Below are 55,822 nucleotides of genomic sequence, written 5' to 3'. Positions count from 1 at the left end.
CGATGCGGCCGCGGCTTTCCGTGCCTGATGACATCCGCGCGGGTTTCGTTGCACCGGCGGTGACCGGCTTTGGCGCAATGGCGCTGGTCGGCTTTTATGCAGCACTCGCGCCGAGCATTCTGGCGCAGCAGCTGCACGTAATCAACCATGCCGTAGCCGGCGCTCTGTTTTTTGAATTGGCGATCGTGACGGCCGCCACCATTGTAGCGACGGCACGACTTTCGAGCCGAGCCGCGATGTTCGCGGCGCTTGCGCTGATGATCCCAACCGTCGCGCTGATTGTTGCGGCGCAGGTCTTCGCATCGACGGCCATAATGATTGCCGGGACCGCCTTGTGCGGCGTGGCGGCAGCGCTTGGCTATCGCGGCGGCTTGCAAGTGGTGAACGAGATCGCGCCGGCGGACCGGCGCGCGGAAGTCGTCTCGGCCTTCTTCATCTGCTGTTTTTGCGGCAACGCGCTGCCGGTGATCGGCATCGGCGTCCTGTCGACCATGACAAGCGCGACCGTGGCAAGCCTGGCCTTTGCCGGCATGATTGTCGTCTTTTCCCTGGTGGCGCTCGGCTTTGGCGCGAAATACGCGCGCTGAGCCGGCCTTTCAGCCGTTCGACGTCTCGGGCGAAAGATGGGCGCGCTGGCGCGGTACGCCGAGGCCGGTATCCGGTGGTTCGCCGGCAGCCGGCCGGCTCTCGATCATGTGCAGGCTGCGCCAGCGGCCGAAGCGATAATAGGCCGCGGCCAGCACGAGCGAGGTTATCGAGCCGGCCGGAAAGCTCCACCACAGAGCTTCCTCGCCTATCACGCTTCGGAAGAAATAGGCGAAGCTGGTGCGCACCAGCAGCACCGAGATCACCAGGATGATCAGCGGCGGCATCACCGCGCCGGTGGCACGCACGGTGGCGAAGAGCACGATGGTGATGCCGAACAGGATGAAGGACCACGACGCGATCTTGTTGATGTGAGTGGCGATGTCGATTGCTGCACTGTCGCTGCCGAGGAAGAGGCTGAGCACCCCGCGATCGAATACGAACAGCAGCGCGACGAGCACGCCGGTGAGCACAAGGTTGAAGCCGACGCCGGAGGCGGCGATGCGGCCGATCCGGTCCCAGCGCCCGGCGCCGACATTTTGCGCCGCCATGGACGACACCGCGGCGCCGATGGCGAGCGCCGGCATCTGGATGTAGGTCCAGAGCTGTGCGGCTATGCCGTAGGCAGCCGCAACCTGCGAGCCGTACGAGTTGACCATGCCCATCACCGTCAGAGCCGCGGACGAGACGACGATCATCTGCAGGCCCATCGGCACGCCCTTGAAGACGACAAGTCGCAGCAGCGCCGGGTCCGGCCGCAGCAGAGCAAGATTGGCGCCGGCCAGCCGCAGCGGGTGCTTGCGCGCATAAAGCACGATCAGGATGGCAACCACGCTTACCGTCTGGCCGATCAGCGTCGAGGCGGCCGAGCCGGCGATGCCGAGTTCGGGGAACGGGCCGATGCCGAGGATGAGCAACGGGTTCAAAATGACGTCGAGCACGACGGCCAGCGCCATGAAGAGGAAAGGCGTGCGCGAGTCGCCGGCGCCGCGCAGCACTGTCATGACGAAGGAGAACAGGTTCATCATCGGCACGGCCAGGAAGATGATGCGCAGATAGGAGCGCGCCAGCGGCAAAGCATCGGCCGGCGTGCCGAGTGCATCGAGGATCGCATCGACCCAGATCCAGCCGCAGACCGCGAACACCACCGAGACGAGGAAGAAGAAGGTGGCGCTGGTGCCGACGATGCGCCGGGCTTCGGGCAGGTCACGAGCGCCGACGGATTGCGCGACCAGGATGGTCGCCGCCATGCCGATGCCGAACACCGTGCCGAGGATGAGAAACAGCACGAGGTTTGCATTGGACGTGGCGGTCAGCGCCGCTTCACCGAGGAAACGGCCGACCCACACGGCATTGATCGAGCCGTTGAGCGACTGCAGCACATTGGAGCCGAGCACCGGCAGGGCAAACAGCAAAAGGGTGCGCGGGATAGGCCCACTGGTCAGGTCGCCGGTCCGCCGGCGCGCGGGCATGTTGTCGTCCATGGCAGGCAACTCGGCGAAGGCTTGTCTTGAGTCCGCAATGATTGCCGATTTAACGGAACAGGTCGATGCGGCGCTGCAAATTCAGCCTGGTGTGCCTTGATCAATCATGTTCTCAAAGCTTCCGGAATCGTATATTGATCCTGCACGCGTGGGGCCGCATTTCCTGGATCTCATGGGCAAGCCGGGGGGCTCATGTCCGATATTCCGTTGTTTTTTGAGCGCCTGAACCGGCGCGCCTTTCTCGGTGCATCGGCTCTGGGCGCGGCCTCCGTGGCTCTTTCGGCGTGCACCACGACCGACGTGGCGGCGCCGCCGGTGACAGCGGCGCCAAGCGAGCCGGCTTTCGGCGATGCCGCAAGCATGTATGCGGCGCGCGTCGACGAGGGCTATCAACTGCCGGCAATACCGGTAGCCAAGATCGATCCGAAATTCGTCCGCCAAGTCGTGTCCGATCCGACCGGAGAGAAACCCGGCACGATCGTCGTCGATACCTCCGAGCACTTTCTCTACCTGGTGCGCGACGGCGGCAAGGCAATTCGCTACGGCGTCAGCCTCGGCAAGGCCGGTTTCGGATGGACCGGCAGTGCCGTGGTTCAGGCGAGAAAGAAGTGGCCGGTGTGGACGCCGCCGCCGGAAATGATCCAGCGCCGGCCGGAACTGGCGAAATACAAGGACGGCATGCCGCCCGGCCCGCACAGCCCGCTGGGCGCACGCGCGCTGTATCTCTTCCGCGACGGCAAGGACACGATGTATCGGCTGCACGGCACGCCGGAGTGGGATTCCATTGGGAAGAACGCTTCGTCCGGCTGTGTGCGCTTCATGAATCAGGACATTATCGACCTCTACAGCCGCGTCGACGGCGTCGCGCCGGTCTTCGTGCGCCCGAACCTGTCGGCCGCCGGGAAGATCGCGGCCGTGTCGAACAGGACAGCCGAGCCGATCGATGCTGGCGTCCCAAAGGACGCGGAGATGTTGAGGTAAGTGCCTTCGACTGGATCGTCAGTCGCAGGTTTTGCAACGCGCTTGTCCCTAGAACACCATCCTTGCGCGGGCGCGCCGCAACTGAAGAAACGCGACCGTTCAATCGCGCCAGCTCAGGCGGACGCGTTCGGCGCGTCCGCCTGTATGGGTGCCACTACTTCTTGGCGAGCCCTGGGAGCGTGACTTGATAGACCAGGAACATGGTGTCGACATCGGCGCCGTCCTCGGCCTTGTAGGGCGCGCCGACCTGGAAGCCGTCCTGCGTGAGGAAGTCATTATCATTGGCTACGAACAGGAAATAGTCGTTGGGCAGTTTTGGATCGAGGACGCTCACCACCGACATCGCCTCCCACTTCTCTGAGAGGTTGTTGCGGTCGTTGGGCGCGCCATTGTGCAGCCCGAAGCGGCCGAGCTCGCTCTTGTCGTTGATGTCGATGAACGGCGTCAGCTTGGCCGGCGTCACCGATGCATCGAGCTCACCCTTGGGCGCAACCGGCTTGTCCTTGTCGAACTCTGTGCCGGCGATATCGGTTGCCGCCGACACATCGACGACGCTGATCTCGCGATGGAGCGAAGTGTCGCCCTTCAGCCCTTGGCCGTTGCCGCTGTCGCGCGCCAGCATCAGGAAGGTCTTGTCCGACAGCGCCACGATTTCGCTCTGCGCGGCGATCTTGGTTTTGCCCTTGGCATCGGTGAACACGGGCAGCGGCACGACATATTCATGCGCGAGCTTGAGCTGGCCGGGATCCGAGGCATCGTAGACCAGCGCGCGCGTGTTCCGCAGCGTCGAGGGCGAATCGCCGCCATCTTGTCTGGGTGCCGACTGCAGCACGGCGATCAGGAACTTGCCGTCGGGCGTCAGTGCCATGCCTTCGAGGCCCTGGTTGTTCTGGCGGCCGGTTTCGGGATCCTTCGGATCTGGGTCTGCCGCGCCAGGTCCCGGATTGTTGGAAGCAAAGTTTGGCGTCCCGTGACGCGTCGGGACAAGCGCCGCCGGCGGCTGCGTTGCCGACATCAGACGCCCATCGGCGGAGAAGCGGTAGATGTTCGGACCGTATTCGTCCGAGATGAACATCGTGCCGTCGGGCAGCCGCGCGATCGCTTCGTTGTCGAGCGCGAGCTTGCCGTTGGCTTCGGGCAGGATCGGCATGTCGTCGGTCGCGGCGCGCACGCCGTTGAGCGGATCGAGGCCGGTTGCGTCGGCGCCCTTGTCGTCCGTCAAAAGCATGGTGTCGGCTAGCGTTGCCTTAAGGCCCGACTGTTCCTGGCCGGTGGCCGGTGCCGCCCCCGCGATCGGGGTGAACTCGAGGGCGATCGTGTTCAGGCGCGGCCGGTAATCGGTGGTGCCGACGACATTGTAGCCGCGATCGGGCAGCAGCCACAGCGAGCCCTTGTAGCCATCGGCGCCATGCGTCCAGCCGGCAGCGTCGATCGCCATGCCCGAGCCGGAGCCAAACGTCTCGCCGAACTTGTCCTTCTGGCTGGCCGGGATGCGGCCGACACCGACCAGGCCCTTGTTGACGAAGCTGACGCCGTCGACGGTCGCGGCGTTTTCAGCCAAGGCCGGCGTCAAGGCGGTGAACATCGCCAGCGCGACGGCGAGGGACGCGGTTCGGTGCAGGTTTTTCATGGATATCCTCTTTGAGACAAAGCTGCCGGGATCTGAAAAAGCGTCGCGTCGCATCAAGGATGCCGCGAAAGCCTTCGGAGAAGCGATCTAGGACGCGAACATGATACTTGCGTGACAGTGCCGCGCTTGCTTGTCCCCCCGTGGTCGCAACTGGCCTGGGTATGGCGAATTCGTCGTCGCCGAGCGAGCAATTAACAACTTTACAAATAATCATTCTTGTGTAAAGTTATGACAATGAAAGGACCCCGATGACCGCCTATCGTTTCGCCACCCGCCTCAATTCCTTTGCCTCGCGGCCACAGTCCGAGTGGCCCGATCTTGTCGGCAAACCGTCCATGCTGCAAATGGCGGCACGTGCGGCGAAGGTTGCGGAGTTGACCGATCTCGACCTCAACTTTCCCGACCATGTCGATGAAAAACCTGCGGAAATGGCGCGCAAACTCGGCGATTTCGGGCTTTCGATCAATGGCTTCGCCATGCGCTACTACTCTAACCCGGCTTTCAAGCTCGGCGCCTTCACCAACCCGGATCCTTCCGTTCGCCGCGAGGCCATCGACCTGACCAAGGCCGGCATCGACGCCGCGCGCGAGGCCGGCGCCAGCCTGATGACATTGTGGTTGGGGCAGGATGGCTTCGACTACGCCTTCCAGGCTAACTACGCAACACTCTGGCAACACGAAATCGATGGAATTCGTGAAGTAGCGGCGCATGACCCGGGCTGTCAGATCAGCCTTGAATACAAACCCAACGAGCCGCGCTCCTACAGCCTGATGCCCGATGCGGCGACGACATTGCTGGCGATCCGCGAGATCGGCCTGCCCAATCTCGGCGTGACGCTCGATTTCGCGCATGTGCTCTATGCCGACGAGCAGCCGGCCTTTGCCGCAGCACTCGTAGCGCGCCATAGCAAGCTGCTCGGCGTGCATCTCAACGACGGCTACGCCAAGCGCGACGACGGCCTGATGGTTGGCGCAGTGCACACGCTGCAGACGATCGAGCTGCTCAGGCAGATCCGCCGCGACGGCTATACCGGGGCAATCTACTTCGACACGTTCCCCGACATGACCGGGCTCGACCCGGTCCACGAATGCGAAGTCAACATCGCGACTGTCAAGCGCATGCTGCGCGTCGTCGACCGGCTGGAAAAGAACAATCGCCTGTCCACTGCCATCGACCGTCAGGACGCGGTCGCCTCGCAGGCCATCATCCAGGAAGCCATGCTCGGGCCGGACAGCTGAGGCCGGGGCCATCACTGTTTTTCAACAAGGGAGGAAAGACCATGAAATTTCTGCTTGCCACCGCCACCGCTGCCCTGATGGCGCTGTCCATAGGGTCGTCGTTTTCCGCGGACCTCGCGCCGCTCAATTCCGACACCGAGAAGGATCGCATCGACTGGTCGCAGCTCGAGGCCAAGTTCGGGGCTTTCCCCAAGCTGCCCGTGGGCACCAAGGCGGGTGCGGTCTCCAAGACGCTGACCAACGAATACTGGCGCTCGCTGGGAGAGGGCTACAAGTCGTTCGGCGACCGCACCGGCGTGCCCGTCGTCTACCAGGCGGCGCAGAGCGAGGGCGACCAGCTCGGGCAGCTCACCATCGCCGAAGGCCTGGTCACGCAAGGCTACAACGTGCTTCTCGTCTCGCCGCAGACCGACTCCAACCTGCAGCCGATCATGGAGCAGGCCAAGGCAGCCAATGTGCCGGTGGTCAACGTCAATGACGCGGTCATCCCGCAGGCCGAGCACTATGTCGGTAATGTCCAGCGCGACAATGGCGTGCGCGTCGCCAAATGGTTCATCAAGAACCGGCCGGATGGCGGCAAGGTCGCCATCGTCGAAGGCCAGGCCGGCGTCTACGCCGCCGTCCAGCGCACCGACGGCTTCAAGACCACCATCACCGAAGCCGGCAAGTTCGAGGTCGTCGCCAGCGTCCCCGGCAACTGGGATCGTCAGACCTCCTACGACGCGGCCACCAACATCCTGCAGCAGCACCCAGACCTGATCGGCTTCTATGCCAACAATGACGGTATGGCGCTGGGCATCGTCGAAGCGGTCAAGGCCGCCGGCCTGCAGGACAAGGTCGCCGTCTTCGGCACTGACGGGATTTCCGACGCTTATGCCTCGATCCGCGCCGGCGAGCTGACCGGTACCGTCGATTCGTTCCCGGTGCTGACCGGCGAGGTGGCGCTGGAATCGGCGCTGCGGCTGGTGGCCGGGCAGAAGCTGCCGCGCGTCGTCGCCACGCCGCAGGCGCTGATCACCAAGGACAATGCCGACCGTTACTCCGGCGGCGGCGATGCCGCGCGCAAGGCGCTGCTCGAGGACGCGGCAGCGGGCCAATAGAGCAGGGGCGGCGGGTGCCGGCCTTGGGTCGGCACCCTGCCTGGAGAACTGAAGCAATGTCAGCGCGGCTGCAATTCGAGGGCATTTCCAAAGTGTTTCCGGCCGTGCGGGCGCTGAGCGATGTGTCCTTTTCGGTCGGCGCCGGCGAAATCCATGGCCTGCTTGGCGAAAACGGTGCTGGCAAGTCGACGCTGCTGCGCATTCTGTCAGGCGTCTACCGGCCGACAGCGGGACGCGTGCTCATCGACGGAAAGCCGGCCATGCTGAACACCCCGGTCGCGGCGCGCGCCGCCGGCGTGGCGATGATCCATCAGGAATTACAGCAGGTGCCACGTCTCAGCGTCGCCCAGAACATGTTTCTCGGCCATCCGATGACGCGCGGCGGCGTCTTCGTCGCACGGCGCGAGCAGGAACGCCGTGCTGCGGAAGCCCTCGCCGCCATCGACCCGACCATCGATCCGGCAGTCCCGCTTGGCAGCCTGAAGGTGGCGCAGCGGCAGATCGTCGAGATCGCGCGAGCGCTGCTCGACCGCGCCAGGATCGTGGCGATGGACGAGCCGACGTCGAGCCTGACGCCGAGCGAGTTCGAACGACTGGCCGAGGTGATTGCCGGTCTGGCGCGCGACGGTGTCGCCGTCGTTTATGTCTCGCACAAGCTGGACGAGGTGTTCGGCATCAGCCAGCGCGCCACCATCATGCGCGACGGCGCCGTGGTCGGGTCCGTCGATATCGCACAGGTCTCGGAAAAATCCGTCGTTTCGATGATGGTCGGCCGCGAGCTTGCCCAGGAACAGCACCGCTCGCATGCTTCCGCCGAGATCAGGCTAAGTGTGCGTGGCCTTGCCTCGGCGACCAAGGTCCTTGACGTTTCGTTCGAGCTGCATCGCGGCGAGGTGTTGGGCATTGCCGGCCTGGTCGGGTCGGGTCGCACCGAACTGCTACGGCTGCTGGCCGGTGCCGACCGGGCCTCATCAGGCGCAATAGAGATCGACGGCAAGGCGGTAAAGCTTTCCAGTCCGCGCGACGCGATTGCGGCCGGCATCGGCCTGGTGCCGGAGGAGCGCAAGCGCGAAGGCATCGTGCCGTTGCGGTCGATCTCCAGCAACATGGCGCTGGCCTCGATGGGCGTGTTCGCGCCGCGCGGCGTCATCGATCATCGCCGGCTGAAGCGCGTGGCTGCCGAGAAAATGAAACGCGTCAATCTCAGGCCGTTCCTGCTCGATCGGCCGATCCGGCTGTTCAGCGGCGGCAACCAGCAGAAAGCGATCATCGGCCGCTGGCTGGCGGCCGGAACGCGGATCCTTCTGTTCGACGAGCCGACGCGCGGCATCGATGTCGGCGCCAAGGCGGAGATCTACCACCTGATCGAGGAACTCGCCGCCGAAGGCCATTCGGTAATCGTCGTGTCGTCCGAACTCCCCGAGGTGATCCGGCTCGCCGACCGCGTGCTGGTCATGCGCGACGGCACGGTCGCCGCCGAACTGGGCCGCGCAAGTCTCAGCGAACACGCGATCGCCGCGCACGCCATACCCCAAACGGAGATTGAGGCCGGCAAGGCGCAAGGCCATCGGGCCGGTGCGTAACGGACAGGACTAGCGGATGACCGATATAACCCAACACACAGCAGCGCGCCCAAGGGCAGATTTCCTGCACCGGTTTTCCGTGCGCGACGCCGGCACGCTGATCGGCCTGGTGGTGATCCTTGCCGTCTTCGGGGCGCTGGTCCCCGGCTTTTTTGCCGAGCGTAACCTGATCAACATCCTGCAGCAGTCGAGCATCAATGCCTGCTTGGCGTTGGGCATGACGCTGGTCATCATCTCGGGCGGCATCGACCTGTCCGTCGGGCCGACGGCAGCCCTTTCGGCCGTCATCTCGGCCTCGATGCTGGTTGCCGGCGTGCCGTTTCCGCTGGCCATCGCCGCTGGCTTTGCCATCGGCCTTGCCTGCGGACTGCTCAACGGCGTGCTGGTCGCCTATGTCGGGCTGCAGCCTTTCATCGTCACGCTCGGCACGCTGAGCACCTACCGGGCGCTGGCGCTGATCTATACCGGCGGCAATCCGGTGCTTGGCCTGCCTGCCGGCTTTCGCGCCATCTTCAACGGCTCGCTGTTCGGATTGCCGTTGGCGGTCATCATCGTGGCCGTGGTCGCGCTGATTGCCTGGATCATCCTCAAGAAGACGCCGTTCGGCGAATATCTGCTCGCCGTCGGCGGCAATGAGGAGGCAGCCTACATAGCCGGCGTGCCGATCGCCCGCACCAAGATCGCCGCCTATATGATCTCGGGCCTGCTGGCGGCACTTGCCGCACAGATCCTGATCGGCCGGTTGGGTGCGGCCGAACCCATTCTCGGCAATCTCTGGGAGCTCGACGCCATAGCAGCGGCGGCGATCGGCGGTGCTTCGCTGATGGGCGGCAAGGGCAGCGTCGTCGGCACGATCCTGGGTGCCGTCATCCTCGGCAGCATGCGCAATGGCCTGACGCTGATGAACGTGCAGTCCTTCTATCAGCTCTTGGCAACTGGCCTTATAATCCTCGCCGCGATGCTTATCGATCGCGTGACGAGGGGACGTGGATGACCTTGACCGGCCTGGACCTGAAAGCAGTAGGACCGCGCATCCGCATGATGATGCCGCATCTGACGCCGCTCGAGGCGAAGGTGGTTGAAACCGTCTTCGGACGGCGCGGCTTCGACGAGACCATCCCGCTCAAGCAGATCGCCGAGGAGGCCGGTGTGTCGGAGGCGATGGTGGTGAAGATCGCCAAGAAGCTGGGTTTTTCCGGCTATCGCGATTTCCGCACCGCCGTCTATGAGTACAGCCGCCTGCCGACCGCCGAGATGCATCAGGAGCTGTCGGTGGACGACAGTTCGGCCGAGATCGTGCAGAAGGTGTTCCGCACCTCCATCCAGGCGCTGGAGGAGACGCTCGCCATCCTCGACATGGACGATTTCGACCGTGCCGCCGATCTGCTTTACCGCGCCAGGAATCGCGATTTCTACGGCGTCGGCGGCTCGGCGCAGATCGCTCGCGACGTTTCGCACAAATTCCTGCGCATCGGCATCCGCACCTCTGTCTACGACGATTCGCATATGATGCTAATGTCGGCCTCGCTGCTCGGCGCCGACGACATTGCTGTCGGCTTCTCGCATTCCGGCAACACGAGCGCCGTCATCGACGCCATCCAACTTGCGCGCAAAAGCGGCGCGCGCACGCTGGCCATCACCAACTACGACAACTCGCCATTGGCAGCTGTTGCCGACATCGTGCTCTGCTCGACCGCGCAAGGCTCGCCGCTGATGGGTGAGAACGCAGCGGCGCGCATTGCCCAGCTCAACATTCTCGACGCGCTGTTCGTCGCGGTCGCGCAACGCGACTACCAGGCGGCGGAGCGCAATCTCGGCCGCACCATGTCTGCGGTGGCGTCGAAACGGAAAGATAGGGGCACATGACGGCTTCCCCGCCGCTGGTCACCGTGTTCGGCAGCCTGCATTACGATATCATGGTCGAAGCCCCTGATCGCCCACGCAAGGGCGAAACGGTGACCGGCCATGCCTGGCATCCAAAATGCGGCGGCAAGGGCGGCAACCAGGCGGTGTCGGCAGCGCGGGCCGGGGTGCGTGCGGCAATGATCGGTGCTGTCGGCGATGACGATTTCGGCCGCGCGCTTCTCGACAATCTCGATCGCAACGACGTTGACCGGCGCTTCGTGCGGGTCGCTTCCGCTGCCGGCTCGGGCATGAGCGTGGCGATCTTCGACGACAGCGGCGACTATGGCGCGGTGATCGTCTCGGGCAGCAACCTCACTCTCGGCGAAACGGACATTGCGGAGGCGGGCGAGCTGATCGCGCAAACGACGGTGCTGCTGCTGCAGAACGAGGTGCCGGACGCCGCCAACATTGCCGCGGCGCGGGCGGTGAAGGCGCATGGCAGCCGCGTCGTCCTCAACGCGGCGCCGGCGCGAAAGCTGTCAGCCGAACTGATCGCGCTCACCGACATCGTCATCGTCAACGCCATCGAGGCGGAGTTCCTGGCCGGAGTTCCTGTCGTCGACACGCTCGAGGGTGCTGCGAAGGCGGCCGGTATGCTCGTCGGTTCCTATCCGGCTGCGATTGTCACGGCAGGTGGGGAGGGGGTCGCCTATTGCGACCGCGACGGCCAGGCATTCGCCTTGCCGGCGATGCCGGTGGAGGTGGTCAGCACCCACGGTGCCGGTGATGAATTCGTCGGCGCCTTCGCGGCGGCGCTTGCGCGTGGAGAGCCTGTCGAGGCGGCACTTGCCGCCGCCAATGCCGCAGCGGCCTTGCTGGTTGCAACGCCGGAGCGCGAGCGCGGCCGGCTTGACCGACCTCAGCCTGCCCAGTGACCGCCGCGATTCAGTCGCTATCGCGCGCGATAAGCTCCAGCGGCCAGACTTCGCGGGTGATGCGGGCGCCTTCGGCGCCGGCGTAAGCCGGGATCGATGCCAGCAGCATTTCGGCCAGCCGCTCGCCCATCGGCTCAAGCGCCGGGCGGAAGCCGGTCAGAGCCGGCGAAAAATAGCGGCAGAGCGGCGTGTCGACGATGACGATCACCGCGATGTCGTGGCCGGGCCTGATGCCCGCCTCGGCCAGAGCCTTGCAGCCGCCAAGCGCCATCGCGTCGTTGTTGAAGATGATGGCGGTCGGCGGGTCCTTGGAGCGCATGACCTTCGGCGTCACCGCGTAGCCGCCGGCCTCGTTGATGAAGCCGTCAGCGATCAGTTCGGGGTCGAATTCGATGCCATGCCGCCGCAGCGCCTTGCGATAGCCGGCGAGGAACAGATAGCCGAAATTGAGGTCGAGCGACGGGCGGATGGCGGCGATGCGACGGTGGCCGCGCGCGACGAGACGATCGACCGCGTCAGCCCCGGCTTTTTCGAAATCGAGGTCGAGCGAGGGGTAGGCATCGCCGCCGGAGCGGCTGCGGCCGAGCGTCGCAAACGGGAAGCCGGCCTGGGTCAAGTAGTCGATGCGCTCGTCCTCGCGCCGCGTCCAGGCCAGCACCACCGCATCGGCCCGCCGCGTCTCGACGACACGGCGCAGGCGCTCTTGCTGATAGTCGCCTGGCGCGCCCATCACCACGATCAGGTCGAGCCCGCTTTCGGCGAGCTTGGCCTGCAGCCCGGTCAGGAACGGAATGAAGAACGGCTCGCCATATTCCTGGTCGCCCGGATGCGGCTGCAGCATGAAGGCGATTGAATGGGTGGCGCCGCGCCGCAGGCTGCGGCCGGACTGGTTCGGCGAATAATTCAGCTTCTTGGCCGCATCGAGCACGCGCTGGCGCGTGTCGGCATTGACATCGGCGCGGCCGTTGAGCGCGCGCGACACTGTGCCGATCGAAATGTTCAGGTGACGCGCAAGGTCGTGAATACTGGACGCCAAAGGACAGTTCTCCCCCTTGCTTGGCTAGCACCGGCGGCTCTTCGGGCCAAGGCGGCAGGACGATTTTTCGCACCGGCTAATTGACATTGTACGTCATCGGGTGTGTTCTCGTAAACGTTTACGGAAAAAGGTTTACGGCCCTGCCGTGAATGCCGTGACGATCGGTCTGGAGGGGCCGAGAGGGAGGAGTGCTGGATGATCAATGTCGTCCTGGTCGGCTGCGGAGCGATGAGCAAGGCCTGGCTCGATGCGGCCAGGCAGATCGACGGGCTCGCCATTGTCGGCCTGGTCGATCTCGACGCCGAAAGGGCACGGGCGAGGGCGCGCGAATACGAGCTTTCCGGCGCCGTCATCGGAACCGATCTCGACGCCGTGCTCGACCAGACCAGGCCAGACGCGGTATTCGACGTGGTGGTTCCCGCCGCCCGCCGCGAGCTTGCGCTTTCCGCCTTTGCCCACCATTGCCATCTCTTGACCGAAAAGCCGCTGGCCGACAGCCCGGATAATGCGCGTGCCATTGTCGAGGCCGCCCGCAGCGCCGGGCGTATCCATGCCGTCGTGCAGAACCGCCGCTATGTCGCCAACGTTAGGCGCATCCGGCGCTTTCTCGATTCCGGCGTCATTGGTGCTGCGACCAGCATCCACGCCGAGTTCTTCGTAGCGCCGCATTTCGGCGGTTTTCGCGAAGAGATGCGCCATGTGCTGCTGCTCGATATGGCGATCCACACATTCGATGCCGCCCGCTACATGGTGGCCGGCGAACCGGCCGGCGTCTATTGCCAGGAGTGGGAGCCGGCCAATTCCTGGTATAGGCAAGGGTCGTCGGCAGCCGCAAGCTTCGACCTCGGCGGCGGCAAGCTGTTCACCTATGCCGGCAGCTGGTGCGCGGCCGGCTTCCGTACCAGCTGGGACAGTACATGGCGCATCGTCGCCGAGCGCGGCAGCATTGTCTGGGACGGCGAGGACGGGCTGAAGGCGGAAGTCGTGCGGCCGGTCCGTGAAGGCCTGTTCGACCGCACCGAACCGATAGCCGTGCCGCCGCTCGACCCGGCCGATCGCGTCGGCGGCCATCTCGGCATCATCCAGGATTTCGTCCGCGCCGTCGAAACCGGCACCGAGCCGGAGACGCGCGGCGCCGACAACATCAAGAGCCTGGCCATGGTTTTCGCTGCGATCGAGAGCGCCGAAACCGGGCGCCGGGTCGCCATCGCTGCACAGGAAGGATCATGATGCCAAACCCGCTGCTCGACATCAGGATCGGCACAATGGTGAAGGCCAATCTCGATGACCCGGCCGCCTATGTCAGGCAGATACTGCCGCTCGGCTTCGAGAGCATCCAGCCGTTTTTCTGGCAGACGCTGGGCGGCAAGGATATTCCGCGACTGGCGGGCGAGATCCGCGAGGCGATCGGCGATGCCGATGTTGTCATCTCGTCGATCGGCGTGTTCGGCAACCCGCTGGAGAGCGGTGAAGTCGATCGCGGCGTGCTCCAGGCGTGGGAAACGATCATCGACAACGCGCATCTGTTCGGCACCAACATGGTCAGCGGCTTTACCGGCCGCATTCGCGGCAAACCGCTGCCTGACAGCCTGCCGCGCTTCCGCGAGGTCTGGGGGAAGCTGGCAAAGCGTGCCGCAGACAAGGGCGTGCGCATAGCCTTCGAGAACTGCGCGATGGACGGCAACTGGGCCAGCGGCGACTGGAACATCGCGCATAATCCAGACGCCTGGGAGCTGATGTTCAACGAAGTGCCGGACGACAATCTCGGCCTGGAATGGGAGCCCTGCCACCAGCTGGTCTACCTGATCGACCCGATCCCGCAGATCCGCAAATGGGCGCCGCGCATCTTCCACGTCCATGGCAAGGACGCGACGGTGCGCTGGGACGTGATCCGCGAACATGGCGTGTTCGGCCGCCTGCCGTTCGTTCAGATGCGCACGCCTGGCTTCGGCGACAGCGACTGGACGCGGGTGATCAGCGAGCTGCGGCTGGTCGGCTACAAAGGTGCCATCGACATCGAGGGCTGGCACGACCCGGTCTACCGCGGCCATCTCGAGATCACCGGCCAGGCGCGGGCACTGGATTATCTCCAGCAATGCCGGGGAGGCGCGAGCTATCTGCCGAACCCGGTGTGAGAAGTCGGCCGGCGGGAGGTGCCGGCCAGCGAAAGATTGCGGCGCAATGCCGAGCGATCGTCAAACCCCTCGGCTAGCGAGGGAACAAAGGGAGGATAAGTGCATGAGCATTACGATGAGAAGGACAGTTCTGCGCTCGACCGTCGCGGCGGCCGCGATGGCGCTCGCCGCCGCACTCTCGACCTTGCCGGCGCAGGCGCTCGATGCCCAGTGGTGCAAGGACGTCCATATCCGTTTCTTCGTCGGCGGCGCGGAAGGCGATGCCTTCGGCACGATCGTCTATAATGGCGCCAAGCAGGCGGCGGCCGATCTCGGGCCGAAAGTCGACTACATCTTTTCCCAGTGGGACGTCGAGAAGATGGTGCAGCAATTGCGCGAGGCGGTCGCGGTCAAGCCCCAAGGTATCGCCATGATGGGCCACCCGGGCGACGCCGCGATCATGCCGTTGGCCGAACAGGCGCATAAGGACGGCATCAAGATGATGTACCAGAACGTGCCGGTGCCGACGGTCACGGCGGCGTTCGGCGGAGGCTATGTCGGCGCCCAACAGGAGCAGCAGGGCCGCGCGCTCGGCGCCGAGGCGCTCAAGCTGGCCGGGCTCAAGGCAGGCGACAAGGCGATCATGATCGGCCCGTTCGAGAACGAAAGCCGCGGCGCGCGCGAGCGCGGCACGGTCGCCGCGCTCAAGGAGGCCGGGGTCGAGGTCATCCAGCTCTCCTCGCCGCCCAGCGGCGAATGGGCTTCCGATCCCAACCTGGCCATTCCGGTGATCACCGCGGCACTGCTCAACAATCCCGACGTCAAGGCGGTCGGCTATCCCGGCGGTCAGATGCTGGGCAATGTGCCAACCTACATGCAGGCGGCGGGCAGGAAACCTGGCGAGATCTTCAATTTCGGCTTCGACACCAGCCCGCAGATCGTCGAGGGCTTCAAGGGCGGCTGGGTGCAGCTGACCGCCGACCAGCAGCCGTTCCTGCAGGGCTATCTGCCGATCCTCAGCCTTTGCCAGCAGGTGGTGCTGGGGCTGGCGCCGATGAATGTCGACACCGGCGCCGGCTTCGTCACGCCGCAGAATTACGAGATCGTCGCCGAGCTGGCCAAGCAGGCGCTGCGCTGACCTCCCAAGCCGCCGGCCCGGATTAGCCCGGCCGGCGGGGCCGCTGGCGAGAACGCCGGCACGAAATCAAGCGAGGATCGCCATGGCCGAACGCATCATCGAATTGCGTGACATCAGCAAGTCCTACGGTCAGGTTTATGCTCTGGGCGGCGTCAATCTCAGCGTCGATCGGGGCGAGGTGGTCGGGCTGATCGGCGACAATGGCGCCGGCAAGTCGACGCTGATCAAGATCCTTTCCGGCGTGGTCAAGCCGACCAGCGGCGAAATCCTCATTCGCGGCAAACCGGTGACCGGGTGGAGCGCCGCGCGCTCGCGCGGCGCCGGCATCGAAACGGTGTTCCAGGACCGGGCGCTCGCCGTGCAGCAGACGATCGTGCGCAACATCTTCATGGGCCGCGAGCTCACGGGCTGGCTTGGCTTCCTGAAGGTCAACAAGGAGATCGCGGAGGCGAGCCGGCTGATGCGCGAAATCGGCTTCACCTCGAAAGTGTTTACGCCGCAGTCGATCGTCGGCCAGCTGTCGGGCGGCGAACGCCAGGGCGTCGCAATCGCCCGCGCCATCTACAAGCAAGCCGACCTGATCATTCTCGACGAGCCGACGACGGCGCTGTCACTGACCGAAACGGCGAAGGTTTTTCATTTCGTGCGCCAGGTGCGGGCGAGCGGCCGGTCGATCCTGTTCATCGGCCACAATATCCACCACGTCTTCGATATCGCCGACCGCTTCGTCGTGCTCGACCGCGGCAAGGTCGCGCTCAGCGCCGACCGGAGCGAGGTCAAGTCGGCCGAAGACCTCATCAATTTCATGGAAGACGTGGCACACCCCGGCGGACTGGCGGGATTGCACGATGCCGGGGAGCAGGCAACGCGATGAGCAAGACAATGGAGCCCGATCTGCAAACCCCTCTCGGCAGCAGCGAAGCCGCCCGGAAAGCATGGAAACACCCGTCCGATCGCTGGATGCGCGGCTTTGTCCTCGACAACCGCGCCGCACTCGGCACGCTTGCGGTGTTCATCGTCATGATGGCGGTGTTCATGATCGCCAATCCGACGGTCTTCACCAGCTGGTATCTCTATAGTTCCGTGCTGACCACGTTGCCCGTGGCGCTGTTCGTGGTGGTGCCGCTGGTTTTCGTCGTCACCTGCGGCGAGATCGACCTGTCGTTTCCGGCGACGATGGGCTTCGCCTCTTGGGTGTTCGCGCTTGTCGTGCAGGCGGGCTACGACCCGTTCGTCGGCATCGCCGCCGCAATGGTCACCGGCATGCTTCTCGGCTTCCTGGTAGGCTCGCTGGTCGTCTATGGCGGGCTGTCGTCGCTGATCGCCACGCTCGGCATGAATTTCCTGCTGCGCGGCCTGATCCAGATCATCAACGAGGGCAGGTCGACGGCGCTGACCGGCCTTGCCGACAGCTGGGCCTACAAGATCTTCTCCAGCCAGCTTTACGGCATTCCGGTGCAGATCTTCTGGGCCATCGGCTTCGTCGTGCTGTCGGCGCTGCTTTACAACCGCCATCGCTTCGGCGCGCAGGTCAAGGTGGTCGGCGACAATCCCGACAGCGCCCAGCAGATGGGCATCGACGTCAAGCGCGTCAGGGTGAAGGTGTTCGTCTTCGTCGGCATCGGCGCGGCAATCGCCGGCACGTTTTCGGTGATGATCAACTTCACCTGGTGGCCGACGGCCGGCGACGGCTATCTCTTACCGGTGCTGGCATCGGTGTTCGTCGGCGGCACCCCGACCTGGGGCGGCATCGGCACCGTCGTCGGCGGCGCGATCGGCGCGGTCACCGTCTCCTTCATCCAGACCGGCGTGGTGGCGGCGGGACTGAGCGGCTTCTACGTCCAGTTCTTCAACGGACTAATTATCATCCTGTCGCTGCTTGGCCATAAGTGGAACCAGGCGCGGTATCGCTAACGACAGCGACCTCAAACTCCCGTGACAAACCCGTCCAGCACGCGTTTCTGGCCGGCTTTGTCGAAGTCGATGGTCAGCTTGTTGCCTTCGATGGCGGAGATGTTGCCGTTGCCGAATTTCTGGTGGAAGACGCGGTCGCCGACATTGAAGGGGGAGGGCGTGTCGGCGACGGATTTGGCGACCAGTTCGCCGTCGATGGTGCGGCCCTTGATCGAGGTGCGGCCGGCGCCGTAGCCGGAGTCGGTTTCGCCATAGCCGATGCGCTCGACCTGGTGGCCGGAGCGGGTGCCCCAGTTGCGGTCGGTCGCCTCGGTGCGGTTGGCCTGAGCGCGCTGCCAGCCCGGTGTCGCATAGGTGCTGGAGAAGGCGCCGGATTTTTCAGCACCGTTATTGCCGCCTATGTTGTCGAAGCGCGATGCTCCATAGGGGTTCTGCCTGCCTGCACCTTGGCCTCCACGACCGGAGGCGAACGAGCCGCCACCATAGGCATTGCCGTAGCCGCCATAGGAGTTGCCGCTCTCGGAAACTTCGACATGGGCTTCCGGCAGCTCGTCGAGGAAGCGCGACGGGATGGTCGATTGCCAGAGGCCGTGGATGCGGCGGTTGGAGACGAACCAGATGTGCAGGTTCTTCTTGGCGCGGGTCAGGCCGACATAGGCGAGGCGGCGTTCCTCCTCCAGCCCGGAGCGGCCGCCCTCGTCCAGGGAACGCTGGTGCGGGAACAGGCCTTCTTCCCAGCCGGGCAGGAACACGGTTTCGAATTCGAGGCCCTTGGCCGAATGCAGCGTCATGATGTTGACGGCGTCGAGCTCGGCATTCTGCTCGGCGTCCATCACCAGCGCGACATGTTCGAGGAAGGAGCGCAGCGATTCGTACTCCTCCATGGAGCGGATCAACTCCTTGAGGTTTTCCAGCCGGCCCGGCGCTTCGACCGAGCGGTCGTTCTTCCACATGTCGGTGTAGCCGCTCTCCTCCAGAATGGTCTCGGCGAGCTCCGTGTGCGGCGTGGTCTCCAGCGCCTTCTGCCAGCGTTCGAAATTGGCGGCGACCTCGCGCAGTGCCGCGCGCGGCTTCGGCTTCAGCTCGTCGCTCTCGGCGAGTGTTGCCGCCGCTTCCAGCATCGGAATGCGCAGGGCGCGTGCGGTGTCGTGGATCTGGCGGATGGTGGCCTCGCCAAGGCCGCGCTTCGGCACGTTGACGATGCGCTCGAAGGCGAGGTCGTCGGCGCCTTGCGCGACGACGCGGAAGAAGGCCAGCGCGTCGCGGATTTCGAGGCGCTCGTAAAAGCGCGGGCCGCCGATGACGCGGTAGTTGAGGCCGAGCGTGACGAAGCGGTCCTCGAACTCGCGCATCTGGAAGGACGCGCGGACGAGAATCGCCATGTCGTTGAGATTGTGCTTCTGGCGCTGGTAGGCCTCGATGGTCTCGCCGACGGCGCGGGCCTCCTCCTCGGAATCCCAGGCGGCATGGACATGCACCTTTTCGTCGTCCTCGGCGATCTTTTCGGTGAACAGCGTCTTGCCGAAGCGGCCCTCATTGTGGGCGATGAGATGCGAGGCGGTGCCGAGGATGTGTGCGGTCGAGCGGTAGTTGCGCTCCAGCCGGATGATGGTGGCGCCGGGAAAGTCCTTGTCGAAGCGCAGGATGTTGTCGACCTCGGCGCCGCGCCAGCCATAGATCGACTGGTCGTCGTCGCCGACGCAGCAAATGTTAACTTTGCTTTCGCTCACGGCCGCGCGCGAGCTTCGCTCGCTGGCCTCCGCAGGGGCGGCCTGGCCGGCCGACGCCCGGTCGGGCTTGCGGCCTTCGGCCGAAGAGCGCCCAATCTCCCCCCTCGTGGGGGAGATGTCGGCGGAGCCGACAGAGGGGGGCGCTGTCCCGCCGGCGTTTCCGCCAGGACCGTTGGTAGCGTCGCGATCCTTCGCGCCCCCCTCTGTCCTGCCGGACATCTCCCCCACGAGGGGGGAGATTGGCTTGCCTTGCGGCCGCTGTGCCAGCAGGCGCAGCCACATGTATTGGGCGGTGTTGGTGTCCTGGTACTCGTCGACGAGGATGTAGCGGAAGCGCTTGTGGTATTCCTTCAGCACGTCCGGATTGGCGCGGAAGATGCGGATCGGGTGGCACAGGAGATCGCCGAAGTCGCAGGCGTTCAGCGTTTTCAGCCGCTCCTGATAGGCCTTGTAGAGCTCGCGGCCCTTGCCGTTGGCGAAGGCACGTGCATCGCCCTCGGGGATGTCGGCGGGACCGAGGCCCTTGTTCTTCCAGCTGTCGATCATCTGGGCGAACTGCTTGGCCGGCCAGCGCTTGTCGTCCAGCCCTTCGGCCTGGATAAGCTGCTTGATCAGCCGTACGACATCATCGGTGTCGAGAATGGTGAAGTCGGATTTGAGCCCGGCCAGCTCGGCATGTCGGCGCAGCAGCTTGACGCCGATCGAATGGAAGGTGCCGAGCCACGGCATGCCCTCGACATTGCCGTCGCCGATCAACAGGCCGATGCGCTGCTTCATCTCGCGCGCCGCCTTGTTGGTGAAGGTGACGGCGAGGATCTGCGAGGGGAAGGCCTTGCCGGTGGCAAGGATGTGGGCAATGCGGGTGGTGAGCACCCGCGTCTTGCCGGTGCCGGCGCCGGCCAGCACCAGCACCGGGCCTTCGGTGGTTTCCACCGCCAGCCGCTGCTCGGGGTTGAGGCCGTTGAGATAATCGGGCGCGTTGTTCTGGTTGCTGCGGGCAGCCATGGCGCGCGCGGCAATGCCCGACGGGGCCACGGGCCGCGCGTTCGGTTCGTCAAAAAAGGGCATGTCTTCCGAAAAGCCGGACATCTCCCCCCGAATGTAGTGATTCGGCGGCGAAAGGCCAGAAGTGTCTCCGTTTTGTTCTGGTAAAGCACCCGAGCGGTGCGATACCCGCCTGCTCAGGCCTTGCGGTAACCCAGTGCTACGAACAACCGGTGTCCGAACGAGCGCGCTTCCCCTGCTATCACCGCGCTCAGAGCGGCCAGCATTTGATCGTAGTAGCGGCTGCCGGCGGGCGACGCCAGGAATGTCGAATAGAGCTTGAGATCTTCAAGCGGCAGATCTTTGTACGTGTAGGCGGCACCTTCCATGACGTTTTGTTCGATTTTCTGGCGAATGCTTGCGTATTGCCGGTGCACCAGAGCCATGATCTGGTCGTCCGGGAGGGGTTTTCCTGCCGCTCCCACCACGCCCGAAAACATCGCGTAGCCTATATTCAGCGCCATTGCTTCGCCCGTGTCGACGGCGCTGATGTCATCCATGATCTTCCTGTACAACTCGAGACGGACCGGATCCTTGGATAGCAGCTCGGCGAGGATGCGGTGGCCATCTGTCCTCTTTCTTTCCTTACCCTCAGAACCAGACGATTGAATTTCCAGAGCGGTAACGCGTTTGCCCAAAGCCGAAGCGTAGAACGCGGCAAGATCGGATAGATCGGCAGCGGTCAGCTTGTCCGCCATGTGCGATTCGACGGCCGTCTCCATTTTGGCCGCGTCGAAGGAGCCTTCCATCGCCTCCGACCAGGCCTCCTGAAAATTTTTCGACAGAGGTCCCGGTATGGAGTTTATGCCATTGGCGATACTGGGGCCGATGCCCATCAGCATCTCGTGAAGGCCGTTTGCCCTGTTGATCTCGCCGATCGTCTGTGCTGGTGCGGCCACTGTCCCGGCGACCAGCCCGAGAAGGAGAGCGTATACGATAAGCACTGCTCGCGTCGTAGGCACAAGGAATGACGTCACTCTGGTTGCTCCAAGGCTTTGGTGGCTCAAGCCAGATTGGTGGAAAACCTGGTTACCGGCAAGGTGAGATCGCTACTTTAGCGTGTGGCCTCGAGTTTGCCCGCAGCGCTAAAATCAGCAGCGTCGTTGTTGGTCCGATCATGGATTGCTTCGAGCTCGCTTGACACACAAGGCGGGCCGGAGAAAGTTGCGTGGGGGCAGGAACGCAATGCGGGGTTGCCCATGGACGCGTCGCGGAGCGCACCAGTCGAAGGAGCACCGTCTTGGCTGTGGTCATCACCTCCCTGATCCTTTTTCTCATCGGCATGGCGCTTGGCGGCGGCGGCATCTGGCTCGTGACGCTGGGCGGCAGCTGGTATTACGTCATCGCCGGTCTAGCTTTCCTTGTCGCCGCCTGGCTGCTCTACAGGCGCAGATCCACGGCGCTGTGGCTCTACGCCGCGATCGTGCTCGGCACGCTCGCCTGGGCGGTCTGGGAAACCGGCTTCGACTGGTGGGAACTCGGCCCGCGCGGCGGCATCATCGTGCTTGTCGCGCTGTGGCTGTTGACGCCATGGGCGCGGCGCGGGCTTACCGGTCCCGACGGACGCGCGCCGCTGATCCTCGCCGTGCTGGCCTCGCTTGCCGTCGCCGGCTATTCGATGACGGTCGATCCAAAGGATATTGCGGGTGAACTCAACACCGACAAGGTGACGCCGACGGCCGACCTCGGCGGCAACGTGCCGGCTGGCGAATGGCACTATTACGGTCGCACGCAATATGGCCAGCGCTATTCGCCGCTCGACCAGATCACCGCCGAAAACGTTGCCAATCTGCAGCCGGCCTGGACCTATCGCACCGGCGACGTGAAAGGGCCCGACGACATCGGCGAGACGACCTATCAGGTGACGCCGCTGAAGATTGCCGACACGCTCTATATTTGCACGCCGCATAATTTCGCCATCGCCATCGATGCCGCGAGCGGCAAGGAGAAATGGCGCTTCGATCCCAAGATCAAGTTGAACAAGGACCGTCAGCACCAGACCTGCCGCGGCGTGTCCTATTACGCCGATGCTAAGATCGCCGCCGGCCAGCCCTGCGCTACACGCATCTATCTGCCGACATCCGACGCCCGGCTGATCGCGCTCGATGCCGCGAATGGCCAGGTCTGCCCGACTTTCGCCGAAGGTGGCACGCTGAACCTGCTCGCCAACATGCCATATCCGAAGCCGGGCTATTATTATTCGACCTCGGCCCCGCTGATCGTCGCCAACAAGATCATCGTCGGCGGCGCGGTCAACGACAATTATTCGACGCAGGAGCCGTCCGGCGTCATCCGTGCCTACGATGCCGACACCGGCGCGCTGTTGTGGAACTGGGATTCCGGCAATCCGGACCAGACGACGCCGCTGCCGCCGGGCCAGACCTATACCAACAACTCGCCCAACATGTGGTCGACGGCAAGCGCCGACGAGAAGCTCGGCCTGCTTTATGTGCCGCTCGGCAACAAGACGCCGGACCAGCTCGGCGCCGGTCGCAGCGCCAATGACGAGAAATTCTCCTCGTCGATCACCGCGCTCGATCTCAACAGCGGACAATTGCGCTGGGTGCGGCAGACCGTGCACCACGATCTCTGGGACATGGACGTGCCGGCGCAGCCGACGCTGGTCGACATCACCACGGAAAGTGGCGTGGTGCCGGCGCTGGTCGGGCCGACCAAGCAGGGCGACCTTTACGTGCTCGACCGGCGCAGCGGCGAGCCGATCGTTCCGGTCAAGGAACTACCGGCGCCGGGCGGCGCGATCGAAGGCGACCATACCTCGCCGACGCAGCCGCTCTCGGACCTGAGCTTCAGTCCGAAACCGCTGACTGGCGCCGACATGTGGGGCATCACCATGTTCGACCAGCTGGCCTGCCGGATCGAGCTTCGGAAGCTGCGCTATGAGGGCCGCTATACGCCGCCGTCACTGCAGGGCTCGCTGATCTACCCCGGCAATTTCGGCACCTTCAACTGGGGCGGCGTGGCAGTCGATCCGGTCCGGCAAGTGATGTTCGGCATGCCGACATACCTGGCGTTCATCTCCAAGCTGGTGCCGCGCGCCGACGTGCCGCCGCCCGGCGACACCAAGGGCAGCGAACAGGGCCTGAACCGCAATGAAGGTGCGCCTTACGCAGTCATATTGAAGCCGTTCCTGTCGCCGCTCGGCATTCCCTGCCAGGCGCCGCCCTGGGGCTATGTGGCGGGCGCCGACCTTCGGACCGGCAAGATCGTCTACAAGCATCGCAACGGCACCGTCTACGACATGACGCCGCTGCCGCTGCCGTTCAAGGTCGGCGTGCCCGGCATTGGCGGGCCGATGATCACAGCCGGTGGCGTCGCCTTTCTCGGTGCGGCGGTCGATGACTATGTGCGCGCTTATGACCTGACGACTGGCAAGCAGCTGTGGCAGGCGCGGCTGCCGGCGGGCGGGCAGTCGACACCCATGACCTACACGGTAGCCGACGGACGCCAGTTCGTCGTCATCGTTGCCGGCGGCCACGGCTCGGTCGGCACCAAGCCGGGCGATTATGTGATGGCCTATACGCTGCCGAAATAGAGAAGTTCCTTCAGAGCCCGAGATGCCCCTTCAGGTCGGGTACCGATGCAAGTACCTCACTGGTTAGCTGCGGGCCGGCGGCTGTCTCGGCCTGCTGGACCAGCATCGTGCCGGCCTGGCTGATCTGTGCCAGCGTGAGGCCCGATGCCTTGAGTATGGCGACGCCGTTGATCAGCGCGCCGGTCTTTTCACCGAGAGCGCCGCCGAGCGCGCCCTCCAGCGAGGACAGGAGGCCACCACCGGAAGCTGCGCCGGGAGCCATGACATCATATTGCTTGGCCAGGGCGTCGGCTCCCGGGATCTTGGCGAAGAAGCTGGACAGGGTCGTGCCTTCCGCCTCGTGTTCGAGCACCGAGAAAATCGTGCCGACGATCTTTTCCGTTAAAGCCTGGTTGAGACCGGATTTCTGGGAGACGGTGTTGATGATGTCCTGAACGTCCATGACCTTTCCTCAGGCTTTGGTGTTTGCGGGCGGGTGCCGATTGGCGCGGACCTTGACCAACGATCGTTTGAAGGCGGTGAACCGCAGCGCCAGCAAAGTCATAGCGGCGAGGGCGAACCCACTTGCCAGAAGCGCGGAGGGAAAGGTCATTGGCGTATTCCTTCGTAGTCAATCAGGCATTCTTTTCCCGCCAAATGGCCATTCTCCTTCGCCAAATGGCCCGAGTAACGCATAGCCCTTCTTTTACATCGTGGTGCGTGCATTTAGCATTGCCACAAAGGACCAAAATTTAACGACAGTGAGACGCGCGCATCACGGCCTCCGTGCAGGGACTTATGGCAGCCTCACTTAGCCGTGACTGGACCAGGCAAGCTTCGGCTCTATGTTGCCGCGGGGGGCCGAGGAGGAGCGCGCCATGACAACATCTGCCGGACCCACTTCCACCGAGCCTGTGATTACTCAGGCGATGATCGATGCCTATGATGAATACACGCATCTGACGCTCGACCGCCGCCGCTTCATGGAGCAATTGACCAGGCTTGCCGGATCGGGTGCGGCAGCGGCCGCGATCGCGCCGCTGCTGGCGGCGAACTCGGCCCAGGCGGCTATTGTTGCGGAAGACGATCCGCGTGTGAAAGGCGAGGACATCAGCTATCCCGGCAGCGGCGGCCAGATGAAGGGCTATCTGGTCAAGCCGGCGGACCAGACCGGCAAACTCGGCACCGTCATCGTGGTGCATGAGAACAGGGGCCTCAACCCGCATATTCGCGATGTGGCGCGCCGCGTTGCGCTGGAAGGGTTCGTAGCGCTTGCGCCGGACTTCATGACGCCGCTCGGCGGCACGCCCGACGATGAAAACAGGGCACGTGACCTGTTTTCCCAGCTCGATCCAGCACAGGTCGCCGCCAATGCCGTCGCAACGGTCGCCTACCTCAAGGGCTACAAGGACGGCAACGGCAAGGTCGGCGCCGTCGGCTTCTGCTGGGGCGGCGGCACGGTGAACATGCTGGCGGTCAACGCGCCGGACCTCGCCGCCGCCGTCGCCTATTACGGCATGCAGCCGAAGGCCCAGGACGTGCCGAAGATCAAGGCCGCGCTCATGCTGCATTATGCGGGCCTCGACACCCGCACCAATGCCGGCATCGACGCCTTCAAGAAGGAACTCGACGCGGCCCATGTCGAATACTCGGTCTATGTCTATGAAGGCGCCAACCATGCCTTCAACAACGACACGTCGGCGGCCCGCTACGACAAGAAGGCGGCCGATCTCGCCTGGGGCCGGACGATCGCCTTCCTCAAGGAGAAGCTGGCCTGATCAGGCGGGCGCCGGTTTGTGAAATGCAACGCCGGCCACCACCAGCGCGATGCCGATGCAGTCGGTGAGGCTCGGCACCTGCCGCAGCACAATGACGCCGATCAACGTCGCGGTGACCGGCAGCAAAGACAGCATCAGCGCGAAGCTGGAGCGCGGCAGCCGCGACATGGCAAGCTGGTCGCAAACATAGGGAATGACCGACGAGCAGATGCCGACGCCGACCGCTGCAAGCAGCAGCGGCGGCGCCGAAAAAGCCGGCAGTGCATCGGCAAAACCGATCGGCAGTACGACGAGAAGGGCGACCGCCATGGCGGCACCCAGCCCGGCGATGCCATCGCCGGCGCCGGCGCGCGCGACGCGGTGGCCGAGCACGATATAGCCAACGAACAGTGCGCCATTGAGGAAGGCCCAGAACAGACCGACCGGGTCGCTCGACCATTTGATGTCGATGAGCAACAAGGTGCCGGCGACCGCGACGGCAAGGGCGGCCAGATTGCGCGGGCTTCTGAGGCCGACAAGCGCGACGCCGATCGTGCCGACGAATTCGATCGCCGCCACCAGCGAGATCGGCAGCCGGTCGAGCGCCAGGTAAAACGAGCAATTCATCACCCCAAGGCAGACGCCGAAAGCCACAAGCAACAATCGCGTCGAGCGATCGGCGCGGGCGAAGACCGCCCATGGACGGGTCAATGGGGCAAAGACGAGTGCCGCGGTGGCGATGCGCAGCCAAGCCATGCCCAACACGCCGACATGCGGGAACAGCAGCACCGCGAAGGCCGGTCCGAGATAGTGGAACACGGCACTGACGCCGAACCAGAGATGCGGCGGGACCGCGTTTGCCAAGGTAAAGGCGGGGCCGGCGAGTGCCGGACTCGCTGCCGGGGCTTGCGTCCGATCTTGCATAGGATCAGTATCGCAGGCGATTTTTGCCATTGATATGGATGATGGCCGGCCTCTGCGGCTATTTGCTTTCCGAAAGCAAGGAGTATTCCGCTGAAACGCCTTCGAAATGAAAATAGCGATCTGGATCCGGCCGACCTGAAAATCCTGCGCCTGCTGGAGAAGGATGCGCGCACCAGCACCGCCGAGCTGGCGCGGTCGGTCGGCCTGTCGGCGCCGAGCGTTGCCGAGCGCATCAAGCGGCTGCAGGAAAGCGGCGTGATCGAGGCCTATACGGTGCGCATCAATCCGGCCGCGCTCGGCCTGAAGCTGTCGGCATGGCTGCGCATCAGGCCGGTGCCGGGACAGCTCGCTGTCGTGGCCGAAATCATCCGCGACCTGCCGGAAATCGCCCAATGCGACCGGGTCACCGGCGAAGACTGTTTCATCGCGCTGGCGCATGTCGGCTCGGTCGCCGAGCTCGAGCGGGTGATCGACCGGATCATTCCCCATGCGATGACCAATACGGCGATCATCCAGTCGTCGCCGGTGGTGCCGCGATCGCCGCTGGGGGCGGTGAAACGCCAACCGTGATGAGGTGGGTTGGCAACAGCCACGTAGCCCTATCGGGCGGCGGCAGCGGTCGCAAGGAGCAGAGGCACGAGCCGCAAGACGACGCTTAAGCTCGGGACGCCACACGAAGGGCGCGCAAAGGAAAGTCCGCATCAACGGCAGACAGGTCATTCACCAGCCTAACGGCGGCTTCGGCTTCCGCATCAGGCACCTCGGCAGCCACGGCGGCCAACCAAACCACGCGACTCGGGACTCGGGCGGCCCAGCGTGATGCACCAGACAAACCTTTCATATCGCCCTCATAGTCCATTAATGGCCGATCGTCGCAATCGCCCTCAAGGGAAGTTCGCGCCATGTCGCACATCGTTGCCAAGTCACGGGAGATGCTCGCGAGGTCCGTTCGCGAGGCCGCTGCCTCTTCAAGCAGCGCCAGGCAGGCGTGCAGAAAAGCGCGGAGAGCCTGATCCCCACCGCCTGGTGCCGCGACGCGGCGGCGAAGCGCAGCCAGAACGACCGTCAACTCACTGATGCTATGTTTGCTGAAATGCCGGCTCCGGAAGAAGTCAAGTCGACGAGCGATCGCCGCCGCCCATGTCGGCAATCCTGCTTCGATTTCAGACAGCGAGTCATTCGCCATCCCGCATCTCCATTGCTATCCGCCAGCAATCCATATTGGCAGGGAGTAGGCAATGCAATTCACCGACGCAATTCACCGACGCTGTAACCGTCGCGGAACGCGTTGGCGCGATGGGGAGAAGTGCATGGCGGGGCGACGAGGGGCGGCGCAAATATTCCAAATGCAAACCGGACGGCCGGTCTGTTTCTTCCCGCACCGTTCAGGCGTGGCCGCGTTTGATCCGCGCCTGCTTAAGGATGGCGCGCCAGCGGATCATGGCGAAGGGGATCGGCTCGTTGTTGTTGGCGATGTGGAAGATCTCGTTGTTGAGGTTCTTCAGCGAGCGCCAGAAATCATAGTCGGTGATGCGTGGATCAGCCGCCAGCCTGTCCGCCTCGACCTTGATGTCGGTTTTCATGCACGTTCCCCGAACCGCTGCTGCTCCGCCGCCCGTATCGCAATTCGATGCGGATGGTTTTCCAACGCCGCGCTGAGTCGTTCAACGTCTCAATTCGGCTTGTTCACGTTAAAACCTCGGTAAGGTTAACGGCGGTTGGCCCGTGGTTCAAGCGCTCTCTTGGTTCAAGCCGGCTTACGACGAATACCGATCGAGCGGCCGGCGCGCTCCGGCATCGGCAGCGCGGCGTGGGCGACGCGCATCGCTTCCACCCTGGCCAGGACGTCGGCGGGGAAGGGCGCGACCTTCGGGCCAGCCATGTCGACATGCAGCGACAGCGTTTCGGAGGTGGCGGCGAGCCAGCCATCCAGATGGCGGATTTCCTGATAGGCCCTCAGCCGCTTCTCGTCATGGTCGAGGAGTTGGAACGAGACCGTGACCTTGTGGTCGAGATGCAGTTCCTGGACGTAGCAGACATGGACCTCCGCGGTGTAGATGGTGAGCCGTCGTTCTTTCACATAAGCCGGCCCCATCCCCATCATCTCGAAGGCTTCGTCGGAACAACGGTCGAAAAGCACGTTGTAATAGGCCATGTTGAGATGGCCGTTGTAGTCGATCCAGGCCTCCTCGATGTCCATGGCGCGAGAGACGAAAGGGGCGGGAATGGGCATTGGAAACTTCCTTCTCGTCATGCCGGGATGAGCGTGGACTGGACAGAGCGTGGTTGGTGAGACTACGCATCCCTAGATGCAGAACAAGGGTGGACGCTGGTCCATTCGCGGAGGAATCGATGGCTCTAAGCGACCTCAATCCGGTCGAGCGCAATGAAGAAGGGATCGCCGCCGTACTCGGCATCCTCAAGCAGCGGCTCGGCGAGCGATTCCAGACCGGCCAGGCGATCCGCGCCCAGCACGCGCACACCACGACCTATATCCCGACGCAGGCGCCGGACGGTGTCGCCTTTGCCGAGACGACGGAGGAGGTGCAGGAAATCGTGCGCGCATGCGCGGCACATCGCGTGCCGGTGATTGCCTTCGGCGTCGGCTCTTCGCTGGAGGGCCACACCAATGCGCCGGGCGGCGGCATCTCACTCGATACGTCACGCATGAACCGCATCATTGCGGTCAATCCGCAGGATCTCGATTGCACCATCGAGCCCGGTGTGACGCGCGAGGATCTGAACCGGCACCTGCGCGACACCGGCCTGTTCTTTCCGATCGATCCGGGCGCCAACGCCTCGCTCGGCGGCATGGCTGCGACGCGTGCGTCGGGCACCAACGCGGTGCGCTACGGCACGATGCGCGAGAACGTCCTGTCGCTGACGGCGGTGATGGCCGACGGCGAAGCAGTGACGACCGGCAAGCGCGCCAAGAAAAGCTCGGCCGGCTATGATCTGACGCGGCTGCTGATCGGCTCGGAAGGCACGCTTGGCATCATCACCCAGCTGACCTTGAAGCTGCAGGGCATTCCGCAGGCGATTTCAGGCGGCGTCTGCCCGTTCCCCAGCCTCGAGGCGGCGTGCAACGCGGTGATCGCGACCATCCAGATGGGCATTCCGGTGGCGCGCATCGAACTGGTCAACGCACTGCAGATGCGGGCGATGAAGACCTATTCGAAGCTCGACTATCCGGAGAGCCCGTGCCTGTTCGTCGAGTTCCACGGCAGCGATGCCAGCGTTGCCGAACAGGCCGAGACGTTCGGCATGATCGCCGAGGAAAATGGCGGCGGGCCGTTCCTGTGGACCAGCGTCGCCGAAGAGCGGACGAAATTGTGGAAGGCCAGGCACGATGCCTACTGGTCGTCGCTGACGCTGCGGCCGGGCGCCAAGGGCCTGTCGACCGATGTCTGCGTGCCGATCTCGCGCTTTGCCGAATGTGTCACCGAGACCGAGGCGGATATCGCCGAGATGGGCCTGATCGCACCGATCGTCGGCCATGCCGGTGACGGCAATTTCCATGTGCTGGTGCTGATGGACGTGGACGACCCGAAGGAGATCGCGCTGGCGGAAAAATTCGTGGCGCGGCTCAATATGCGCGCCATCGCCATGGACGGCACCTGCACTGGTGAGCACGGCATAGGGCAGGGCAAGATCGGCTTCCTGCGGCATGAGCTTGGTCATGGCGTCGACATCATGCGCACGATCAAGCAGGCGCTCGACCCGCTGAACATAATGAACCCCGGCAAGATATTGCCGGGAAAGGACTGACATCGGGCCGCCGGCGCGCCCCTATTTGCCTCTTTATCGACACGCTGATGCGGGTAGAGTGCCACTGACTTTCAATCAACTATCCAGGAGTTCATGCTCGCACGCCTGTTCGTGATCTTCGGTGGGCTTCTCGTGCTGGTGCTGTGTGCGGCGCTGGTGGTGCCGTACTTTGTCGACTGGACGGGTTACCGTGCCGATTTCGAGCGCGAGGCGAGTGCCGTCCTGGGCCGCAAGGTGACCGTGCGAGGCGATGCGACGGCAAGGCTGTTGCCGTTCCCCTCGGTGACTTTTTCCAACGTCGCCGTTGCCGGTGGCCCTAACGGCCAGCCGGCGATGACCGTCGAAACCTTTTCGATGGATGCAGAACTCGCGCCATTCCTGCGCGGCGAGGTGCTGATCTTCGACATGCGCCTGGTGCGGCCAAAGGCGACGATCGACATCGCCGCCGACGGCACGGTCGACTGGACGATACGGCCGTCCTCGCCCTTCGATCCCGGCCAGATCTCCATCGAGAAGCTGACGGTGACGGAAGGACAGATCGCGCTCAGCCACGCCGCCGGCGGCCGCAGCCATCTTATTTCCGGGATCAACTCGACGATCTCGGCCAAGTCGCTAGCCGGCCCCTGGCGACTGGACGGCTCGCTGTTGCTGGACGGGTTGCGGACCACGATCGCCGCTTCCACCGGCAAGGCCGAACCGGACGGGCAAATGCGACTCAGGCTCAAGGCCGATCCGGATGCCTATCCGCTGGCCATCGAGACCGACGGCAATGTGGGCCTCGTCGAGGGCGCCGCCGTCTATTCGGGCCAGTTCAAGATATCGGGCGCAGACCGGACTGCGGCGCGGCAGCTGGGCACCGGCGGCGAGGCGCTGAAAGTCAGCGCCGGCAAACCGGACCCGGGCTTCAGGCTGAACGGCAAGTTTTCGCTCGACCACCAGAAGCTCGGCGTCGACGAATTCCGCTTCGAGACCGGGCCTCTCGACAATCCCTACACCGCCGACGGCAAGGCTACGGTCGACCTTGGGCTGAAGCCGCATTTCTCGATCGAGGCCAATGGTGCCCAGGTGCAGTTCGATGAGGCCGTGGGGGCGGCGGCCGGTGCCGGATTGACGCTGTCCGAGCGGGTGGCGGCGCTGGAGCAGGCGCTGCTCGATCTGCCGAAGCCGACCATACCGGGCACGGTCGAGGTGAAACTGCCGGCGGTGGTGGCAGGCGACACCACGGTTCGCGACGTGCACCTGTCCGCCGAACCGGCCGAGGGCGGCTGGGCGGTAAAATCGCTGGCCGCGACACTGCCCGGCCGCGCCAAGCTGGAAGCCAATGGCATGGTCAGCGTCGAAGATCATTTCGGTTTCACCGGATCGCTGCTTCTGGCGGTGGCGCAGCCCTCCGGCTTTGCCGCATGGCTGTCGAAGGATGTCGACGAGGCGATCCGCCGCTTGCCGGCCGCCGGCTTCAAGGCCAAGGTGGATGTGAGCGAGAAGCACCAGGCCTTCAGCGATCTCGAACTCATCCTCGGCAAGGCGAAGTTCTCCGGCCGCATCGATTCCAGCCAGCCCGACGACACCCGTCCATCGGTGCTGATGCAACTGGACGGCGGCGAACTCGACATCGATGGGCTCGCCGCCTTCGCCTCGATCTTCGTCAGCGACAAGGGCGCCAACCGCTTTTCCGACCGCGACCTCGATTTCCAGATCAAGGCCGGGCCGGTCAGCGCCGGCGGGTTGACCGCCGACAGCGTCGACACCGCGCTTAGATTGCGCGATGGGCTGCTTGAGATCGACCGGCTGTCGATCGGCGGACTTGCCGGCGCCTCGATCAGCGCCACCGGCCGGATCAAGGATTTCCCGGCGAGCCCGACCGGCAAGCTCGACGCCTCGGTGGTCGCCGTCGACCTCAAGCCGCTGATCGACGTCGCCGTCCGGCATTATCCGGATAATTCGGTGCTGAAGGGGCTGGCGGAGCGTGCTGCTGCCTATCCCGAGCTGTTCCAGGATGCGCGTATCGACGCGGTCACGAGTGCCGCAGACAATGGCGATGGTACGACCGGACTGGCAATGAGCGCACAGGGCAAGGCCGGTGGCTCGGCCTTTTCGGCGTCGCTGTCCGGCAAAGGGGCGCTCGACCGGCCTCTCGAAGCGCCGGTGACGCTGACCTTCAACGCAAGGAACGCCGACGCCACCGCGCTTCTGGCGCTCTACGGATTGCCGGCACTGCCACTCGGCATGCTCGGCGAGGCGACCACCGACGTCTCGGCCAAAGGCACGCTTGGCGGCGGCCTGGCGACACGATTCAGCCTGGCCGGCAATGACTTCAAAGCTGGTTTCGACGGGACAATTGCCGACACGCCTCAGGGCGCGGCCGCCAAGGGCAAGGTCAGCCTTGAAACGGCCGACATCGAGCCATGGCTGATGACGACCGGCGTCGGCCTGCCCGGCATGGGGACCGGTATGTCGACGTCGCTTGCTGCCGATGCCGACTACGGCAACGGTCTCCTGGTGTTGAGCGGCCTCAGCGGCGCCGTCAATGAAGCGGCGCTTTCCGGTGACGTAAATATCGACGTGAAAGAGGGGCTGCCGCATCTTGCCGGCGCGCTGTCGCTGGACGAGCTGGACCTCGATCCGATGGCGGTGATGCTGTTCGGCGACCAGGCCTTCCTTGTCAATGACGGGGCCTGGCCGACAGCACCGTTCAGCCAGAAATCCAGTCTGCCATTTACCGCCGATCTCGATCTGACGGCGGCGTCGCTTTCCGCCGGCCCGCTAGCCACCGCCTATGACGCTGCGCTGTCGCTGCAGCTCGACCAGGAGGGCATCCGCGTTTCCGACCTCAAAGCAAAGTTCCTCGGCGGCGCGTTGAGTGGCCTGTTCGAGCTCAAGAACAATGACGGCACCGGGCTCTTCTCCGGTCAGATGAAACTCGCCGGCGCCGATTTGATAGCCGTGCTGCCGGACGCCGGCATCAGCGGAAGCGGCGAGTTCTCGACGGCGCTTTCGACCAGCGGCAAATCGGTCGACGCGATGGTTGCGGCGCTGTCCGGTTCCGGCACGGCAACGCTCAAGGGCATGACTATTGCCGGCTTCAATCCGGATGCCTTTGGCGCTTTCATCGCCAAGGCCGACGCGATAGGGCGCAATATCGACGCGTCGAAGACTGCCGACTTTGTGCCGCAGATCGCTGCGGCCGGCAGTTTTCCGGCGCAGGACACCGATATTGCTTTCACCATCGCCGGCGGCACGCTGAGGGCGCCGCCGGTCAAATTCGAAAGCCCGGGCGCGACGCTGTCCGCCGACATCACCGCCGATCTGAACACCAGCACCGTCAATGCCAAGGGCGAGATCGCCTACCGGCCCGGCGACGAGGCGCTGGTCGGCTCCGAACCGGTTTTGAATTTCAGTGTCGACGGGCCGTTCGGCGCCACCAAACGGCAGTTCGACAGCGAGCCGCTGGCACAGTTCCTGACCCAGCGTGCGCTGGAAAAGGAGCAGCAGCGGGTCGAAGCCATGCAGGCCGCACTGCTCGAGAAACAAAGGCTGCGGCGGGAGGTGCGCTACTACGCTGCCCTGCAAACCGAGCGTGAAAGAGCGGCGGAGGAACGGCGCAAGCAGGAAGAAGCTGCGCGGCTGAAGGCTGAGGCCGACGCCAGGGCAAAGGCTGAAGCCGAGGCTCAGGCCCAAGCCGAAGCGGAGGCCGAAGCGGAGGCGAGGGCGCAAGCTGAGGCCAAGGCGAAAGCTGAAGCTGAGGCGAAGGCTGAAGCGGACGCCAAAGCAAAGGCCGAAGCTGAGGCGCAGGCCCAAGCCGAAGCGGAGGCCAGGGCGCAGGCTGAAGCCAAGGCGAAGGCGGATGCAGCGGCGAAGGCCGAAGCGGAGGCCAGGGCGAAAGCCGAGGCGGCTGCAAAGGCCGAAGCGGATGCCGAAGCCAAAGCCAAGGCGGCGCAACAGGCTGCCGAGGAAGCAGCGCAGGCCGAAGAACAGCAACGCCAGAGGGCGGAAGAGGCATTGCGGATCGCCTCGCAAGAGAAGGCAAGGCTCGACGCCGAACGCAAGGCCGCGGCGGAGCGAGCGGAACGGGCGCCACCGGCCGCAAATAACGTGCCACCGCCAGTGCCGACGCCGCCAAAGCTCAAGTTCGATCCCTCGTCGATCGACGATCTGCTAAAATCGCTGAATGGCGGGTGACGGCTCTTCCCTTATGTGTCGCGTCCAGCAAGCAAGCGCTTGAGCATCGGCTCGATCCGCCCGAGTTCGTCGAGATGAGCGGCTGACAGATCGGCGAGACTGTGGTCGGCGCGCTCGGTCAGCCGCAGCAGCACGCGGCGGTGGTCCTCCTCGTCGTTATCTCTCGCGACGAGCCCGGCTTCGCAAAGACGGTTGACCAATTCCACGGCGCTGTGATGGCGGATGCGCAGGCGCTCCGCGAGGTCACCAATGGTCACCGGCCCTCCTCCGGGAAATCCCTTGATCGCAAGCAGGGCCTGGTGCTGGCGTGGCGTCAGGCCGGCTTCCTGCGCCTGGATCTGGCTGAATTCGAGAAAGCAGCGGATCAGGTAGCGAAATTCGGACAGCCTCTGGTAGTCGGCCGGCCCGATCGTGGCGCCGCGCTTTTGTGGCTTCGAAGTGTCTGCCATCGATTCCTTTCCGACAAAGCCGCAAACGGGCCTTGAATATTTATATCGCGTTACGATACAGAGCGAACCAACATGGCTGGTGCCCGCCATCTTCGGTGGCACGGCCAGCGACCGATCCGCAAGTCGGCACGCCGCCAGAAAGCAAGGTTTGCAAATGAAATCCGATCATTCCAACCCCGGCCATCTGCGCGATTTTACCACCGATGCCAGGGTGCTGCTCATTGCCGGCATCGCGGTGGTGGTGGCAACGGCGGGGTTGTTTGCCGGCATTGCCCTTTTGAAGCTGATCCGGCTTGCCACGAACATCGCCTATTTTGGCCAGTTCACGCTCGCCGACCTGAAACTGCAGGATACGCCGCTTGGCTATGCCTCGGTATTTGTTCCGGTGATCGGGGCACTGGTCATCGGTGTGATGGCTCGCTTCGGAAGCGAAAAGATCCGCGGCCACGGCATTCCCGAAGCCATCGAGGCGATCCTGCTCGGACGCTCGCGGCTCGACGCCAAGGTCGCAATCCTGAAGCCGTTGTCGTCGGCAGTCTCGATCGGTACCGGCGGGCCATTCGGCGCGGAAGGGCCGATCATCATGACCGGCGGCGCCATCGGTTCGCTGATCGCGCAGATGCTGCCGGTCAGCGACAATGAACGCAAGACGCTGCTGGTGGCCGGTGCGGCGGCCGGCATGACCACCGTGTTTGGAACGCCGATCGCCGCCATCATGCTTGCAGTGGAATTGCTGCTCTTCGAGTGGACGCCGCGCAGCTTCATTCCCGTGGCGGTCGCTGCCATCATTGCCGAGGTCGAGCGCACCATGCTGCATCTGCCTGGGCCGATCTTCCCGTTTCAGGGCGGCATGGAGGCTTCATTTCCCGGCCTTGCCGGCTGGCTGCTGGTCGGCTTGGCAGCCGGGCTGCTATCGGGGTTGCTGACCCAGATGGTCTACGCCTGCGAGGACGGTTTCCAGAAGCTGCCCATCCACTGGATGTGGTGGCCGATGCTCGGCGGCCTGGTGGTCGGCATTGGCGGGCTGATCGAGCCGCAGGCGCTCGGCGTCGGCTATGACAATATCGCCGACATGCTGGATGGCCGCACGATTGCGACCGCCGCGCTTACCCTGTTGGTGGTGAAGGCGATCATCTGGTCGGTCGCACTCGGCTCGGGGACGTCGGGAGGTGTGCTGGCGCCGCTGCTGATCATGGGCGGGGCGATGGGCGCGGTCCTCGCCGGCTTACTGCCGGCCGCGGATCCGGGCTTCTGGGCGCTGCTGGCGATGGCGGCGACGATGGGCGGCACCATGCGTGCGCCGCTGACCGCCACCTTCTTTGCGGTCGAACTGACCGGCAACACCCATGTCCTGGTGCCGCTGATCGCGGCGACCGCCACCGCGCATGCGGTGACCGTGCTGTTGATGAAGCGTTCGATCCTGACCGAAAAAATCGCGCGGCGAGGGCATCACATGGTTCGCGAATACCGTGTCGATCCGTTCGCCCTGACAAGGGTGCGCGAGGTGATGACCAGCGAGGTCGAAAGCGTACCGGCGACGATGACGCTGCATGGCGCGGCAGCGTTCCTGACGGCTCCCGAGACGCGGCATCCAAGCTTTCCGGTCGTCGATGAAGAGGGTCACGTGCTCGGCGTTATCGACCCGCCGGCGATCCTGCGCTGGAGACGCGCCGGTAAACACCGCACGACGATGCTTGGCGAACTGCTGGCCGGCAGCAAGGTCACGCTGGCCTATCCGGATGAGTATCTCGAGGGCCTCTCCGACAAGCTGCTGATGGCGAACGTGTCCCATTTGCCGGTCGTCACGCGAGAAAATGCCCGGCTGGTGGGCTATGTCGGCTGGAAGGACCTGATGCGCGTCAGATCGAAGAAGCGGGCCGAAGAACGCGACCGCTCGGCTTTGCTGGGCTTCGGCGCGCGGCGCAGGAAACAGGACAGTGTCGCCTGAAGGCTACAACTTGCCGCGCTTGGCCCAATCCAGCACATAGAGCCGGAGCGCCGAGGAGAGGTTGGCATCACGGGAGCGGCTCTCGTCGATTTCGGCGACAAGCGCGGCGAGCGTCAGTTTTCGCACGGCCGCGATGGCGACCAGGTCGTCGTAAAAAGGCTTTTCAAGCGAATAGCTGGTGCGGTGGCCGCGAATGGTGACCGAGCGCTTTTCGACCGGGCTCACGCGACCGCCCTCACACTTCAAGCATCGGATTTGTCCGAATCGCCGGATTTTTCGCGGCGATGGCCGGCGACGAATTTGTCGGCCTTGTCGGCGATCAGGCGGTCGCGATCCCGGCTGGTCTTGGAACGGCCATGCAGCACCCGGTTCTGTTCGGCCAGGCGTTCCTTCTCGGCTCGCGCCTTCTGCTTGCGTGCCTGACGGAGATTGACGATCTCGGCCATGTCACGCCGCCTGCCGGGTCACTTCTTGCGGAAGGCGTCGAGCGACACCACGTCGGCGCCCTTGGCGCCGGCATCGGCCGCGGCAGGCTTCTTTTCCGCCTCAGCGGCTTTCTTCTTCGTCTCGGGCTTTTTCTCGGCGACGATGGCCAGCGGCTCGGGAGCAGGCTTGGCCTTTGTCTCCTGTTCCGCCGGGGTATCCGTCTTGACGTCGAATTCGAGCTCGAAGTTGACGGACGGGTCGTAAAAGCCGCGCACGGCCGAGAACGGGATTTCCAATTTTTCCGGGACGTCGGAAAACGACAGCCCGACTTCGAAACCGGTGTCGCTCACCTTCAGGTCCCAATACTGGAACTGGATGACGATGGTCATCTGTTCGGGATAGCGCTCGCGCAGCCGCGACGACACGCGCACACCCGGCGCGCCGGTGAGAAAGGTGATGAAGAAATGATGGTTGCCCGGGAGACCGGTGCGCGCGACCTCGGCCAGGACCTTGCGCATGACGCCGCGCAACGCCTCCTGGGCCAGAATGTCGTAGCGGATGTGGTCGTCGGCCATGTGGCTGTCGGGTTCCGTTGAATCGTCCTGATAGCTGTAATCAAGCTTGAGCGCGGCGTAAACCGGATATAGATCGCCGGCGTGCGGAAGCGAAGCCCATTGGCGACGATTTGATCGTCAAACGGCTTTGATCGTCAAGCGTTGGCGAGCGCGCCCTGTTTGCTTGCCCGGGCCGCAGGCTGCCGCCTGCCGAAGGCGCGCAGAAAGGTACGCACGCCATTTGTCGCCGATTGCACCACCTCGCCCTCGGTTGGTGTACCGCCGAGCATGAAGGTCGTCTGCAACTCGGCATTGGCAAGCGCCATGAACTGGCGCGCTGCAACATCGGGATCGTCGATATCAAGGAAGCCGGCATGAGCGAGGCGGGCGAAGCGGGCGGCGATCGCCGGCCATGTCCTGCCCGGTCCTTCTTCGCGCCATTCGGCGAACAACTCGGGATAGCGCCCGCCCTCGGTCTGGATCAGCTTGCGCAGGAATTTGCCGTCGCGGTTGCAGATGCAGTTTTGGTTCATCCGGACGGCAAAGGCGATGAGGTCGGCCTCGAGATCCTTCGGCTGATCGGGAAAAGTGGAAATCGTGGCAAAGATGCCGGCATTGCAACGTTCGGTGAGGTCGCGGACGATGGCAACGAAGAGTTTTTCCTTGTCGCCGTGATGATTGTAGATGGTCTGGCGGGAGACGCCGGCCTCGGCGGCAATCATGTCGATATTGGCACCGGCGAAGCTTTCGCGGCAGAAGACCGAGGCGGCGGCATCGACAATCGACATGCGCTTGGCCTCGTGGCCCCGCGGCGGGAAAATGTCAGGAGAGACGTTGGCCTTCATGCAAAACTATATAGAGGTGGTTGACGAATTAGACAAGCCTGTCTAAATTTGTGGACTTGCACGAAGGGGGTTTCGGTCCGCAGAAGAGTCGGAACTCCACGGGATGGAACGTCCTAGGGTTACACGTCGGTCCTCGGCGGCAACCAGAATTCGAAAGAGCCTGCTATCATGAACGCCAAATTCCTCCGCATTGCGGTCGTGCTCGGCCTATTGTCCGCGATCGGCCCGTTTGCCATCGACATGTATCTTCCGGCCCTGCCGTCGATCGGCGAGGATCTGCATGCCGGCACTGCCGCGGTGCAGATGAGCCTGCTGATCTTCTTTCTTTCCATGGGCTTCGGCCAGATCGTCGTCGGACCGATCTCCGACATGGTCGGCCGCAAGCTGCCGCTCTACGGCGGCCTGGCGCTGTTCATGGTCGGCGGCGTCGGCTCGGCGCTGGCTCCCTCGATCGAATGGCTGATCGCCTTCCGCTTCCTGCAAGGGCTCGGCGCCAGCGCCGGCATGGCCGTGCCGCGCGCCATCGTGCGCGACCTGCATACCGGCACCGAGGCCGCCAAGTTGATGTCGCTGCTGATGCTGGTGTTTTCGGTGTCGCCGATCCTGGCGCCGCTGACCGGTAGCCAGATCATCGAGAATTTCGGCTGGCGCGCCGTGTTCTGGACGGTGACGGGCGCGGCCGTGCTCGCCACCATCCTGCTGGCGACCTCGCTGAAGGAGACGCGGCCGGTCGAAGAGCGCGCCGGTTCGTCCTTCGGGACGGCACTTTCAGGCTACCGCTTCCTGATGGGCGACCGCAACTTCCTTGGCCTGACGGCCATCGCCGGCTTCGGCATTGCGAGCTTCTTCGTCTATCTGTCGAGCTCGTCCTTCATCCTGATCGACCATTATGGCCTGTCGCCTTCGGTTTACAGCGTGTTCTTCTCGATCAATGCGGTTGCCTTTATCGGCATGTCGCAGCTGACCGGGTTGCTATCCGAGCGGTTCGGGCTGCAGCGCGTGGTGCGTGTCGCGGTGACCGGCTATGCGACGACGATGGTGGTGCTGTTCGCGGTGATGGCATCGGGTGTCGACCGGCTCGACGTGATGGCGGCGCTGCTGTTCATCGGCTACGGCTTTCTCGGCCTGGTCATCCCGACCACGTCGGTGCTGGCCATGGAAGAGCATGGCGAGATCGCCGGCACCGCGTCGGCGCTGATGGGCACGCTGCACTTCGCCATCGGCGCGGTCGCCATGGGCGTCGCCGGCGTGTTTTTCGACGGCACGCCGCTGCCGATGGTGGCGGGCATCACGCTCTGCGCGGCGATCTCCTTCACACTGGCCAAGATAACGCTCGGCCGCAGCCGGGACGTTGCGGAAGCGCCGGCGGAGTAAGCTTCACCTATCGAGACAAAAAGGCCGGGCGATGTTCCCGGCCTTTTCACGTTTGCGGTCCCGGTTCAAAGCAGCCTATGCCTATATGACGGGTTCAGGACATGCAGCTTCGACATCTCAAGACCTTCGTGGCGGTCGCCACCACCTTGAACATCACGCGCGCCTCCGAGCGGGTTCATCTTGCCCAATCGAGCGTCACCGAACAGATCCAGGCGCTGGAAGCCGATCTGGGCACGTCGCTGTTCGACAGGTCACGGCGTGGCTTGAAGCTGACGGCGGCAGGACAGCGCCTGCTGGACTACGCAAACGATCTCCTCGATCTCGCGGACGAAGCCCGTTCCGCTGTCGCCGACGCGAGCGGCACGCTTGCCGGTCGCCTGACGGTCGGCGGCCTGGAGACGCTTTGCTCGACACGCTTGCCAGCTTTGCTGGGGGAATTCCATCGGCGCCATCCCGATGTGGAATTGAACCTCAAGGTGGACGATAGCAGTGGGTTGCGTGCCGGCGTGACAAGCGGGGCGCTGGATGTATCTTTCCATTTCGGAGCCGTCCCGGCGGCGGCACCGGAGCTGCGAAGCGAGCAAGTGGCAGTAGAAGAGCTCGTCACCATAATGCCGGCAAATCACCGGTTGGCCGGACATTCTGCCATGACGCCCGACGATCTGGCTGACGAGGCTTTCCTCGTCACCCAGCGCGGTTGCGTCTATAGGCGGATGTTCGACGAAGCGTTTGCCGCAACGTTGCCTGACCGTCCAAAACTCGTCGGCGAGTTCGCCAGCATGGGCGCGATACGGAGTCTTGTTGAAGGCGGTCTTGGATGCGCGCTGGTCCCGCGTCTCGTGGCTTCCGCGGCTGATGCCAATATCGTCGTGCTGCCCTGGGTTGGAAGCAGCCCGGTGACGGCGGTCACCATGGTATGGCGCCACCGGCGCATTCAAGCGCCGGTCTTGCGGCTGTTCCTCGCAATGGTTCGCGAGGTCTGGCCGTCACTAGACCAGCCGCTGGCCGCCATCGACATGAAGCACGGTTCCGGTGATGAAGCCGTTGTGCATCAGGGACGTAATGGCTTGGGCAACGTCGGCTGCCTGGCCGATCCGGCCGACGAGCAGGCGCTTTGCCATGGCGTCCAGCGCGGCCGTCTTGCCGCTGCCGACGACGGCATCCCAAATCGGCGTGTCGACCCAGCCTGGCGAGACAACGTTGACGCGGATCGGCGCCAGTTCGACGGCAAGCGCGTAGGCGAGTGAGCCAAGGGCCCCATTAACGGCTGCCACCACCGAGCCTTTCGCCGCCGGACGATAGGCGGCGATGCCCGAGGTCAGCGTGATCGATCCCCCGGGCGTCAGACGAGGCGCGCCATGTTTGGCAAGAAGCAGCGGCCCGACGATTTTGGAATCCATCACTTTCCGCGCCACCGAGATGTCCATCTCGGGAAGCAACACATAGACGCGCGTAACGTCGGCGGCGGTCGAGACGATGTGGTCGAGCGTGCCGACATCCTGGAACAGGCGCTGGACCCCGTCCTCGTTTGTGACGTCGGCTGCGATCGCCCTCAGCCTTTCCGGATGAGGCAAGCGCTGCCGTGCGGCAGACAACCGGTCCTCGGAGCGGCCGACGATCGTAACTTCGGCGCCGGCGGCAAGCTGCTGTTCGGCAAACGACAGCCCCATGCCGGAACTGCCGCCAATGATCAGGATGCGTTCGTGTTTTGGTGTGGTTTCCTGGTTCATCTTATCTCTCATGAGGCAGCTCGCCGGGCATGACCACACGCGGCGAGAAACTGAGGCCTTGTCCCGCAAAGCGTGAAAGAAGGGAAACGGGAAGAAACGAACGCTGCCATCGGAGGTTCCGATGATGGGAGGCCCTTGGGCTTTCGCATCAGCCTGAGACGCCTCAGCCTCAGACGTTGACGATGCGCGATTTTCTGTGTAGCAGCGATCATCATGACGATCGCAATGGTTCTTGCAGTGGTAGGAAAGCGCACGGGCAGGATGGTGTAACCATCCGGCGACAGCCACCCGTGCGCGACAAACAGGCTCCCGACGGGGCCTTTTTTTATGCCCGAAATTCTTCCTACGCCCGATTTCGGCGATGCCCCGTCAACCCATCCTCATCACGCTACGGGACAGAACCATGACAAGCGATAATTCCATTCAGGATACGAGCAACCGCATAACAGGAGCGGAGATCGTTCTCCGCGCACTCAAAGACAATGGTGTCGAGCATATTTTCGGCTATCCCGGCGCGGCTATTTTGCCGATCTATGACGAGATATTCCAGCAGGACGACATCAAGCATATCCTCATGCGCCACGAACAGGGCGCCGGCCATGCCGCGGAGGGTTATGCCCGGTCCACGGGCAAGGTCGGCGTGATGCTGGTCACATCAGGCCCAGGCACGACGAATGCCGTGACGCCCCTGCAGGACGCGCTGATGGATTCAGTGCCGATCGTTTGTCTGTCCGGACAGGTGCCGACAACATTGATCGGCTCCGATGCTTTTCAGGAATGTGACACGATTGGCATCACGCGATCCTGCACCAAGCACAACTCTTTGGTCAAAGACGTCAGTGACCTAGCGTCAGCGATCCATAGGGCGTTCCACATCGCCCGGTCGGGGCGACCGGGGCCGGTTCTCGTCGACATGCCAAAGGACGTTCTGTTTGCGTCCGGAATGTACACGCCGCCTTCGGACGTTGTCGCACTGAAAAATTATCAACCGAAGCTGCAGGGCGATATGGGCAAGATCGGCCAGGCGATAGCACTGATGGCCAATGCCAGCCGTCCCGTTATTTATGCCGGCGGCGGCATCGTCAATTCCGGCCCGCAAGCATCGAGATTGCTCCGGGAGCTGGTTCAACTGACCGACTTTCCGGTAACCTCGACGCTTATGGGCCTTGGGGCTTACCCCGCCTCCGGCAAGAACTGGCTCAAGATGGTCGGTCTGCATGGTTCCTATGAGGCGAACATGGCGATGCACGATTGCGACGTCATGATCTGTGTCGGCGCGCGCTTCGATGACCGCGTGACCTCGCGTGTGGATGCTTTTTCGGCCCACTCCAGGAAGATCCACATCGATATAGATCCGTCCTCGATCAACAAGAACGTCCACGTCGATATCGGCATACAAGGCGATGTCGGCAATGTTCTGGATGACATGGTTCGTCTATGGCGCGCTTTGCCTCAGAAACCGGATGAAGGCCGCCTCCAGGACTGGTGGAGGAGGATCGCCGGCTGGCGCGCACGCAATTCATTCTCCTACGAGATGAACAAAGACGTGATCATGCCGCAATATGCGGTGCAGCGCCTCTACGCGCTGACGAAGGATCGCGACACATACATCACAACTGAAGTCGGCCAGCATCAGATGTGGGCGGCCCAATTCTACGGCTTGGAAAAGCCGAACCGCTGGATGAGTTCGGGCGGCCTCGGGACGATGGGCTACGGCCTGCCGGCGGCGCTGGGCGTGCAGATCGCACATCCGGACAGCCTCGTCATCGATATTGCCGGCGACGCCTCGGTTCAGATGACCATGAAAGAGCTGTCGACGGCAATCCAGTACGACGCGCCGATCAAAGTCTTCATCCTGAACAACGGATATATGGGCATGGTTCGCCAGTGGCAGCAAATTCTTCACGGCAACCGCCTCGCGCATTCCTATTCCGAGGCCTTGCCCGATTTTGTCAAATTGGCCGAGGCGTTCGGAGCGGTCGGCCTGCGCTGCGACAAACCAGCCGACCTTGACGATGCGATACAGGAAATGATCGATGTGGACCGGCCGGTGCTCTTCGACTGTCGTGTTGCCAGGCTCGCCAATTGTTTTCCGATGATCCAGACGGGCAGGGGGCACAATGAGATGCTGTTGCCCGACGACGCGGCCACAGGTGAAACATTCGCCGGTGCGATCGATACGGTCAGCCAGGGACTGGTATAAACGCCGCGGCGCCTTCGGCGTATCAGGGCGCATAAAAAGCCCAGGCCTGCAGCCGCACATATCAAAAAGGGAGAAATGGAGGTTTCTGTTGCCAGGTACCTCCGAACCCCGCCTAGAAGTGCGAACCACTAGGGCTTGAATTGAAGCTATCGCACCGCTTACGCGGCGAGACGTGCTTCCGCATAGTTGTCGTTGGCAACTATAAGTTTAGCCCGATAACGGTGGTACAATGCCGGGCAAAAGTACGATCTTTACACCTCCGTCGATCCTATTTCGCCCCCAGCAAAAGCCGCTCCTGAACAGCGGTTTTTGGTGGAGGCGCCGGGTACCGCCCCCGGGTCCGAACGGCTTATTTCATCGCCTGTTTATCACCATAGTCGGTCGAGCCGACGAGGCGAATATAGGGACTGGCGGTGGAAAATGAAAGGCCGGAATGCCACTTTCGTCCGTGTCAAAGTGGATCGTGAAGGGTTGACTTGCAGCCGGTCTCAACCGAAGCTTTGAGGCGGTGAGGAGACCCAGCGCATAATTTGCGGCAGCGCGCCACAATCCTCATCGACCGGATCCCGTGGCGCCGACGAGGGGAAATTCGATGGCCGACTATCTCGCAGACGTAAAGAAATATGATGCGGCGGCGGATGCCGACGCGGTCGCCAAGATCGTCAAGCATCTGGGCATCGCGCTCAGGAACCGAGATTCCTCGCTGGTGTCCTGCACCGACCCGGAGGAACTGAAGCGCGTCAGGAACAGCTGGGTCGCCGGCAAGCTCGGCGTCACCGACGGCGCCAAGGCAGATGCGGCTATCGAAAAGACCTGCAAGGCGATGGCGGCCGACAACAGCAAGAGTCGGGTGACCTTCTATTATCTCGTCGCCAAGGATCTGGGCATGCTCGGGTCGCTCTGAGCAACCTCGCCACCGGTGCCGGTGCGGCTTCTGCTGGAATTGTCTCGCTTTGCTGTGTTCGGCCGACGGTCATTCGGCTATGATGGCTGACAACCCGAATCGGACCGGAGTCGATGCGCCAGTATCTCGACCTTCTGAAGCATGTGCTGGAAAACGGCGCCGATCGCGGCGACCGCACCGGCACCGGAACGCGCTCGGTATTCGGCTACCAGATGCGCTTTGACCTGGCCCGCGGCTTTCCGGTCACCACCACCAAGAAGCTGCACCTGAAGTCGATCATCCACGAGCTTTTGTGGTTCCTGGCCGGCGACACCAACATCAAATATCTCAACGATCACGGCGTCTCGATCTGGGATGAATGGGCCGACGAGAACGGCGATCTCGGCCCGGTCTATGGCAAACAGTGGCGGTCGTGGCCGGACGGCCACGGTGGTGCCATCGACCAGATTGCGAATCTTCTGAAGGAGATACGCAAAAATCCTAATTCGCGGCGGCTGATTGTTTCGGCGTGGAACCCGGCCGAGGTGGAGGCCATGGCGTTGCCGCCCTGCCATTGCCTGTTCCAGTTTTATGTTTCTGAAGGCAAGCTTTCCTGCCAGCTCTATCAGCGGTCGGGCGATATCTTTCTCGGTGTGCCGTTCAACATCGCTTCCTATGCGTTGTTGACGCTGATGGTGGCGCAGGTGACCGGATTGAAACCCGGCGATTTCATCCACACGCTCGGCGACGCGCATCTTTACTCGAACCATTTCGAGCAGGCGCGCGAACAATTGCGGCGCACGCCCAAGGCGTTGCCGACGCTCTGGATAAATCCCGAGGTGAAGGATCTCTTTGCCTTCCGCTTCGAGGATTTCCGGCTCGAGAACTATTTCGCCGACGCGACGATCAAGGCGCCGATCGCGGTCTAGGACCTACCTGACTGTCCATATCGAAATTGCCTACTGCGGCTGCGCCCTCGTTTGCCCGTGCCGCGGGTACTGATTTCATGTGATATTTCCTTTGGCCTCGATACCGCTGTATCCAACGGAGGTTATCGCACGCCGAGAAACCTGAGCTCAGAATGCCGTCGCCGGTAAAGAGCCTTTCCTTGTTATGTTCACATGGATATATCGATGGACGGCTTCGGGCGTTCCGAGACGAGGAGAGTTTCATGCTGGCGCGCAAAGGTTCGACGACGATTGCCATCGCGGGTCTCGCCGCCATGCTGATGGCCGCGGTGTCGGCTGCCCATGCCGATGACAAGGTGGTCGTGTTTGCTGCGGCGAGTCTGAAGGACGGGCTCGATGCCGTCAACAAGGCCTGCGAGGCCGATGTCGGCGAGGCGGCAACCATTTCCTATGCGGCGAGCTCGGCGCTGGCCAAGCAGATTGAAAGCGGCGCGCCGGCAGACGTGTTCATCTCGGCCGATCTCGACTGGATGAAATATCTTTCCGACAGGAAGCTGACCAAGCCCGAAACCGAAGTGAAACTGCTTGGCAACCAGATCGTGCTGATTGCGCCGCAGGATTCCAAGGTCGAGGCCAGGATTGAAAAGGGGTTCGATCTTGCCGGGCTGGTCGGTGACGGCAAACTTGCCATGGGCGATGTCAAGGCGGTGCCGGCCGGCAAATACGGCCAGGCAGCGCTCGAATCGCTCGGTGTCTGGTCTTCGGTCGAAGGCAAGGTGGCGCAGGCCGAGAATGTGCGCGCCGCCCTAAAACTAGTGTCGACCGGCGAGGCAGCACTTGGCGTCGTCTATGCCACGGATGCGCATGCGGAGCCCGGCGTGAAGGTGATCGGCACTTTCCCCGCGGGTACCCATCCGCCAATCATCTATCCAGTCGCCCAGCTTGCCGATTCGAAGGGCAAGGATACCCCGGCATTCCTGAAATGCCTGCAATCCGCCAAGGCTGGCGAACTCTTCAAGGCGCAAGGTTTTACAATCCTAGCGCCGAGCAACTGACGAACGGCCCTGAGCATGAGCTGGCTGCTGGATCTCGCTCCCAACGAATGGAATGCCGTCCGGCTATCCATCAAAGTGGCGACCGTGGCGATGATTGCCAGCCTGCCGCCGGGCATAGCGATCGCCCTTGTGCTCGCCCGTGGCCAGTTCTGGGGCAAGACACTGCTCAACGGGCTGGTGCATCTGCCGCTGATCATGCCGCCGGTGGTGACCGGCTATTTATTGCTTTTGACTTTCGGCAAGCGTGGTCCGGCCGGGGCCTTCCTGGCCGAGCATTTCGGCATCGTTTTTTCCTTTCGCTGGACGGGCGCCGCGCTCGCCTGCGGTGTGATGGGCTTTCCGCTGATGGTGCGGGCGATCCGGCTGTCGATCGAAGCGGTCGACCGCAAAATCGAGGCGGCTGCCGGCACGCTCGGCGCCAATCCGCTATGGGTATTCGGCACGATCACGCTGCCGCTTATCCTGCCCGGCCTGATCGCCGGTGCGATCCTCTCCTTCGCCAAGGCGATGGGCGAATTCGGCGCGACGATCACCTTCGTCTCCAACATCCCGAACGAGACGCAGACGCTGCCGTCGGCGATCTACACGTTCACGCAGGTTCCCGGCGGCGACGCCGGCGCGCTCAGGCTGACGCTGATCTCGATCGTCATCTCGATGGCTGCACTCGTGGCCTCGGAAGTGCTGGCGCGGCGCGTCGGCCGGCGGATGGACATCGAATGACGGTTCAGGTCGACATCAGCCACCGGCTTGGCGATTTCGCCGTCAATGCCCGCTTTGAGAGCGCCGGGCGGCTTACTGCGCTGTTCGGGCCTTCCGGCTCCGGAAAAACGACGCTGATCAATTTGATTGCCGGGCTGATCCGCCCCGACAAAGGCCGTATCGCGGCCGAGGGCCGCGTTCTGGTCGATAGCGATGCAGGCCTGTTCGTGCCGAAGCACAAGCGGCGGATCGGCATGGTGTTCCAGGATGCGCGGCTGTTTCCGCATATGAGCGTGGCGACCAATCTGCGCTATGGCCGCTGGTTCACGCCGGCTGCCGAGCGCTATGCGGATATCAATAGCGTGGTCGAACTGCTCGGGATCGGCCATTTGCTCGACCGGCGGCCGGCAAAACTCTCCGGTGGCGAGAAGCAGCGCGTGGCAATCGGCCGGGCGCTGCTTGCCAGTCCGAAATTGCTGCTGATGGACGAGCCGCTAGCGTCGCTCGACGAGGCGCGCAAGGCTGAGATCTTGCCTTATATCGAGCGGCTGCGCGACGAGACGAAAATTCCGATCGTCTATGTCAGCCACTCGATCGCCGAGGTGGCGCGGCTGGCGAGCGACGTCGTGGTGCTGATGCAAGGCAAGGTCGCCGCTTCCGGTCCGACCGGAGCGATCATGCAGCGTCTGGATCTATTGCCGGCCGAAGAGCGCGGCGAGGGCGGTGCCGTGCTGGATGCCGCTGTTCTGCGCCACGACGAGGCGTTTGGCATGACCGTGCTTGGCTCATTGGCGGGCGAGATCCGGGTGCCACTTCTGGCAACGCCGGTCGGTGCGCCGGTGCGCGTCCGCATCCGTGCCCGCGACGTGATGATCGCCACCGAGCAGCCGGTCGGCCTCAGCGCGCTCAACATACTGCCGGGCACGATTGTGGCGATAGAGCCCGGCGAAGGGCCTACGGTCGAGATCGGCCTCGACTGCAATGGCGCAACCGTGCTTGCCCGCATCACCGAACAGTCGCGGCAGACGCTGGGGCTTCGGCCTGGTCGAAAAGTCTTCGCGGTGGTCAAGACGGTGAGCTTCGACCGGGCGAATACCGGCGCCGGCTTGCCGGCCGAGGCGGATGGGTGAACGGCGGATATTGTCGCTATATCGTTTTGGAATAGCGTATCGCTGGAGAACTTGTAGAATGGCGTGACTGCGGAGGAGCAAATGCCGTCGCTGAGTTTGCGGATAAATCTCGATCCAGATGGCCGCATCGGGCCGGGCAAGATCGAGCTTCTGGAACAGATCGCCGCCTTCGGCTCGATTTCGGCCGCGGCGCGCGGCATGGAGATGTCTTATAAGCACGCTTGGGATCTGGTCGAAGACATGAACCGCGTGTTCGGTAAACCGCTGGTTGCGGCACAGACGGGCGGCAAGAAAGGCGGTGGCGCCCAGTTGACGTCGGTCGGGCTTGCGGTGGTCAGCCGCTTCCGCGCCATCGAGCGGGCTGCGTCTTCAGCAGCGGCCGCGCATATAGAGGCGCTGCAGGCCGAGATCGACGCTGCATGAACTCGGCGGAATTCGTGCCGCGCTCGATCTCAGCTACTCCTCAGGCTCGCCCGGCTTGCGCAGCAGGTAGGTGTCCATGATCCAGCCTTTTTTCCGGCGGGCCTGCTCACGGGTGCTCACGATCTTGTCGCCGACGTCGCCAATCCGGCCCGAGATAACGATCTCGTCGGGCGTGCCGAGATAGGCGCCCCAGTGGACGGTAACGTCCTTGTCTTCCAGCGTGTTGAAGGCGCATTTGCCGTCCAGCATGACGATGGTGCTGCCGGCGTTTTCGGGCAGACCTTGCTCGGCGAGCCGGCGACCGGTGGTGATCAAAATGGCGTCGCCGATGCGGTTCAATGCCATTTTGTGGCTGGCTGCGAGTGCCTGGATGGCGGTGATGCCAGGAATGACCTCCAGCTCGAACGCGACATTGCCTCTCAGGCGCACGCGCTCGAGGATACGCAGCGCGCTGTCGTAGAGCGACGGATCGCCCCAGATCAGGAAGGCGCCGCAGCCATCTTCGGGGAGTTCGTCGCGGATCAGGCCTTCGTAGATCGCGGCGATCGCCTCGTGCCAGTCGTCGACGGTCGAGCGGTAGGAAGGCGCCGGCTCGGCGCGCACCGGCACATCGAATTCAACGCGCCGCGAGTTTGGGTTAGTGACGAAGCGGTCGCAGATCTGGCGGCGCAATTCGGCGAGATCGTTCTTCTTGGCGCCCTTGTCGGGAATGAACAGCACGTCGGCCCGATTGAGGCCGTTAATGGCCTGGACCGTCATGTGCTCCGGATTGCCGGCGCCGATGCCGATGACGAGAAGCTTGCGCATGGGCGAACTCCTGCCCGATCGGGACCGGCGTGTCTAGACCGACACGACATGTCGGCAGGCGCTGGCGCGTTTGCCGAAAGGCTTTGAAACGCCACATTGAACGGCTAGAGTCATGTTGGCATTTTCGCCGGGGGAGTTTCCATGTTCCGTTACGTCCTGACCGCAGCGTTGGCGCTCTCGGCTACGCCTGCGCTCGCCAATGATTCGGTTGCCGAACTCGGCACCGGTGGGCTGATCCTTTCGCGCAGCGATGCGGTGGCGATGGAAAGCGAGGATCTCTACATCTCGCCGGAAAAGGTGACGGTCGATTACGTCTTCCGCAACAACACCGACAAGGATGTCGATGCGATCGTCGCCTTTCCGATGCCCGACATCGAAGGCGATCCCGAAGAAATCCCGGCGATTCCGGAGGCGCAGAGCGACAATTTCCTCGGCTTCGAAGTGACGATCGACGGGGTGCCGGCAAAGCCGCAGCTCGAGCAGAAAGCGTTCGCGCTCGGCATCGATATCGGCGCCGACCTGAAGGCGCAGGGCGTGCCGTTCTATCCGTTCGGCGACGCGGCCAAGGCAGCGCTGGCAAAGCTGCCGCAAGCGGTCGCCGACGACTGGGTCAACCGCGGCATCATCATCGAGGACACAGCCGACGACGGTTCGGGCATGAAGACCGTCTATACGCCGTTCTGGCAATTGCGCTCGACCTATTGGTGGCGCTCGACCTTTCCGGCCAACAACCCGGTCCATGTCTCGCATCGCTACAAGCCGAGCGTCGGCGGCACCTCCTCGGTCAGCTTCTTCTATGACGGCCAGTTCCAGGGCCAGTATGCCGCCTACAAGACACGCTACTGCATGGACGATGCCTTCGAAAACACCGTGCGCAAGGCAGCCAAGGACGATCCCGACGACTACCCCAAATATTTCGAGAACCGCATCGCCTATATCCTCACCACGGGCGGCAACTGGGCGTCGGGAAACATCGGTACGTTCAAGCTGACCGTCGACAAGGGCGATCCGAAGAACCTGGTCTCGTTTTGCGGCGAAAACGTCAGGAAGGTCGGACCGACGACGTTCGAGATGAAGGCGCAGAACTTCTACCCCGAGCACGACATCGACATATTGCTGCTGGAGCCATCCGATGGCGGAAACGGCGGCTGATGGACCTCGCGATTTATGTCGCCATCGCCGAGAACGGCGTAATCGGGCGCGAGGGTGGGTTGCCGTGGCGGCTGTCCACCGATCTCAAGCGGTTCAAAGCCGATACGATGGGCAAGCCCATCATCATGGGCCGCAAGACCTATGAAGGCATCGGCCGCCCATTGCCGGGCAGGCTCAACATCGTGGTGACACGGGACAGGGCATGGCGCGCCGAGGGCGTCGAAGTCGCGCACTCGATCGAGGACGCAATCGCGCTGGCGACGGTGCGCGGGCGCTGCATGGCCGGCGCCGACGAGATCTGCGTCATCGGCGGCGGCGAGATCTATGCTCAGGCGCTGCCGCTGGCCGATCGGCTGCACGTGACCCATGTTCTGGCCGCGGTCGACGGCGAGGCCCATTTCCCGCCGATCGACCCGGCGCTATGGCGGATCGTCCGCTCACAGGAGGTTGAGGCCGGTGAGAAGGACAGCCATGCGACACGCTATTCGGTTTACGAGCGTCGCCGCGACGTGAATTGAAGACGACAAAGCGTCGCGACAGGTCTAAATGGACCCAAAGGTGGACTGTGACGGCAGCCGATCGCGTTGAAAGCGTGCCGTTGCATCCCTATAGAGGAATAATATTGGATTTTGCGCCGGCGAGCCGGCGCTTGAGGGAATTCCAAGCGAAAGGACATTCATGCCCTGGAACGACAAGAGCGGCGGCGGCGGCCCATGGGGCGGCGGCAACAATCAGGGACCTTGGGGACAGGGACCCAAGGGACCCAGCGGCCCGCAGGGCTCGCCTCCCGATCTCGAGGATATCATCCGGCGTGGGCAGGACAGGTTGCGGCGCGCACTGCCGGGCGGCGGTGGCGCGAGCCCGGCCGTGTTCGGACTGATAGCTGCGGCGCTGGTGGTGCTATGGGCGTTCAAGGCGGTCTACACAGTGCAGCCCGACGAAGTTGCGGTGGAACTCAGGTTCGGCCAGCCGAAGGCGGAGCTCTCGCAGCCTGGCCTGCATTTCCATTGGTGGCCCATCGAAACGGTCGAGACCGCCAACATCGCCGAGCAGCTTGTCAGTATCGGCGGCGGCAGTTCCAGCGGCAACGGCCTGATGCTTTCCGGCGACCAGAACATCGTCAATGTGCAGTTCTCTGTGGCCTATCAGGTCTCCGACCCTAAGGCCTATCTGTTCGACGTGTCCGACCCGGACGGCATGCTGCAGCAGGTCGCCGAAAGCGCGATGCGCGAAGCAGTCGGCCGGCGCCCGGCGCAGGACATTTTCCGCGACGACCGGCAAGGGATTGCGGCGTCGGTGCGTGAGATCATCCAGACGACGCTGGACGGCTACAAGGCCGGCCTCAACGTCAACGCCATTTCGATCGAGGACGCCGCGCCGCCGCGCGAGGTGGCGGACGCGTTCGACGAGGTGCAGCGCGCCGAGCAGGACGAGGACAAGTTCGTCGAGCAGGCCAATCAGTATTCCAATCAGAAGCTCGGCCAGGCGCGCGGTGCGGCCGCACAGATCCGCGAAGACGCGGCCGCCTACAAGAACCGGGTCGTGCAGGAGGCCGAAGGCGAGGCGCAGCGCTTCATCTCGGTTTATGACGAATATGCCAAGGCGCCGGAGGTGACGCGCAAGCGGCTCTACCTGGAAACGATGGAGAGGGTGCTGAAGGATTCGAGCAAGGTCATCGTCGAGCAAGGCAACGGGCAAGGGGTCGTTCCCTACCTGCCGCTGCCGGCATTGCAGCAGAAGGCGCCGGCACCGGCCACCGGAGGAAACCAGTGATGGCCAACCGTCTTCCCGTCATTGCGGTCATCGCCGCGGTCATCCTGTTCCTGCTCTATTCGTCGGTCTTCGTCGTCAATGCGCGCCAGCAGGCGCTGGTGCTCAGGTTCGGCGAAATCGTCGACGTCAAGAACCAGCCGGGCATCTATTTCAAGGCGCCATTCTCCTTCTTCGATGCCGACACCGTGCAGCTGATCGAAAACAGGGTCCTGCGCTTCGACCTCGACAACATCCGCGTCCAGGTTTCGGGCGGCAAGTTCTATGAGGTCGATGCCTTCATCGCCTATCGCATCTCGGATCCGCGTGTGTTCCGCGCCGCGGTCTCCGGCCAGATCGAACTGGCCGAGGCCCGGCTGAGGACGCGTCTCGACGCCGCCTTGCGCCGCGTCTACGGCCTGCGCGACTTCGAGGCGGCACTCTCGGAAGAGCGTGCCGTAATGATGCGCGAGGTGCGCGATCAGCTGAGGCCCGATGCCACCTCGCTTGGCCTGCAGATCGAGGATGTCCGCATCCGCCGCACCGATCTCACGGCCGAAGTCTCGCAGCAGACCTTCGACCGCATGAAGGCCGAACGTCTCGCCGAAGCCGAGCGGCTGAGGGCGCGAGGCAATGAGGCAGCGCAGCGGATCAGGGCTCGCGCCGACCGCGAAGTGGTCGAAATCGTCGCGGAAGCCCAGAAAGAGTCTGAAATCCTGCGCGGTGAAGGTGAAGCCCAGCGCAGCGCGACGTTTGCCGGGGCCTATCAGCGCGATCCGGCCTTCTTCGATTTCTATCGGTCGATGAATGCCTATGGCACGGCGCTGAACAGCACCGGAACGACGATGGTGCTGTCGCCGAATTCCGAGTTCTTCCGCTTCTTTCGCGACCCGGACAGCAAGGAAACGCCTGCAGCCCCGGCAGCACCACCTGCCGCTCCCGCCGCACCGGCGGCGCAGCCAGGCACCGGCCAGTAGGGCCGGTGCAGGGATAGCCGGCGTAACGGAGGATTTATCCTCTGGCGGTAGCCGTAGCCGCAAACGTGCCTTATTTCTTGCCAACATGACGCGACGCGGCGTTTTTGCCGAAGCGCGTTTTTAGAACACCCGGAGGCCTTTCGATGACATCCACCACCCTTCTGCGTTCAGCGAGGCGGACGTTCATCGCCGGGGCCGCTGCGCTTCTGGTCGGCGCCGTTGCCGTTCCGTCGTTCGTGACGCCGACAGTGGCAGCCGACGGGCCGCCCTCGGTTGCCGATCTCGCCGCCGGCCTGCTCGGCGCGGTGGTCAACATCTCGACGTCGCAGACGGTGAAGGGCACTGAGGGGCCGGGCGCGGTGCCGATGCCGCAACTCCCGGAAGGCTCACCCTTCCAGGACTTCTTCGACGATTTCTTCAAGAACCGTGGCGGCGACAAGGGCGGCGGCGGGCAAAAGGTGCAGTCGCTAGGCTCCGGCTTTGTGGTCGACGCCGAGCAGGGCATCGTGGTGACTAACAACCACGTCATTGCCGATGCCGACGACATCGAGGTGAATTTCTCCGACGGGGTGACGCTCAAGGCGACGCTGGTCGGCACCGACACCAAGACCGACGTCGCGGTGCTGAAGGTCGATCCGAAAGGGCACAAGCTGACAGCGGTGAAGTTCGGCGATTCCAACACGATGCGTGTCGGCGACTGGGTGATGGCGATCGGCAATCCGTTCGGTCTCGGCGGCACGGTGACGGTCGGCATCGTCTCCGCGCGCAATCGCGACATCAATTCCGGCCCGTATGACGACTTCATCCAGACCGATGCCGCGATCAACCGCGGCAATTCCGGTGGACCGCTGTTCAACAGCAGCGGCGAGGTCATCGGCATCAACACGGCAATCATCTCGCCGTCGGGCGGCTCGATCGGCATCGGCTTCTCGATCCCATCGCAGCTTGCATCGGGCGTCGTCGACCAGCTTCGCCAGTTCGGCGAGACGCGGCGCGGCTGGCTCGGCGTGCGCATCCAGCCGGTGACCGACGACATTGCTGAAAGCCTGGGCATGGCGACGGCCAAGGGCGCGCTGGTTGCCGGGGTCATCAAGGGCGGGCCGGTCGACAACGGCACAATCCAGGCCGGCGACGTCATCATCAAGTTCGACGGCAAGGACATCCATGAAATGCGCGACCTGCCGCGCGTCGTGGCGGAAAGCCCGGTCGGCAAGGCCGTCGACGTGATCATCGTGCGCAAGGGTGTCGAACAGACGGTCAAGGTGACGCTCGGCCGGCTCGAGGACGGCGAGAAGCTTGCCAGCGGTGGTGAAAACGGCAACACCGACCAGGACGATGCCGACAAGGCGCCTGCGGTTTCGACGGCTGCTGTGCTCGGCATGACGATCGGCGAGCTCAACGATGAGACGCGCACGAAGTTCGGCATCGCCGCCGACGTCTCCGGCGTCGTCGTGACCGACGTCTCAAAGGATTCGGCGGCGGCCGAACGCGGCATCCAGCCGGGCGAGGTGATCACCGAGATCGCGCAGGAATCGGTCGCGACGCCCAAGGACGTCATGGACCGGATCGGCGCGCTGAAGGAGCAGGGGCGCAAGAACGCGCTTTTGATGCTGGCGTCGAAGACCGGCGAGCTGAGGTTTGTGACAATCCGGATGGATTGAGTCCGGAAGAGCCTGCAACACTCTGATGTTGAAAGGAAAAAGGGCGGCTAGCGGGCCGCCCCTTTTCTTGCCTGCCAGTCTGTGCGTGGCAGCCTGTAAAAGACATGTCGCCTGAGTGCGGTGTGGCTGTCCGGAACACCGGGATGGTCGAAGTCGGAGGCCGGGTCGGCGATCATGCCCAGGCGCTCCATGACGGCAGTGGACCGGCTGTTATCCTTGACGGCGAAGGACGCGATTTCGTCGAGGCCAAGTCTTTCAAAGCCATAGGTGAGCCAGGCTTCGGCTGCTTCGGTGACATAGAAGCGGCCCCAGAATTCGGGTGCCAGCCGCCA

General features: G+C 63.7%; 51 protein-coding genes, 1 other RNA gene and 1 pseudogene (2 of these 53 only partly in view). 33 read left to right on the top strand and 20 right to left on the bottom strand.

What is annotated here, in order from left to right; translation table 11 throughout:
• Nucleotides 1–587, top strand: partial view of an MFS transporter gene (locus AC0L2X_RS11215; protein ID WP_473599805.1) — the end only. Its footprint begins 622 nt before the window's first position; only the last 587 of its 1,209 coding nucleotides appear in the window; the start codon falls outside the window, past its left edge; its stop codon occupies nt 585–587.
• Between the two features lie 9 nt (nt 588–596).
• Here AC0L2X_RS11215 and AC0L2X_RS11210 read toward each other — a convergent pair whose 3' ends face one another.
• Entirely contained in the window at nt 597–2,069 is a 1,473-nt protein-coding gene (locus AC0L2X_RS11210) for an MATE family efflux transporter (protein ID WP_473599804.1), read from the bottom strand.
• A 192-nt stretch (nt 2,070–2,261) separates the two neighbouring features.
• Here AC0L2X_RS11210 and AC0L2X_RS11205 point away from each other — a divergent pair, with 192 nt between their 5' ends.
• Nucleotides 2,262–3,050, top strand: coding sequence for a L,D-transpeptidase (locus AC0L2X_RS11205; RefSeq protein WP_473599803.1), 789 nt, complete (start codon nt 2,262–2,264; stop codon nt 3,048–3,050).
• 154 nt (nt 3,051–3,204) lie between these two features.
• On the opposite strand, the gene AC0L2X_RS11200 is transcribed toward AC0L2X_RS11205, so the two are convergent.
• A complete protein-coding gene (locus tag AC0L2X_RS11200; protein ID WP_473599802.1) occupies nt 3,205–4,680 on the bottom strand; it encodes an esterase-like activity of phytase family protein in 1,476 nt (491 codons plus the stop codon).
• A 248-nt stretch (nt 4,681–4,928) separates the two neighbouring features.
• Here AC0L2X_RS11200 and AC0L2X_RS11195 point away from each other — a divergent pair, with 248 nt between their 5' ends.
• From AC0L2X_RS11195 to AC0L2X_RS11170, 6 genes are read left to right on the top strand one after another with little or no spacing between them, the layout of a single operon-like run.
• Nucleotides 4,929–5,918 carry a TIM barrel protein gene (locus AC0L2X_RS11195; protein WP_473599801.1) on the top strand — a complete coding sequence of 330 codons (990 nt, stop codon included), beginning with the start codon at nt 4,929–4,931 and terminating at the stop codon, nt 5,916–5,918.
• Between the two features lie 41 nt (nt 5,919–5,959).
• On the top strand, nt 5,960–7,018 hold the full coding sequence (locus AC0L2X_RS11190; protein ID WP_473599800.1) for a sugar ABC transporter substrate-binding protein: 1,059 nt from the start codon (nt 5,960–5,962) through the stop codon (nt 7,016–7,018).
• A 56-nt stretch (nt 7,019–7,074) separates the two neighbouring features.
• Nucleotides 7,075–8,601 (top strand): sugar ABC transporter ATP-binding protein, encoded by a 1,527-nt coding sequence (locus AC0L2X_RS11185; RefSeq protein ID WP_473599799.1) that lies wholly within the window; start codon nt 7,075–7,077, stop codon nt 8,599–8,601.
• A gap of 16 nt (nt 8,602–8,617) precedes the next feature.
• A complete protein-coding gene (locus AC0L2X_RS11180; RefSeq protein ID WP_352456543.1) occupies nt 8,618–9,595 on the top strand; it encodes an ABC transporter permease in 978 nt (325 codons plus the stop codon).
• Complete coding sequence (locus AC0L2X_RS11175; RefSeq protein ID WP_473599798.1) at nt 9,592–10,467, top strand: MurR/RpiR family transcriptional regulator; 876 nt, start codon at nt 9,592–9,594, stop codon at nt 10,465–10,467. Before AC0L2X_RS11180 ends, AC0L2X_RS11175 begins: the two co-directional genes overlap by 4 nt.
• Nucleotides 10,464–11,381 (top strand): ribokinase, encoded by a 918-nt coding sequence (locus tag AC0L2X_RS11170; RefSeq protein ID WP_473599797.1) that lies wholly within the window; start codon nt 10,464–10,466, stop codon nt 11,379–11,381. The genes AC0L2X_RS11175 and AC0L2X_RS11170 overlap by 4 nt, the downstream gene beginning before the upstream one ends.
• A gap of 10 nt (nt 11,382–11,391) precedes the next feature.
• Here AC0L2X_RS11170 and AC0L2X_RS11165 read toward each other — a convergent pair whose 3' ends face one another.
• The gene (locus AC0L2X_RS11165; RefSeq protein ID WP_473599796.1) at nt 11,392–12,417 is read right to left on the bottom strand and encodes a LacI family DNA-binding transcriptional regulator; all 1,026 of its coding nucleotides are present in this window, start codon (nt 12,415–12,417) and stop codon (nt 11,392–11,394) included.
• A gap of 195 nt (nt 12,418–12,612) precedes the next feature.
• On the opposite strand from AC0L2X_RS11165, the gene AC0L2X_RS11160 reads away from it, so the two are divergent.
• The 5 genes from AC0L2X_RS11160 (at nt 12,613) to AC0L2X_RS11140 (ending at nt 17,583) form a co-directional block, all read left to right on the top strand.
• Entirely contained in the window at nt 12,613–13,647 is a 1,035-nt protein-coding gene (locus tag AC0L2X_RS11160) for a Gfo/Idh/MocA family protein (protein WP_473599795.1), read from the top strand.
• Nucleotides 13,647–14,552: a sugar phosphate isomerase/epimerase family protein gene (locus AC0L2X_RS11155; RefSeq protein ID WP_473599823.1), complete on the top strand. Its 906-nt coding sequence runs from the start codon at nt 13,647–13,649 to the stop codon at nt 14,550–14,552. Before AC0L2X_RS11160 ends, AC0L2X_RS11155 begins: the two co-directional genes overlap by 1 nt.
• Before the next feature lie 103 nt (nt 14,553–14,655).
• Nucleotides 14,656–15,669, top strand: a complete 1,014-nt coding sequence (locus AC0L2X_RS11150) for a substrate-binding domain-containing protein (RefSeq protein ID WP_473557317.1) — start codon at nt 14,656–14,658, stop codon at nt 15,667–15,669.
• A gap of 82 nt (nt 15,670–15,751) precedes the next feature.
• Nucleotides 15,752–16,543: an ATP-binding cassette domain-containing protein gene (locus AC0L2X_RS11145; RefSeq protein WP_473599794.1), complete on the top strand. Its 792-nt coding sequence runs from the start codon at nt 15,752–15,754 to the stop codon at nt 16,541–16,543.
• Complete coding sequence (locus tag AC0L2X_RS11140; RefSeq protein WP_473599793.1) at nt 16,540–17,583, top strand: ABC transporter permease; 1,044 nt, start codon at nt 16,540–16,542, stop codon at nt 17,581–17,583. Before AC0L2X_RS11145 ends, AC0L2X_RS11140 begins: the two co-directional genes overlap by 4 nt.
• Before the next feature lie 11 nt (nt 17,584–17,594).
• Here AC0L2X_RS11140 and AC0L2X_RS11135 read toward each other — a convergent pair whose 3' ends face one another.
• A complete protein-coding gene (locus AC0L2X_RS11135) occupies nt 17,595–20,402 on the bottom strand; it encodes an ATP-dependent helicase (RefSeq protein ID WP_473599792.1) in 2,808 nt (935 codons plus the stop codon).
• 92 nt (nt 20,403–20,494) lie between these two features.
• A complete protein-coding gene (locus AC0L2X_RS11130) occupies nt 20,495–21,301 on the bottom strand; it encodes a DUF2059 domain-containing protein (protein ID WP_473599791.1) in 807 nt (268 codons plus the stop codon).
• A gap of 296 nt (nt 21,302–21,597) precedes the next feature.
• On the opposite strand from AC0L2X_RS11130, the gene AC0L2X_RS11125 reads away from it, so the two are divergent.
• Nucleotides 21,598–23,910, top strand: coding sequence for a glucose/quinate/shikimate family membrane-bound PQQ-dependent dehydrogenase (locus tag AC0L2X_RS11125; RefSeq protein ID WP_473599790.1), 2,313 nt, complete (start codon nt 21,598–21,600; stop codon nt 23,908–23,910).
• Between the two features lie 10 nt (nt 23,911–23,920).
• Here the strand turns inward: AC0L2X_RS11125 and AC0L2X_RS11120 are convergent, their stop codons facing one another.
• Nucleotides 23,921–24,352 (bottom strand): hypothetical protein, encoded by a 432-nt coding sequence (locus tag AC0L2X_RS11120; RefSeq protein WP_473599789.1) that lies wholly within the window; start codon nt 24,350–24,352, stop codon nt 23,921–23,923.
• Nucleotides 24,353–24,361: 9 nt separating this feature from the next.
• A complete protein-coding gene (locus AC0L2X_RS11115; RefSeq protein WP_352490323.1) occupies nt 24,362–24,502 on the bottom strand; it encodes a hypothetical protein in 141 nt (46 codons plus the stop codon).
• Nucleotides 24,503–24,767: 265 nt separating this feature from the next.
• Between AC0L2X_RS11115 and AC0L2X_RS11110 the strand changes: the two genes are divergently transcribed.
• Nucleotides 24,768–25,667, top strand: a complete 900-nt coding sequence (locus AC0L2X_RS11110; RefSeq protein WP_473599788.1) for a dienelactone hydrolase family protein — start codon at nt 24,768–24,770, stop codon at nt 25,665–25,667.
• Here AC0L2X_RS11110 and AC0L2X_RS11105 read toward each other — a convergent pair whose 3' ends face one another.
• Complete coding sequence (locus AC0L2X_RS11105; protein WP_473599787.1) at nt 25,668–26,570, bottom strand: EamA family transporter; 903 nt, start codon at nt 26,568–26,570, stop codon at nt 25,668–25,670. It abuts the gene before it with no gap.
• Between the two features lie 90 nt (nt 26,571–26,660).
• On the opposite strand from AC0L2X_RS11105, the gene AC0L2X_RS11100 reads away from it, so the two are divergent.
• Nucleotides 26,661–27,140, top strand: a complete 480-nt coding sequence (locus tag AC0L2X_RS11100) for an Lrp/AsnC family transcriptional regulator (RefSeq protein WP_473599822.1) — start codon at nt 26,661–26,663, stop codon at nt 27,138–27,140.
• An 85-nt stretch (nt 27,141–27,225) separates the two neighbouring features.
• Here AC0L2X_RS11100 and AC0L2X_RS11095 read toward each other — a convergent pair whose 3' ends face one another.
• The 3 genes from AC0L2X_RS11095 to AC0L2X_RS11085 all read right to left on the bottom strand — a co-directional run bounded on the left by AC0L2X_RS11095 (nt 27,226) and on the right by AC0L2X_RS11085 (nt 28,803).
• Nucleotides 27,226–27,756, bottom strand: a complete 531-nt coding sequence (locus AC0L2X_RS11095) for a hypothetical protein (RefSeq protein ID WP_473599786.1) — start codon at nt 27,754–27,756, stop codon at nt 27,226–27,228.
• 199 nt (nt 27,757–27,955) lie between these two features.
• Nucleotides 27,956–28,153 carry a hypothetical protein gene (locus AC0L2X_RS11090; protein ID WP_352466944.1) on the bottom strand — a complete coding sequence of 66 codons (198 nt, stop codon included), beginning with the start codon at nt 28,151–28,153 and terminating at the stop codon, nt 27,956–27,958.
• A 164-nt stretch (nt 28,154–28,317) separates the two neighbouring features.
• The gene (locus AC0L2X_RS11085; protein ID WP_473599785.1) at nt 28,318–28,803 is read right to left on the bottom strand and encodes a thioesterase family protein; all 486 of its coding nucleotides are present in this window, start codon (nt 28,801–28,803) and stop codon (nt 28,318–28,320) included.
• 119 nt (nt 28,804–28,922) lie between these two features.
• On the opposite strand from AC0L2X_RS11085, the gene AC0L2X_RS11080 reads away from it, so the two are divergent.
• Both AC0L2X_RS11080 and AC0L2X_RS11075 read left to right on the top strand, forming a co-directional pair.
• Complete coding sequence (locus tag AC0L2X_RS11080; protein WP_473599784.1) at nt 28,923–30,338, top strand: FAD-binding oxidoreductase; 1,416 nt, start codon at nt 28,923–28,925, stop codon at nt 30,336–30,338.
• A gap of 93 nt (nt 30,339–30,431) precedes the next feature.
• Nucleotides 30,432–34,517, top strand: coding sequence for an AsmA family protein (locus AC0L2X_RS11075; RefSeq protein WP_473599783.1), 4,086 nt, complete (start codon nt 30,432–30,434; stop codon nt 34,515–34,517).
• 11 nt (nt 34,518–34,528) lie between these two features.
• On the opposite strand, the gene AC0L2X_RS11070 is transcribed toward AC0L2X_RS11075, so the two are convergent.
• Nucleotides 34,529–34,966, bottom strand: a complete 438-nt coding sequence (locus AC0L2X_RS11070) for a MarR family winged helix-turn-helix transcriptional regulator (protein ID WP_352490318.1) — start codon at nt 34,964–34,966, stop codon at nt 34,529–34,531.
• Nucleotides 34,967–35,120: 154 nt separating this feature from the next.
• On the opposite strand from AC0L2X_RS11070, the gene AC0L2X_RS11065 reads away from it, so the two are divergent.
• Nucleotides 35,121–36,914: a chloride channel protein gene (locus tag AC0L2X_RS11065; protein WP_473599782.1), complete on the top strand. Its 1,794-nt coding sequence runs from the start codon at nt 35,121–35,123 to the stop codon at nt 36,912–36,914.
• Between the two features lie 3 nt (nt 36,915–36,917).
• Here AC0L2X_RS11065 and AC0L2X_RS11060 read toward each other — a convergent pair whose 3' ends face one another.
• The 4 genes from AC0L2X_RS11060 to AC0L2X_RS11045 all read right to left on the bottom strand — a co-directional run bounded on the left by AC0L2X_RS11060 (nt 36,918) and on the right by AC0L2X_RS11045 (nt 38,739).
• The gene (locus tag AC0L2X_RS11060; protein ID WP_473599781.1) at nt 36,918–37,139 is read right to left on the bottom strand and encodes a ribbon-helix-helix domain-containing protein; all 222 of its coding nucleotides are present in this window, start codon (nt 37,137–37,139) and stop codon (nt 36,918–36,920) included.
• A gap of 17 nt (nt 37,140–37,156) precedes the next feature.
• Nucleotides 37,157–37,360, bottom strand: coding sequence for a DUF4169 family protein (locus AC0L2X_RS11055; RefSeq protein WP_473599780.1), 204 nt, complete (start codon nt 37,358–37,360; stop codon nt 37,157–37,159).
• An 18-nt stretch (nt 37,361–37,378) separates the two neighbouring features.
• Complete coding sequence (locus tag AC0L2X_RS11050; protein WP_352466938.1) at nt 37,379–37,915, bottom strand: SspB family protein; 537 nt, start codon at nt 37,913–37,915, stop codon at nt 37,379–37,381.
• Nucleotides 37,916–38,049: 134 nt separating this feature from the next.
• A complete protein-coding gene (locus AC0L2X_RS11045) occupies nt 38,050–38,739 on the bottom strand; it encodes a TetR/AcrR family transcriptional regulator (RefSeq protein ID WP_473599779.1) in 690 nt (229 codons plus the stop codon).
• A gap of 168 nt (nt 38,740–38,907) precedes the next feature.
• Between AC0L2X_RS11045 and AC0L2X_RS11040 the strand changes: the two genes are divergently transcribed.
• Both AC0L2X_RS11040 and AC0L2X_RS11035 read left to right on the top strand, forming a co-directional pair.
• Nucleotides 38,908–40,113: a multidrug effflux MFS transporter gene (locus tag AC0L2X_RS11040; protein WP_023676705.1), complete on the top strand. Its 1,206-nt coding sequence runs from the start codon at nt 38,908–38,910 to the stop codon at nt 40,111–40,113.
• A gap of 101 nt (nt 40,114–40,214) precedes the next feature.
• Nucleotides 40,215–41,036: pseudogene (locus AC0L2X_RS11035) on the top strand (LysR family transcriptional regulator); the annotation flags it as partial.
• A 66-nt stretch (nt 41,037–41,102) separates the two neighbouring features.
• Here AC0L2X_RS11035 and AC0L2X_RS11030 read toward each other — a convergent pair.
• Nucleotides 41,103–41,843 carry an SDR family oxidoreductase gene (locus tag AC0L2X_RS11030; RefSeq protein ID WP_473599778.1) on the bottom strand — a complete coding sequence of 247 codons (741 nt, stop codon included), beginning with the start codon at nt 41,841–41,843 and terminating at the stop codon, nt 41,103–41,105.
• A 403-nt stretch (nt 41,844–42,246) separates the two neighbouring features.
• Here AC0L2X_RS11030 and AC0L2X_RS11025 point away from each other — a divergent pair, with 403 nt between their 5' ends.
• Nucleotides 42,247–44,046: an acetolactate synthase 3 large subunit gene (locus AC0L2X_RS11025; protein ID WP_473599777.1), complete on the top strand. Its 1,800-nt coding sequence runs from the start codon at nt 42,247–42,249 to the stop codon at nt 44,044–44,046.
• A gap of 74 nt (nt 44,047–44,120) precedes the next feature.
• Here the strand turns inward: AC0L2X_RS11025 and ssrA are convergent.
• Nucleotides 44,121–44,476, bottom strand: a transfer-messenger RNA (tmRNA) gene (gene ssrA / locus AC0L2X_RS11020).
• A gap of 162 nt (nt 44,477–44,638) precedes the next feature.
• On the opposite strand from ssrA, the gene AC0L2X_RS11015 reads away from it, so the two are divergent.
• The 6 genes from AC0L2X_RS11015 (at nt 44,639) to AC0L2X_RS10990 (ending at nt 49,144) form a co-directional block, all read left to right on the top strand.
• Nucleotides 44,639–44,950 (top strand): DUF2853 family protein, encoded by a 312-nt coding sequence (locus AC0L2X_RS11015; RefSeq protein ID WP_023676702.1) that lies wholly within the window; start codon nt 44,639–44,641, stop codon nt 44,948–44,950.
• Nucleotides 44,951–45,063: 113 nt separating this feature from the next.
• Nucleotides 45,064–45,858 carry a thymidylate synthase gene (locus AC0L2X_RS11010; RefSeq protein WP_023676701.1) on the top strand — a complete coding sequence of 265 codons (795 nt, stop codon included), beginning with the start codon at nt 45,064–45,066 and terminating at the stop codon, nt 45,856–45,858.
• 242 nt (nt 45,859–46,100) lie between these two features.
• A complete protein-coding gene (modA, locus tag AC0L2X_RS11005) occupies nt 46,101–46,892 on the top strand; it encodes a molybdate ABC transporter substrate-binding protein (protein ID WP_473599775.1) in 792 nt (263 codons plus the stop codon).
• 15 nt (nt 46,893–46,907) lie between these two features.
• Complete coding sequence (modB, locus tag AC0L2X_RS11000; protein ID WP_473599774.1) at nt 46,908–47,612, top strand: molybdate ABC transporter permease subunit; 705 nt, start codon at nt 46,908–46,910, stop codon at nt 47,610–47,612.
• Nucleotides 47,609–48,721 carry a molybdenum ABC transporter ATP-binding protein gene (modC, locus tag AC0L2X_RS10995; RefSeq protein WP_473599773.1) on the top strand — a complete coding sequence of 371 codons (1,113 nt, stop codon included), beginning with the start codon at nt 47,609–47,611 and terminating at the stop codon, nt 48,719–48,721. Before modB ends, modC begins: the two co-directional genes overlap by 4 nt.
• An 81-nt stretch (nt 48,722–48,802) precedes the next feature.
• Entirely contained in the window at nt 48,803–49,144 is a 342-nt protein-coding gene (locus tag AC0L2X_RS10990) for a winged helix-turn-helix domain-containing protein (protein WP_473599772.1), read from the top strand.
• A 33-nt stretch (nt 49,145–49,177) separates the two neighbouring features.
• On the opposite strand, the gene cobF is transcribed toward AC0L2X_RS10990, so the two are convergent.
• Entirely contained in the window at nt 49,178–49,951 is a 774-nt protein-coding gene (gene cobF / locus AC0L2X_RS10985; RefSeq protein WP_473599771.1) for a precorrin-6A synthase (deacetylating), read from the bottom strand.
• A 141-nt stretch (nt 49,952–50,092) separates the two neighbouring features.
• On the opposite strand from cobF, the gene AC0L2X_RS10980 reads away from it, so the two are divergent.
• The 5 genes from AC0L2X_RS10980 (at nt 50,093) to AC0L2X_RS10960 (ending at nt 55,490) form a co-directional block, all read left to right on the top strand.
• Nucleotides 50,093–51,103: a DUF4424 domain-containing protein gene (locus AC0L2X_RS10980; protein WP_473599770.1), complete on the top strand. Its 1,011-nt coding sequence runs from the start codon at nt 50,093–50,095 to the stop codon at nt 51,101–51,103.
• Nucleotides 51,103–51,621 (top strand): dihydrofolate reductase, encoded by a 519-nt coding sequence (locus AC0L2X_RS10975; protein ID WP_473599769.1) that lies wholly within the window; start codon nt 51,103–51,105, stop codon nt 51,619–51,621. The genes AC0L2X_RS10980 and AC0L2X_RS10975 overlap by 1 nt, the downstream gene beginning before the upstream one ends.
• A 160-nt stretch (nt 51,622–51,781) precedes the next feature.
• Nucleotides 51,782–52,876, top strand: coding sequence for an FtsH protease activity modulator HflK (hflK, locus tag AC0L2X_RS10970; RefSeq protein WP_352490306.1), 1,095 nt, complete (start codon nt 51,782–51,784; stop codon nt 52,874–52,876).
• Complete coding sequence (gene hflC / locus AC0L2X_RS10965; protein ID WP_352490305.1) at nt 52,876–53,829, top strand: protease modulator HflC; 954 nt, start codon at nt 52,876–52,878, stop codon at nt 53,827–53,829. Before hflK ends, hflC begins: the two co-directional genes overlap by 1 nt.
• A gap of 143 nt (nt 53,830–53,972) precedes the next feature.
• Entirely contained in the window at nt 53,973–55,490 is a 1,518-nt protein-coding gene (locus tag AC0L2X_RS10960; RefSeq protein ID WP_352490304.1) for a DegQ family serine endoprotease, read from the top strand.
• A gap of 47 nt (nt 55,491–55,537) precedes the next feature.
• Here the strand turns inward: AC0L2X_RS10960 and AC0L2X_RS10955 are convergent, their stop codons facing one another.
• Nucleotides 55,538–55,822, bottom strand: the 3' portion of a protein-coding gene (locus AC0L2X_RS10955) for a GNAT family N-acetyltransferase (protein WP_473599768.1). 288 nt of this gene lie beyond the right edge of the window; the window shows 285 of its 573 coding nt (coding positions 289–573); the start codon falls outside the window, past its right edge; the stop codon is at nt 55,538–55,540.

This window comes from Mesorhizobium sp. WSM4828 (genome assembly GCF_055811175.1).
This window is presented reverse-complemented; position numbering and strand designations above follow the sequence as displayed.

Excerpts from the sequence above, each read along its gene's own strand:
- AC0L2X_RS11210 (WP_473599804.1), bottom strand. The coding sequence starts at position 2,069 with ATGGACGACAACATGCCCGCGCGCCGGCGGACCGGCGACCTGACCAGT.
- AC0L2X_RS11205 (WP_473599803.1), top strand. The coding sequence starts at position 2,262 with ATGTCCGATATTCCGTTGTTTTTTGAGCGCCTGAACCGGCGCGCCTTT.
- AC0L2X_RS11200 (WP_473599802.1), bottom strand. The coding sequence starts at position 4,680 with ATGAAAAACCTGCACCGAACCGCGTCCCTCGCCGTCGCGCTGGCGATG.
- AC0L2X_RS11195 (WP_473599801.1), top strand. The coding sequence starts at position 4,929 with ATGACCGCCTATCGTTTCGCCACCCGCCTCAATTCCTTTGCCTCGCGG.
- AC0L2X_RS11190 (WP_473599800.1), top strand. The coding sequence starts at position 5,960 with ATGAAATTTCTGCTTGCCACCGCCACCGCTGCCCTGATGGCGCTGTCC.
- AC0L2X_RS11185 (WP_473599799.1), top strand. The coding sequence starts at position 7,075 with ATGTCAGCGCGGCTGCAATTCGAGGGCATTTCCAAAGTGTTTCCGGCC.
- AC0L2X_RS11180 (WP_352456543.1), top strand. The coding sequence starts at position 8,618 with ATGACCGATATAACCCAACACACAGCAGCGCGCCCAAGGGCAGATTTC.
- AC0L2X_RS11175 (WP_473599798.1), top strand. The coding sequence starts at position 9,592 with ATGACCTTGACCGGCCTGGACCTGAAAGCAGTAGGACCGCGCATCCGC.
- AC0L2X_RS11170 (WP_473599797.1), top strand. The coding sequence starts at position 10,464 with ATGACGGCTTCCCCGCCGCTGGTCACCGTGTTCGGCAGCCTGCATTAC.
- AC0L2X_RS11160 (WP_473599795.1), top strand. The coding sequence starts at position 12,613 with ATGATCAATGTCGTCCTGGTCGGCTGCGGAGCGATGAGCAAGGCCTGG.
- AC0L2X_RS11155 (WP_473599823.1), top strand. The coding sequence starts at position 13,647 with ATGCCAAACCCGCTGCTCGACATCAGGATCGGCACAATGGTGAAGGCC.
- AC0L2X_RS11150 (WP_473557317.1), top strand. The coding sequence starts at position 14,656 with ATGAGCATTACGATGAGAAGGACAGTTCTGCGCTCGACCGTCGCGGCG.
- AC0L2X_RS11145 (WP_473599794.1), top strand. The coding sequence starts at position 15,752 with ATGGCCGAACGCATCATCGAATTGCGTGACATCAGCAAGTCCTACGGT.
- AC0L2X_RS11140 (WP_473599793.1), top strand. The coding sequence starts at position 16,540 with ATGAGCAAGACAATGGAGCCCGATCTGCAAACCCCTCTCGGCAGCAGC.
- AC0L2X_RS11135 (WP_473599792.1), bottom strand. The coding sequence starts at position 20,402 with ATGTCCGGCTTTTCGGAAGACATGCCCTTTTTTGACGAACCGAACGCG.
- AC0L2X_RS11120 (WP_473599789.1), bottom strand. The coding sequence starts at position 24,352 with ATGGACGTTCAGGACATCATCAACACCGTCTCCCAGAAATCCGGTCTC.
- AC0L2X_RS11115 (WP_352490323.1), bottom strand. The coding sequence starts at position 24,502 with ATGACCTTTCCCTCCGCGCTTCTGGCAAGTGGGTTCGCCCTCGCCGCT.
- AC0L2X_RS11110 (WP_473599788.1), top strand. The coding sequence starts at position 24,768 with ATGACAACATCTGCCGGACCCACTTCCACCGAGCCTGTGATTACTCAG.
- AC0L2X_RS11105 (WP_473599787.1), bottom strand. The coding sequence starts at position 26,570 with ATGCAAGATCGGACGCAAGCCCCGGCAGCGAGTCCGGCACTCGCCGGC.
- AC0L2X_RS11095 (WP_473599786.1), bottom strand. The coding sequence starts at position 27,756 with ATGGCGAATGACTCGCTGTCTGAAATCGAAGCAGGATTGCCGACATGG.
- AC0L2X_RS11090 (WP_352466944.1), bottom strand. The coding sequence starts at position 28,153 with ATGAAAACCGACATCAAGGTCGAGGCGGACAGGCTGGCGGCTGATCCA.
- AC0L2X_RS11085 (WP_473599785.1), bottom strand. The coding sequence starts at position 28,803 with ATGCCCATTCCCGCCCCTTTCGTCTCTCGCGCCATGGACATCGAGGAG.
- AC0L2X_RS11080 (WP_473599784.1), top strand. The coding sequence starts at position 28,923 with ATGGCTCTAAGCGACCTCAATCCGGTCGAGCGCAATGAAGAAGGGATC.
- AC0L2X_RS11075 (WP_473599783.1), top strand. The coding sequence starts at position 30,432 with ATGCTCGCACGCCTGTTCGTGATCTTCGGTGGGCTTCTCGTGCTGGTG.
- AC0L2X_RS11070 (WP_352490318.1), bottom strand. The coding sequence starts at position 34,966 with ATGGCAGACACTTCGAAGCCACAAAAGCGCGGCGCCACGATCGGGCCG.
- AC0L2X_RS11065 (WP_473599782.1), top strand. The coding sequence starts at position 35,121 with ATGAAATCCGATCATTCCAACCCCGGCCATCTGCGCGATTTTACCACC.
- AC0L2X_RS11055 (WP_473599780.1), bottom strand. The coding sequence starts at position 37,360 with ATGGCCGAGATCGTCAATCTCCGTCAGGCACGCAAGCAGAAGGCGCGA.
- AC0L2X_RS11050 (WP_352466938.1), bottom strand. The coding sequence starts at position 37,915 with ATGGCCGACGACCACATCCGCTACGACATTCTGGCCCAGGAGGCGTTG.
- AC0L2X_RS11045 (WP_473599779.1), bottom strand. The coding sequence starts at position 38,739 with ATGAAGGCCAACGTCTCTCCTGACATTTTCCCGCCGCGGGGCCACGAG.
- AC0L2X_RS11040 (WP_023676705.1), top strand. The coding sequence starts at position 38,908 with ATGAACGCCAAATTCCTCCGCATTGCGGTCGTGCTCGGCCTATTGTCC.
- AC0L2X_RS11030 (WP_473599778.1), bottom strand. The coding sequence starts at position 41,843 with ATGAACCAGGAAACCACACCAAAACACGAACGCATCCTGATCATTGGC.
- AC0L2X_RS11025 (WP_473599777.1), top strand. The coding sequence starts at position 42,247 with ATGACAAGCGATAATTCCATTCAGGATACGAGCAACCGCATAACAGGA.
- AC0L2X_RS11015 (WP_023676702.1), top strand. The coding sequence starts at position 44,639 with ATGGCCGACTATCTCGCAGACGTAAAGAAATATGATGCGGCGGCGGAT.
- AC0L2X_RS11010 (WP_023676701.1), top strand. The coding sequence starts at position 45,064 with ATGCGCCAGTATCTCGACCTTCTGAAGCATGTGCTGGAAAACGGCGCC.
- modA (WP_473599775.1), top strand. The coding sequence starts at position 46,101 with ATGCTGGCGCGCAAAGGTTCGACGACGATTGCCATCGCGGGTCTCGCC.
- modB (WP_473599774.1), top strand. The coding sequence starts at position 46,908 with ATGAGCTGGCTGCTGGATCTCGCTCCCAACGAATGGAATGCCGTCCGG.
- modC (WP_473599773.1), top strand. The coding sequence starts at position 47,609 with ATGACGGTTCAGGTCGACATCAGCCACCGGCTTGGCGATTTCGCCGTC.
- AC0L2X_RS10990 (WP_473599772.1), top strand. The coding sequence starts at position 48,803 with ATGCCGTCGCTGAGTTTGCGGATAAATCTCGATCCAGATGGCCGCATC.
- cobF (WP_473599771.1), bottom strand. The coding sequence starts at position 49,951 with ATGCGCAAGCTTCTCGTCATCGGCATCGGCGCCGGCAATCCGGAGCAC.
- AC0L2X_RS10980 (WP_473599770.1), top strand. The coding sequence starts at position 50,093 with ATGTTCCGTTACGTCCTGACCGCAGCGTTGGCGCTCTCGGCTACGCCT.
- AC0L2X_RS10975 (WP_473599769.1), top strand. The coding sequence starts at position 51,103 with ATGGACCTCGCGATTTATGTCGCCATCGCCGAGAACGGCGTAATCGGG.
- hflK (WP_352490306.1), top strand. The coding sequence starts at position 51,782 with ATGCCCTGGAACGACAAGAGCGGCGGCGGCGGCCCATGGGGCGGCGGC.
- hflC (WP_352490305.1), top strand. The coding sequence starts at position 52,876 with ATGGCCAACCGTCTTCCCGTCATTGCGGTCATCGCCGCGGTCATCCTG.
- AC0L2X_RS10960 (WP_352490304.1), top strand. The coding sequence starts at position 53,973 with ATGACATCCACCACCCTTCTGCGTTCAGCGAGGCGGACGTTCATCGCC.